Below are 57,671 nucleotides of genomic sequence, written 5' to 3' on the forward strand. Positions count from 1 at the left end.
AAAATCTGTGCAACCAAGCCATTCACGACATGTGCCATTTTTTCAAAATTTACTGTTTTTAAAGTATCACCTGTGGTGTGGCGAAGTGAGCTGCGATAACTGCCCGTATCGGTAATTAAAATAGCTGGAATATCATATTTCCAATAATTTAAATGATCTGAAAAATCTATACCCTTGATGAAAGTCGGTGCCACCACGCGCTCACATTGCAACTGGTTCAAACGCTGCATTGTATTGCAATAGCTTGCACTCATTTCACGTGATTGCATATTACTCAATGCCACAATAAAATTGCCATGACTTGGGTAAATCCACTTTAAACCGATTGGGTAATTTTGCACCAAATTTTTATCGTAATAACCAATCATATCCAGCACATACACCGCACGGATTTTTTCCTTTTCAGCCTGCACAGATTTGGCATGTATAAAACTGCCCATCGACTCGGTTTTAAAAAATGGTGGCTCTGCCAAGGTATAAAAAACAAATTCAACATTTTGACTAAGTTTATTCTTTTCCTGCGCCAAAATTCGTGCTGTTTCGATTACACCTGCAACGCCAGAAGCGTTGTCATTTGCCCCCTGCTGCTGCCCATAAACATCGTAATGCGCACCAAAAATCGTTTTTTGCGCAGCACCGATATTCAATTTGCACACCACATTGCGGTAGCTTTGCTGATTGACCACATAATTTTGAAATTGACACGGAATTCCAAATACTCGCATTTGTTCCCGAATCCATGCCGAAACCCGATTCAGTTCAATCACATTTTTATAATGACGATACTGTTCGGAATTACCCAAACCCTGCTGCCCAATCACTTGCTGCATATAGACTTGCAAATTGTTTGGTTCTGCCCATTGAGCCTCAGGCACAGCAAATGTAGCAGTGGTCATCAATCCCATACCCGCGCCCAATATCCATGAATATAACTGCTGACTTTGAAACGCGCGCATGCTGATAATTCCAAGACAAAAAAGACCAATAAGATTGCTGAGTATTAAAGCAACAGCCTGTTGGCAAATTCAATTGCAAATTGTGTCGTTACACAGCGCTTGTGTTGAATCATGGTTATAATGCGAGATTCTGATTGATCGCTACATGAACTCGCCTATGAAAATTCGCATTCTGACCATTGGACAAAAAATGCCTGCTTGGGTGCTGACTGGTTTTGAAGATTATTTCAAACGGATTCAGCCTTTTGTGCAGACTCAAATTGTCGAACTGCCAATGGCGAAACGTGGCAAAAATGATTCTGAGGCCGATATTCTAAAATATCGCCAAATTGAAGGTGATAGCATTTTAAATGCCATGAAAAACAATGAGCTGTTAATTGCCTTGGAAGTGGGCGGCAAAGAGTTCAGCACCGAAAAACTTGCAGAAACCATGAAAGGCTGGATGCTAGAAGGCAATGATGTCGTGCTTGCGATTGGTGGACCAGATGGTCACTCTGAAGCAGTACGTAAAGCAGCAGCATGGCATTGGTCATTATCCAAACTAACTTTGCCACACCCTTTAGTTCGCGTGATGCTGATTGAGCAGCTATACCGTGCTATGAGCATCAACCACAACCATCCTTATCATCGTGCAGGTTAAATCAACTTATTCAATTTGTACGTTGAGTTATCAAAATATCTTCAACTCAAACGACGTTGCAAAGCTGCAACATAGCGTTGAACAAAAGTACATTTCGCTATACACACTTTTTTGCGATGCTGTAGAACAGCAGGCTTTAGGGATCTAGGCATGAACTTACAGACATTACCCGGTTTATTTATCTCACATGGTTCGCCCATGTTGGCACTCAATCCTGAACAGGTCGGGCCTGCACTCAGCCGTTTAAGTGAAAATTTGCCAACACCGCAAGCCATTGTGGTGATGTCGGCGCATTGGGAAAGTAATGCACTGGAGGTCAACACAGGTATTCGCCCTGAAACATGGCATGACTTCCGTGGTTTTCCTGAAGCCTTGTACGCCCTGCGCTACCCTGCACCTGGCTTACCTGAACTGGCAGAAGATATTTTGCAGCGTTTGGCTGATGCGGGCTTTGCTGCCCATGCCAACAGCACACGCCCGCATGATCATGGCGTATGGATGCCATTACTACACATGTATCCCGATGCCAATATTCCAGTGATTACCATTTCTTTGCCCATGAATATGAGCGCCGAACAGATTTATCACATTGGGCAAAGTTTAGCGCCATTACGTGAACAGCAAATTTTACTGATTGGCTCAGGCAGTATCACCCATAACTTACGTGAATTATCATGGAATACACCCAATGCGGCTGTGCCTGAATGGGCATCTAGTTTCCGTAATCGTGTGGTGCAGCATTTAAGTCATCGCAATTATGATGCAGTACTAGATTGGCAACAATTGCCACATGTAGCACGTAATCACCCAACCCTAGAACACTTTGCACCGCTGTTTTTTGCAATGGGTACGGGAGATCGATTTAACACTGTACATAGCAGCTTTAGCATGGGTTCACTCGGTATGGATATTTATCGTTTTGACTAACCGATAGCTCCGCTTATTTAAAATCTGACTTTTTAATTTGGATACATTTTGTTAGCAAAAGCTACGATTTGTATCCATATTTTTTGTTAATCTCTTGATTATAATCACGTTGAAACTTTAGCACATAGAATATAAACCAATGAAATTCAGTATTTTTGCGCTTGCCCTGCTCCCTTTGGCTTTAACTGCATGTCAATCTTCACATCTTCCTGCCACTTCAGGAGATCCAGCTATTTCTACTCTATCCACCACATTAAAAACGCCTACACAAATTTTGCCCGCTTATACCTGGGAACTTGATCGTGGGCTGCAACGCCCGATTGTTCTGAGCTTTGATCAACGAGGCAGACTAAGTGTAGCTTCTGGCTGTAATGGCCTTGGCACGAGCTGGACTGTTAAAGATAATACCCTGAGTACGGGTGACATGATGGGCACCATGATGGCATGTGATGCACCATTAATGGAACAGGAACGTTTTATCAGCCAGCTTCTGCAAAAGCGTAATATTCCGTTTAGTCTGGATCTAAATGATGCCAATCAGCCAAAACTGAGTATTACTGCAGCTGATGGTCAAAAATATGTCTTTACCGGAAAAATGACACCGGAAACCAAATACCAAGGTCAGGCAGAAACCATTTTCCTGGAAGTTTCGTCACAGACTAAAGCCTGTACGGGTGTAGCTCAGCAAACCTGCTTACAGGTGAAAGAAATCAAATATGATGAAAAAGGCTTAAAGACTCAGGTCGATAAAGACTGGACTTTATTTTACGATCAGATCGAAGGTTTTCAGCATTCATCGAATGAGCGTCAGATTATTCGGGTAAAACGTTATGAAATTAAAAATCCGGCAGCTGACCAGTCTAAATATGCCTATGTATTCGACATGACCGTAGAGCGTGAAGCAGTCAAAGGCACTCTATAACGATAAAATCGCAATATAAAAAAACCGAGGCATTCACCTCGGTTTTTTTTCAAGCTTAAACTCAGTCAGACTTAGAATACGCCTTGAGAAAGCATTGCATCAGCAACTTTTACGAAGCCAGCGATGTTTGCGCCGTCTACATAGTTCACGGTACCGTCTTCTTTCGTACCGAATTTTACGCAGTTGCGGTGAATTTCTTTCATGATTGCGTGTAAGCGCTCATCAACTTCTTCGAAAGTCCAGCCTAAACGCAATGCGTTTTGAGACATTTCCAGACCAGAAGTTGCTACACCACCGGCGTTAGATGCTTTACCTGGCGCATAAAGAATTTTCGCTTCAACGAATTTCTCAACCGCTTCAAGTGTAGAAGGCATGTTCGCACCTTCAGCAACACAGATTACGCCGTTTGCAAGAAGCGCTGCTGCATCATTCGCATCAAGTTCGTTTTGAGTCGCACATGGAAGCGCGATATCACATTTAATACCCCAAGGACGTTGACCTTCAAGGTATTCAAAACCGTGCTTAGACGCAAATTCAGAAATACGACCACGTTTTACGTTTTTAAGTTCCATCACTTCAGCAAGTAATTCTGGCGTGAAACCTTCTTTCACGTACACAGTACCATTCGAGTCAGAAAGTGAAACTACTTTCGCACCCAAGTACATTGCTTTGTCTGCAGCAAATTGTGCAACGTTGCCTGAACCAGAAATCGCAACGACTTTATCTTTAAAGCAATCGCCACGAGTCTTGAGCATTTCCTCAGCGAAATACACAGTACCGTAACCTGTAGCTTCTGGACGCGCCAAAGAACCACCGAAAGACAAGCCTTTACCTGTGAATACACATGAAGTGTCATTGCTGAGCTTCTTCATCATACCCGCCATGTAACCCACTTCACGACCGCCTACACCAATATCACCCGCAGGAATATCCGTGTTAGAACCTAAATGACGATATAACTCGATCATTAAGGCTTGGCAGAAACGCATAATTTCGCCTTCAGACTTACCTTTAGGGTCAAAGTCTGAACCACCTTTACCACCGCCCATTGGCAATGTGGTCAAAGCATTTTTAAAGGTTTGTTCAAAACCTAAGAATTTTAAAATTGAAAGGTTCACTGATGGGTGGAAACGCATACCACCTTTAAATGGACCAATTGCTGAGTTGTACTGTACACGGAATGCACGGTTTACGTGGGTTTGACCTTGGTCATCTACCCAAGAAACGCGGAACTGAATTGCACGCTCAGGCTCAACCAAACGCTCAAGCAAACCATGTGCTGCATATTGAGGGTTCTTTTCAATGAACGGCCAAAGGCTGGTCATTACTTCTTCTACAGCTTGTAGAAACTCTGGTTGATGTGCATCACGTGTTTTAACGTAATCTAGGAATTCGTTAAGGCTGTTGTATTTCAACGCTTAATCCTCAGCAGAAAATGGATCAAAATTGGTCAAAATTTCAATCAATGATATATTTTGGCGCAAAATATTAAATATCTTTTGTTAACAATCTACAATAGTTTTTTTCAAAAAACTTTAAAACATTTGTATTTTCATAAATTTAACTTATTTTTTAGCGTGTTAAGCCCATAAGTTAATGTAACAAATTAATTCATAGTTTTGAGCATTTTTGCCCAAAAAGCTAGCAATTGTTGTTCTTAATTTGCGCACAAGCCTAAAAGCAAAAATCGTGCTAAAATCATCGACCTAGAATTTCCCCCTAGCCTTATCTTCCGTTTTTCTGCTGCTGTTTAAAGTGGCATTGGTTTGTCCATGAATTCGCAAATTGCTCTGATTCAAAATATTGATGCGCTACTCCCTCAAACTCAATGTGGCTTATGTGGTCACCGTGATGGCTGTTTACCCTACGCCAAAGCGATTGCAGAAGGCGAAGCGGCCAATAAATGCGTACCCGGTGGACAACCTGTTGCAGATGCACTAGCAAACTTACTGCAACGCCCTGTATTGACCGCAGAAGCCAGTGTTTGGCCTGTGCAGGCAGATGGACGCCCACAGCGTATGAAAGCGCTAATTCGTGAAGATGAGTGCATTGGTTGTACCAAATGTATTAATGCCTGCCCTGTCGATGCCATTTTAGGCTCAGGCAAACTCATGCACAGCATTTTGACTGATTTATGTACTGGCTGTGAATTGTGTATCCCACCTTGCCCTGTCGATTGCATTGACTTGGTAGAAGATACACAACCCCTGCTTTCTGATAGCGCACGAGTGGCAGAACAGAATGATTTACGCCAACGCTACTACGCCCACATACAACGTGAAGAACAACGTCGTCTGCACCGTAAAGGCCCTGTGGTACGTGCAGAAATTGATACCGAACTGTTTGCTCAATTTTCTGCACAAGCCGATGCTGCTGTGCCTGTGATTGAATTGCCTGTGCAAAAAAATGAACAGATTTCCACTGCCGATGCACAAACCACCATCGAACTGGCAAAATTACGCACACAAATTAAAAAACTCGAAAAACAACTCAGTGTGCGTGACGATGAGAAAAAACGGCTATTACTAACCAATTTACAACAACAGTTACGTGAATTAGGAGCATAAACATGCCCGAAAGAAATACACGTCTGACCAATAAAGCGGTCAAAACAACGGCTGCCAAAAGCACCACGCTCAAAGAAAAGCCGTCTAAAAATATGACCAAAAAGCAAATTCAGACTTTTTTTGAGCGCTTACGTGACCAACGTCCAAATCCGACCACTGAACTGAATTTTTCCAATCCATTTGAATTGCTGATAGCGGTGACCTTATCTGCACAAGCGACCGATGTCAGCGTCAATAAAGCCACCGACAAACTGTTTCCTGTTGCCAATACTCCCGAAGCGATTTATGCCTTAGGTGTGGAAGGTTTAAAAGAATATATTAAAACCATCGGGCTGTATAATTCCAAAGCAGAAAATGTCATTAAAACCTGCAAAATTCTCATCGAAAAACACGGCAGCATCGTGCCTGATAATCGTGCCGATTTAGAAGCCTTGCCCGGCGTGGGACGCAAAACGGCCAATGTAGTGTTAAATACCGCATTTGGACAGCCTACTATGGCGGTCGATACGCATATTTTCCGCTTAGGTAACCGTACAGGTTTAGCTGTAGGTAAAAATGTTTTAGAAGTCGAACACCGTTTGATTAAAGTCATTCCTAAAGAATTTTTAATTGACTCGCATCACTGGCTAATTTTACATGGCCGTTATTGTTGTATTGCGCGTAAGCCTAAATGCGCTGAATGTGTGGTGTCAGATGTGTGTAACTGGCCTGATCGCTTTGAATTTGGTGCACATCGTCATACTACGCTGCATGAAATTCATCACGCGCCCATATCTAAGTAAGTGCTTCGGTAGAGTTTTGCAAAGTGATCTAAGCTTATTGATGACAAGCTAGATCATCAAAGCAATGTGGATTATCCAAAATCGTGTGGATAACTGTGCAATCTATGCACAAGATTGTGCAGAGATGATTTATTTATCCTGAGAATCTTCAGACTGACGTTGTTGTTCTTGCTGTTGTTTAAGTTTCGGATGCAATTGATAGTGCTTACCTGATTTTTTTTCAGCCGAATTCTGAGCTTGTGTGTTGCGCAATAACTTATAGCTCACAAAAACAAGAAAGCCTAAAACGGCAATACTTGCCAATAACATGATGATCACAGCAGCATGTTGCAAAGCACTCTCCCAAACTGACACAAATAAAAAGAGCCCTAATATGAATCAGGACTCTTTTAAAGTCAAAACAAGCTGCCTGTTTAAGCGATTTTATTTTCTTTTAAACAGGCTTGGTCTAAAACCTAGACTTATTTTGCTTGGTCTAAAATAGCAAACAAATCTGCTTGAACTTCTTCAATTGGACGAAGACCATTCAATTTGTTATAGCTTGGTGCATTTTCACCAGAAGCAGCACGACCTTGATAGAAGCCAACCAATTGCTCAGTTTCTGAGTGATACGCTTTTAAACGTTTACGAATAGTTTCTTCTTGGTCATCTGGACGTTGAACCAAATCTTCGCCAGTTTCGTCATCTTTACCTTCCACTTTTGGTGGATTGTAAACAAGGTGATAAATACGACCAGATGCAGGGTGCTGACGACGACCAGACAAACGTTGTACGATTTCTTCGTCTGCAACATCAATTTCAATCACGTGGTCGATATTGATGCCTTCGCTTTCCAAGGCTTCAGCTTGTGGAATAGTGCGAGGGAAACCATCAAAAATACAACCATTCACGCAATCTGGCTGCGCAATACGCTCTTTCACTAAGCCAATGATCAGTTCATCAGATACCAAACCGCCACCGTCCATGACGCTTTTGGCTTGTAGACCTAATTCAGTACCTTCACGAATTGCAGCACGGAGCATATCACCGGTTGAAATTTGTGGGATATTGTAGCGCTTACAGATCAACTGAGCTTGTGTACCTTTACCTGCTCCAGGTGGTCCGAGTAAGATAATGCGCATAAAAAAACATCCTCATTTTAACAATGTATTTGACACTCGTTGCATATCAGAGCCATCGCCCTTTACGCAGCCAGCATCCTCTTATAAGAAAGCGACAAACAAATGTATTAAACCAGCAATAAAACCAGTTACACCACCCAAGACAATTAAAATCCACTCATCTTCCTGAAAGGCAGGACGCAAGAGATTCTGGAATTCTTTTGGCGTCAGTTCACGAATACGATCTCTGAACATTTGATAAATTTTCTGTGCACGGCTCGCATTAAAGGCAGGGTCGCATACAGGCACCATCGTAATTTCAATCGAACGATCAATCAAGTCAGTCTTGAGTTTGGCATACTCTTTTGGCCCCAAAGACAACTGTAAAGAGGTACGAACCAATGGTGTTTCCATAATTTCGTTGATGTGGCGTTTGACAATACGGCGGGTTTTGTCTTTTTTACTGCCATACATCATTTCAGTCATAATCGATTTTAACGTAATCAGATCTTCTGTGACTACCGTTGCAAACACATCCGAGACTTCTTCTTGGCGTTTCATGAACGCACCCTGAATATTATAAGTCCCAATGCGTGGAATCACTGGCTTAATCCATGGAAATTGACGATTTTCAGTCAATTTAAAGAACTGCGGATATTTCACGTAATGTGGTTCGACTGGGTTAAATACCATCCAAATCGCAATCCAGTTGGTCAAGAAGCCCCAAATTGCCGCCCAAAATGGAACCGTCCAGTGCCATGGTACAAGAAACCAAACAATCATTTGGAAAATACCAAAGAACATCCCAATCAATGCACTGATATGCCAAATAAAGTTAATTTCTTTTTGACCGACTTTTAGGAACATACGCACCATTAAGCGGCGATCACCTTCCATTTGGCTGACCACCATTTCACGCATATCCACCAAGGATTCAACATTCAAGGTCAGTTCAGTCACCAATTCACGCAGCACACCTGGCAATTGTTTATGCGCCTGTGCGTAAATACGGCGTTTAATCGAATACGGTAGGTTTTCCCAAAGCACAGCATTGCGGTCTAACATGACCTCATCAATTAAGTGCTCAAGTTCAAAACCCACTTGCTCACCAATAATACGCGCCATATCGTCAGGGTCCATAGCATTGAGAAACTCACGCAATGAACCTAATTTTGACAATGTGTTATCGGTAATGATGCCTGAAATACGCCCTGCTTTACGCGGTACAATCCCCTGCCATCCCACAGGAATAGGCCCAAGGTGAAAGCCCCAAAAGCTAATTGGATAGAACACCATTTTTAGTGCCATCCACACGTGCGCCCAAGTCACAAAAGCAGTCACAGGAATAATACTGAGCACGGCCCAAAAATCTGGACGATTCAAAAAGGTTTGCCACAACTGATTGACGTACTCAAGCATGCATTTTTTCCATATTTAGTTCTAATTACAAGATTCTAAAGTAGTTAAAAGTCACTATTCTGACTACAAACCCATACTGAGCGTATAGGAAAATTGTAGTCTAGGCTCAGTTTCCGCAATCACTCGCCCTTGTCGATCTTCCAATTTTTCACCTGCGCCAATGCCAACACTAAAGCTACTGATGCGTTCAGGGCTCAGTAATACATAAGCCAGATCAATGCCTGCACCTAAACGCGCTTTTTCTTCACCATCCACCCATTTAGATTCTAGGTGTCCTGCGTAAGCGCCAATATAATAACCATTTTTGTCTTTACCTGTGAGGTGGTATGGGTAACGAAAACCTGTTTGCCCACCGACTTCATGGTCACCATTTAAAAAAGCCCCCGCTTTTAGATAGGCAATGCCATAAGGATTGACCCATTCACCATTCAAATGCAGTAATTTTTGGGTAATACCCGCCCCTACATTCCAGGTTTTTGCGCTATCTGCGCTAATTTTTGCTTCAGGTAAAAAAGTAGTGTTCCCAGCAAAGCTAAAACTTGAAAAGGCAAGTAATGCCACGAAAGAATAGACTTTTGTCATTATTGTCACCAGTGTCCATTTGTTTTAATTTTAAAAACAGTCCTGTTTTCGTGTTTTGACTCTAGCAGAATTGTCAGGATTCTTATATACAGCAAATTACAATTTTGATGTCGCTAAAGTCAAAAATTAAGATTGTGCCCATCTTCTAGGTTAAATCGGGCAATTCAGTCAAACATGGTTACTCAAAATTGCCAATAGATGCGTTAGAATAGTCCAAATTCGTTCTCCCTCATTTTTGTTAAGCCAATTTTTGTATGAAACAACACTATCCGTTAAAAAATGCTCAGCAAGAGAAGCGTATTTTTCGCAATCGCATCTTTTTTTCGGTGGGTGTTGTGGTTTTTTTCTTGCTGCTGTTGGTGGCTCGTTATGCCTTTTTACAAATTAGCGGCTACGATGAATTTGCGACTGCATCAGATAAAAACCGAATTCGGCTACAACCACTCGCACCTGCACGTGGTTATATTTATGACCGCAATGGTGTGTTATTGGCAGATAACTACCCTGTGTTCTCAGCCACTTTAAGCCGTGCAGATGTTGAAGATATTGACGATACCATTGCGCGACTGACACCTGTTTTACAATTGACAGAAGAAGATATCGATCGCTTTAAAAGTCGGATTAAAACTTCACGTAAAACTGAACGTGTATCGATCAAGCTGAATTTAAATGAATCGGATATTGCCCGTTTTAGTGAAGTTAAATTTCAATTCCCTGGGGTCAATATTGAAACCCAGATGACACGTTACTATCCGCATGGTGACTTATTTGCGCACGTGATTGGTTATGTCGGGCGCATTAACGACAAAGAACTGAAAGAAATTGACAAAGATGCTTATGCAGGCACCAACTTGATTGGCAAAATTGGGGTGGAGAAATCGTATGAGCACTTGCTACATGGCGTACCCGGCAACGAATCTGTAGAAGCCGATGCACATGGTAATGTGCTGCGCAATTTAGGACGTAAAGACCCTGTACGTGGCAATGATTTGTTTTTGTCATTGGATTATGGCTTGCAAGTGGTCGCCTCTGAACAACTGGCAGAACGCCGTGGTGCAATTGTGGCACTTGACCCACGTACAGGTGAAATTTTAGCTTTAGTCTCCAGTCCGAGTTTTAACCCTAACTTATTTGTCACAGGTATTAGCCATACCGACTACTCTGCCTTACGCGATAATTTAGATCAACCACTCTATAACCGTGCAGTACAAGGTGTTTATCCACCGGGTTCTACCATTAAGCCGATGTTTGGTTTAGGCGGTATTCATTATGGCTATGTCGACTGGAAAACCGCCATTCAGGATTATGGTTATTTCACTTTACCAGGCGACAGCCACCGTTTCCGTGACCATAAAAAAACTGGGCATGGCATTGTCGATATGCACAAAGCTCAAGTCGTGTCGTGTGATACCTACTTCTATGTATTGTCGTATCGCATGGGCATTGAAAAAATGAACGACTGGATGCGTCAATTTGGCTTTAGTGAAAAAACTGGGGTCGATTTACCAAGTGAAAGCACAGGACTCTACCCAAACCCGGACTGGAAAATGCGTACGCGCAAAGCCAAATGGATGAAAGGTGAAACAATTTCCGTCAGTATTGGTCAGGGTGCATTTACCTCGACACCATTGCAATTAGCAATGGCCACCGCCATCACCGCCAACATAGGATTTAAAGTCACACCGCACGTGTTACGTGAAAGTCGTGGCGCGAAACCATTTAAAGTTCACAATGGTACCAACGGAAAAATTGACTTTAACGGCACAGAAGAAGACTGGATTAAAATGCGTGATGCCATGGTTGATGTGATTCAATCAGGTACAGGTAAAGGGATTAAAGGCGGCTTGCAATATTCAGTTGCAGGTAAAACAGGTACAGCACAGGTTAAAAGTATTGCGCAAGGTAAACGCTATAACGAAGCCTTATTGACCGACCGTCAGCTTGACCACGGTTTATTTGTTGGCTTCGCTCCTGCCGAAAACCCTGAAATCGCAATTGCCATCATTCTAGAAAATGGTCGCGGTGGTTCTGCAGCAACGGCTTTGGCGCGTCCAATTTTAGACTATTGGTTACTGAATAAAAATAAAAAGCCAATTCGTCCATCTGCCGCACAAGTGAGTGGTGGCTTAATGACTGCAGGTTTAAAACCAAGTGAATTGCCAAGTGGTGAAGTCCCTTCATCTACTGCACCAAATACGAATAACGTGAATAATCCGAATACAGCAACCAATCACCCTGCGCTCAACCCAAATCCTTCGCAAACTACTCCGAGTTCAGCTCCAACCAATCCACCTGCAACTGCGCCAACAGCAGTTGTACCCACTAACCCAATTGAGAGCGACTAAGCCATGAAAAATCAACTACGCATTATTGGTGGAGAATGGAAACGTCGTCAGTTGGCTTTTGCTTCAATTGAGGGATTACGCCCTACGCCCGACCGAGTGCGCGAAACCTTATTCAACTGGTTAATGTGGGATGTGCAAAACGCCAAAGTGTTAGACCTCTGTTCAGGTTCGGGCGCTTTAGCTTTTGAAGCCCTGTCTCGCGGTGCGGCACACGTGGTCATGATTGAGCCAAACCGTACACAAGCACAGTTTTTACAGCAAAATTTAGAATTATTACGCGTCAATAAAAGCAAAGCACAATTAAAAGTTTCTACCGCACAACATGCTTTGGCGACACTAAAAGATCAGTTTGATTTGGTATTTTTAGACCCGCCTTATAGTTTAGATTTATGGGAAGAATTGGCAGGGTTGGCTGATCCACTCATTGCGGCACAAGGTCTGATTTATGTTGAAGCAGATCGTGATTTAAACCTGTTAAAATTACCGCAGACTTGGCAAAAAGTTAAAGAGAGCAAAGCGGGAACTGTACGTGCGGGCTTATACCAAAAGATTGTTGTTTAAATTTTCTCCTTAAAAGATACGCGGTAATTTTATGACTATCGACACTTTTCAAGAGTCATTTATTAATGTAATATTATAACATTACATATTGTAGTGTTTATCTTCATGAAAGTTCGTTCATCTTTAAAAAGTGCAAAATCGCGTGCCGATTGTCAAATTGTGAAACGTCGTGGCAAATTATTTGTGATTTGCAAATCCAATCCACGTTTTAAAGCAAGACAGGGATAATCCCCTGTCTTTTAGTTTTGATAGATTATTACACTGAAATAGTGTGCTTATTCTGAATAGTAACGTGTATCGACACTAAAACTTTCAGGAAATTTTGCTTGAACCTGCGCATAAAATGCCATGATTTCAGCCATATCTTTTTCAAAATCACCGGTTGGATGCACAATTTTTCCCACACCCGTTTTCTTTTTTGCGTAATCCATATACGCCAAAGCAATTGGCACACCTGCATTTAACGCAACATGATAAAAACCTGTTTTCCATTGTTCTTGACGCGCACGTGTGGCTTCAGGCGTCACCAACATCACCAATTTAGGATGGTTTTTAAATAAGTCCGTCATGAGCTGAACCATACTAGGTCGTGCTTCGCCTGGTGCTTTCGGACGACGGTCTATACCAATACCTCCCATCGCACGGACAAATGGCCCAAACGGCAATTTCATATAGCTGTCTTTAATGGTCAAGCGAACATTAACGCCCAAAGCTTTAAGCCCTAAGCGTGCATATAAGGCATCCCAATTACTGGTATGCGGTGCAGCAATCATCACATATTGGTCTAATTCCAACGGACAATGATTGTCGATTTCCCAACCCATTAAATTTAAGCTTCGCTCAGCTAACTTTTCAAACACAACCGCATACCCCAAATAAAGTGTGCGAATTTTAGCAAGCATCGACAAATACAAAAGTCTAAAACGACGAATAAATAAACAAATACTTTATAAATGTATAAAAATTTCCTGCACTCATCTTATTTTTGTCATTCCATGCAAAATCATACTGTTTTTGCGCTTATTCATTGCTAGATTCAAGCAAGTTTAAAATGGTAAATATATAAATTTACGCACAGTTTGCTGAGTTTTTTACGGTCTAATCCGATGTAATCCTTGAAGTGAAACTTAAAACTTTAAAACATCTGGCTTGTTATGATTTGCTACAAATCTTCATTAAAAATAAGACAAATTGGCTTTTCAGATACAAGGTGAAAGTTTAAGGTGGCAGCAAGACAAGTTTGAAGTTTAGAACATTTATGCTGAATCGTTATCCGATTGCACTCAGTACACTTAGCTTATTTTTAGTAGCTTGCGGATCAACTGATCCAAGCAGGGAATATCAATCCGCTTTGCCTTCTGAGCCACAAATTACGCCCAAAACTGAAGTTCAAAATTCAGCAACTTCATGGACAGGACAAGCTACAGGTAACTTTAGAGCCTTATTGCCTTGTGACAACTGTGAACAGCATGTGATTCATTTACGCCTGAATGATGATCAAACCTTTCAACTCAGCGACATTAAACGCTCGAAACAGCGCCAGCGCGAAAACCAAGTGGCGGGAACGATTCAAGCTGCTCAGGGCAACAATCAGCAAGACAAACAGAACCAACACCCATCGCAAAACACGGCAAATGAATGGTTGCTCAATACAGAAAATGGGCAAGCCTATGCACGTATTCAACTCACAGCTCACGGTCTTCAATTCAGCTTATACAATCAGAAAAAGACACAAAATCAACAGAAAAATGAAACTCAGGTTTTCTTACATCCTGTAGAAAATATGCAAGTCAGTAATGCCCTGAAGCATGTCGATATTCAGGCTGAACACGTACAAAATGTTGAGGTCAAAGAATTAAACGACCCTGTGATGGCACACGATTATTTTCTGGCAATTCACAATCAATCTGATCAAGCATTACAATTACATGCCAATGACTTGGTTTTGGTCGATCAGCAATATCAGGAATATGCTGCTGTAGTCGATCCGCAATTTTTAGAACCGATTCCTACACAACAAAAACAATGGATTAAGGTGTCTTTCCATTACCCTGCTTCTGTACAGGCAGATGTGATCAAAATTAAATAGGTTACAGCTGCTGAATTTTCATAAATAAAGAAACTTCACTTTAAAGTTATTTCTTAAAAAGTGTTTCAGAATTCTTTGATTTTTCTACAGCCATAAAAAAACCCTGCATCAGCAGGGTTTTCTTTTAAACCATCAAGCGATTACGCGTTGAATTGGTTCATTGTGTTTTTCGCATCGTCACCCGCTTTAAGCGCGTTGTCACCAGCGAAGATTTCTTTGTGGTCGTCACCGATGTCAGAACCAGCCATTGCTTGGTGTTTCACACAAGCGATACCACCGCGGATTTCTTTACGTTGTACGCCAGCAACATAAGCCAACATACCTTCAGAACCGAAGTAACCTTGAGCAAGCTCGTGAGTAGAAAGAGCAGCTGTGTGGTAAGTAGGCAGAGTGATCAAGTGGTGGAACACGCCTGCTTCACGAGAAGCGTCTGCTTGGAATGTACGTACTTTTTCGTCAGCTTCAGCAGCCAATTCAGAATCGTCGTACTCAGCGCTCATTAATTTAGCGCGGTCGTATGCAGATACGTCTTTACCTTCAGCAACCCAACGGTCGTACGCTTGTTGACGGAAGTTCAGTGTCCAGTTGAATGATGGAGAGTTGTTGTAAACAAGTTTCGCATTTGGCACAACTTCACGTACACGGTTAACCATGTGAGCGATTTCTTCTACGTTTGGAGTCGCAGTTTCGATCCAAAGAAGGTCAGCACCGTTTTGTAAGCTAGTTACACAGTCAAGTACAACGCGGTCAATTTGAGTGCCTTCACGGAACTGGTACAAGCCAGAAGCTAAACGCTTAGGACGGTGTAATTTACCATCACGCTTGATTAGGATTTCGTCTTCTTTCGCTTCAGAGATGTCAATTTCTTGAGTGTCTAAGTAGCTGATGTATTGAGAAGCGATGTCGCCTGGCTCTTTAACTACTGGGATTTTTTGAGTTAAGTCAGCGCCTTCAGAGTCAGTACGTGCAACGATGATACCGTCGTCAAGACCCATTTCTAAGAACGCATAACGTAACGCGTGGATTTTAGCGATGAAGTCTTCGTGTGGAACAGTTACTTTACCAGCTTGGTGACCACATTGTTTCGCGTCAGAAACTTGGTTTTCGATTTGAAGTGCACATGCACCCGCTTCGATCATTTTCTTAGCTAATAAGTAAGTTGCTTCTTCGTTACCGAAACCAGCGTCGATGTCCGCAATGATTGGCACAACGTGAGTTTCAAAGTTGTCGATTTGAGCAGTGATTTCAGCAGCTTTAGCAGTATCACCAGCGTCTTGTGCTTTTTTAAGTGCGCGGAACAAATCGTTTAATTCTTTTGCGTCAGCTTGACGTAAGAATGTGTAGATTTCTTCGATCAATGCAGGAACAGAAGTTTTTTCGTGCATAGATTGGTCAGGAAGTGGACCGAATTCTGAACGAAGTGCAGCAACCATCCAACCAGAAAGGTAGATATAACGGCGTTCAGTAGTACCGAAGTATTTTTTGTTCGCAATCATTTTTTGTTGCGCAACAAAACCGTGCCAGCAACCTAAAGATTGAGTGTATTTGCTTGAATCAGCATCATAAGCAGCCATATCACGACGCATAATCGCAGCTGTATATTTAGCAATATCTAAACCAGTTTTGAAACGGTTTTGCATTTGCATACGCGCAGCATCTTCAGGACTGATGTCTGCCCAAGTGTTGCCGAATTTTGCTTTTAATTCGCGGATTGCATCAATCGCTGTTTGGTATGTAGTCATGATATTGTACCCTGTAATATTATTTAGGATTTATCAATCGAAGGCTAAATCGCGCTTATGCTTGATTGCTCAGATTTAGAGCACTTCGTTACGATGAATACAGAGTAGAGTGACTGAATGAATTAATCCAATATTCTCGTGTAATTCTCGGTATTTTTTAAAAAAATGTATAGATCAAAGTCTTAATTCACAAAAACAATAAAAACACAACATATTGATTTTAAAAACCTTATTTAGAAAATCAATCAAATATCTTTGCTTACAAATTCATCTCTGTGCCGATATTTTCTGCATTAGACTTAAGTCTTGCATTTCATAAAAAATGCTTGCATTGGCGATTTCTGCCATTTTTTAGCAAAATTTTGCTGCTTTTCAGCGCAATGTAAGTGCATAAGTTTCATACAAAATAGAATCTGCTATCAGTTCTGCCAATGCTTTTAAGTGTTTTTGCATTTAAGATTAAAAAGTATAGATGCAGTACTAGGCAACCTACATTTCTTTAGGAAATAATGATGGGGCTGGCTGTTTTTATTCAGATTTTTTGCTGTTTATCTCGTCGATTTTTTCATCATAATTTATACACAAGCCTTACGGCTTATGGCATAATTCCAATAATTTAGTGATTTTATTTTCGGTATTTATTTTATGAATCTGGAGCGGGTTGATCTTAATCTATTAATTTATCTTGACGTCTTACTTCGTGAAAAAAATGTAACCCGTGCTGCAGAACAATTGGGCGTTACCCAACCTGCGATGAGTAACATTTTACGTCGTTTGCGCAATTTATTTAATGATCCCCTGCTAATTCGTTCTTCTGAAGGCATGACGCCAACTGAACGTGCCTTAGAATTACAACCGCGTATCCGCGATGCCTTATCTGACCTTTCTATGATTTTGGAGCCGCGTACTGAGTTCCGCCCTTATACTTCAAATCGTGTATTTCGGATTATGACCTCCGATTACGCAGAAGCCACATTAGTCCCACGCTTGGTTAAAGCTTTACGCTCTGAAGCACCTAATGTGGTATTAGACTTTTTAACCCCGAGTGATGTGTCTTATCGCGACATGGAACAAGGTAAAGTCGATTTGGCGATTAACCGTTTTAATGAAATTCCACAAAGTTTCCATCAGGTTTTAGTTTGGCGTGATAGTTTTTCTTGCCTGCTCAATCACAAACACCCTGCTGCCAATAACCTGAATTTAAAAAGCTACTTAGATGCACAACATATTTGGGTTTCTAAAACAGGTATGGGCGTTGGTTTTGGTGTGAATCCAGAGAAACAAGCGGGACTGGGTTGGATTGATCAAGCTTTAGAGCGTATTGGACAAAAACGTAAAATTTCGGTGTTTACCCGTCATTATCAAATGCCTGCACTACTCGCGTCTAATGTAGATTTAGTCGCAACCTTACCTACACGTATTGCGCGCTTACAAGCCAAAAGCCAAAGCTTACTGATTAAAGACCCACCATTTTATATTCCAGAATTTGAATTAAAGATGGCATGGTGTCCGTTGTTACATCATCACCCTGCACACCGTTGGTTACGCCAATTGATTTTATATGTAGCGCGCCAAATGATTGAAGAAGAAAACCGTGAGTTTTTACTGAATAACTCTCAATTTTCAGCCTATTAATTAAAAATTCACTGAACTTATTGGCACAAACGCTTATACTCAGATGAGGAATATTTCGATATTCCTCATTGTTTAATCATGATTTAATAAAGATTCAAATTGTTATATTTAAAATAATATAATCCACAGGTGGATTCGTGAGCCTCTTCCAGAATATTGTTATTATCCTCATCCTCATTGTCGGAGCTGGTTTTTTATCGCTGACTGAAATTGCGTTGGCTGGTGCACGTAAAGTTAAACTGAAAATTCTAGCCGAATCAGGCGATGAACGTGCCCAAAAAGTTTTAGACCTACAAGAAAACTCAGCTGATTTTTTTGCTGCCTCACAAATTGGCTTAAACGCAGTTGCCATTTTAGGTGGTATTTTAGGTGAAGGCGCATTCCGTCCTTATTTTTACAACTTAGTTGTTCGCTTCTATCAAGGACCATGGGCTGAAACGCTTAGTTTTGCCTTGTCATTTACCTTAGTGACTTCGCTGTTTATTTTATTTGCCGACCTAATGCCTAAGCGTTTGGCAATGATCGCCCCTGAAAAAATTGCGGTATCGGTGATTAATCCGATTCAAATTTTTATTCGGATATGCAAGCCTTTGGCATGGATGATTAATGCGATTGCCAACGTGCTGTTCCGTTTATTTAAAGTAAATACCACGCGCGAAGACAATATTACATTTGATGATATTTCTGCAGTCATGGATGCAGGCGCTCAAGCAGGTGTTTTACAAAAGCAGGAACATCACTTTATTGAAAACGTGTTTGAACTTGAAGAACGTAACGTGCCTTCGAGTATGACTACACGTGAAAATGTGGTGTTTTTTACCCTAAAGGAATCTGAAGCCAGTATTCGTCAAAAACTTGCAGAATATCCTTATTCCAAATTTTTGGTCTGTAGCGAAAATATTGATGATGTTATTGGCTATGTCGATGCCAAAGATATTCTGGTCAGAATCCTCAATAATCAATCTTTACTGCAACTGAATGAAAGCACCATCCGCAATGTATTGACCATTCCAGATACACTCACGCTGTCTGAAGTCTTAGATCGTTTCCGCTCGACCAAAGAAAAATTTGCCGTGGTGATTAATGAATATGCTTTGGTTGTGGGCGTGATTACCCTGTCTGATATTATGATTACTGTGATGGGCGATTGGGTAACACCTATTGAAGAAGATCAGCAAATCATTAAACGTGATAACAATTCTTGGCTGATTGATGGCAGTACACCAATTGAAGACATTAAACACGCGCTGCAAATTGATGAAATGCCAGATGATGAAAATTATGAAACCATTGCAGGTTTTATGATGTATAAGCTACGTAAAATCCCGCGTCCTGCCGACTCTGTACTTTTTGATGGTTATAAATTTGAAGTGGTCGACGTCGATCATTTTAAAATTGACCAACTTTTAGTGACACGAATTGTAGAAACGCAGGAAATACAAAACAACACTGAAGCAGATGGATAGTGAGATTCCTTGTATTCGTTCAGCCTGATTGCATCTACATTTTCTCGCATTCACAAAAAAGCACCACATCAAAATGAAGTGGTGCTTTTTTAAATCTGAACTGATACTTCTGAAATTTAGCTGAATATCTATTTAATATTTGCTGATCAATTCATCTAATACCGCTTGATAGTGAATCGCAATATCTTCAGCTAGAATTTTATAGACATTGTCGAATTGCACCATCGGCCAGCCCTCTTTCCAGAAAGGAAAAATGTTGTGCAAATCATGCGTCACCACAGCATCTTCACGCACAATCGCTTGTGCAACCTGAGCCAATACTTGTGCAGTTTCTGTGCCATCAATGGCTAAATAATCAATGCCACGTGCTTTTAAAATACGTACACGGTCTTTTTTATAACGGATTTTTTTCATTTGCGCTTCGTTTAACTGCAAAGCCAAACTTACTGCTTCTACAAATTTGCTTTCGAATGACTGATTCAATGCCACCAACGCTGCTTTATGCGCTTCCTGACGACCTGCTTTCCCACCATTACGGATAATTTCTTTTGCCTCTGTGTCTAGCTCATCACTTTTCATAGACTGCAAAATGTCGAGTATTTCGATATCACTTAATGATTCAGGAGATTGGTCAATCATGTACTGCCCTTGGACAAAAAATAGCAAAACGCTATTTTCGCACAATTTAGCTAAAAGCTCGACACATTCCGAAGCAATTGTTCACACAAGGCAGTGCTGCACCTATTACAGTGCAGCAGTTTAAAATTGATCTTTCAGCTTTGATCGTCCTTGTTTATTTTAAATTTCTTATTGTTCCCTTAGTTTTTCTCCTGAATTTTACCGTCTATTTAAAACCCGTTATTTCAAATGAATAATCCAATAAATAACAGGTTTAACTTTTCAACTCACTTGTACTTTTTAGTAAAAAATAATTAACAGGTTGCTCTTTACACTTAATACAGGTTTTCGCGTTTATCATGATCGAGGCGGTCAATATAGCGTTCTAAATGTAGCATCGCATGATACATTTTATTTAAGTTCCGAACATTGATTTGCTGACGAACAATATTTTTGTGTAACCGTTTTAATGCACGTAGACTGTGTTTTGGCGTATATGCAGATAAAATTTTCATAAGCCTGCTCTCTCTATCAAATTATTTTACATGAACCATTTTGTTATCTTGAGAATGAATTCAATGAATATAAAGATAAGCTCTATTATTGACAGGGTGTGTCCTACACCTCCTTAATATTTGACTATTTGGAAAAATTTTATTGTGTTAAATTGTAGTTTAAAGGAATATTTATGTAATTATGATTAAAATAATTGCTAAAAAAGATTCAAAAAATCTTTGTTAAAATCTTCTATAAAAATATGCATAAAAAACTGACACTCGGTCAGTTTTTTATGCGGGCTGATTTTAAATTTTGAGTCTTTAAATCACTTCCACCACTACTTTGCCCACATGCTCACCTGTATCCATTTCGGCATGTGCTTGTTGAATTTGATCAAACTGGAAAGTTTTATAAATCATTGGCAGACATTCGCCTTTTGCTAACAATGGCCAAACAATCTCTTGCAAGCCTTTGGTAATTTCAGCTTTTTCTGCAGTATTGCGGGCGCGCATGGTCGAACCCGTAATGGTAAGACGCTTCATCATAATTTGACCAAGTTTTACTTCTTTGGCTTTTGCACCACCTAAGAATGCGATATACACCAAGCGACCATCACGACGTAATAAGTTTAAATTACGTTCCAAATACGGCGCACCAACAATATCTAAAATGACATCGACCCCAGCATTGTCTGTCGCTGCATTAATCACTTGTTCAAAATCTTGTGTCTTGTAATTAATTGCTGTGGTGAGATGTGAAATTGCTTGTACTTTTTCATCTGAACCTACGGTTGCAAAGGTTTTTAAACCTAAGGCATTGCACAGCATTAAAGCAGTTGTACCAATACCACTGGTTCCACCATGAATCAGCGCCGTTTCACCTGCTTTGGCTTTACCCATTTGGAATACATTGGCCCACACAGTAAAAAATGTTTCAGGTATCGCAGCGGCTTGTACAAAACTGACACCTGTTGGAATTGTCAAAGTCTGGCTTTCTGGTACAACACAATATTCTGCATAACCACCACCATTGGTTAAGCCACACACTGCATCACCAACTTTAAATTGGCTAACATCTGCACCCACAGCAACTACTTCACCTGCTACTTCTAAACCTGGCACTGGCGTCACGCCTTTAGGCATAGGATACAGACCCTGACGCTGTAAAATATCAGGACGATTCAAACCAAAAGCATGTACTTTGACCAAAACCTCATTGGCTTGTGGCTCAGGTATTGCAACCGTTTCATAGGCTAATTTTTCTGGGCCACCTGGTTCTGTAATAATAATCTGCTGCATTGTGTTTTGTGTCATGGCAAATCCCTGATTGTTTGATGCTGATATGAATTCTGACTATTTGAACATAAAACAGCAAAGCATTAAAACCCAGATTAACTTAGGTATAATTCTCATGCCGTGGTGTTTCATGCGTGATTAAATTTTTATTTATGATTAAAGAGTATGTGATGTCAGAAATTGTGGAATACAACGAAAATAATTACCGTGAGTTTGAATATGAAACAGGCGTTGCGGTGATTCGTTTTTATGCGACGTGGTGTACGCCTTGTGTTCAAAATGCACCATTTTTTGAGCAGCTTGCCCAACTTTTTGATGCTTCGGTAAAGTTTGGCAAAGTGAATGTCGATCAATCTCCAATTTTAACTTTGCGTTATCAAGTCTTTGGTTTACCGACCACTCTGATTTTTAAAGATGGGCAAATTGTTGAACGACTGTCGGGCAATGTTTCTGTCGTACAACTTCAACAAAAAATTCAGAGCTATCTTTAAGCCATGTAGAGTAGCGTCAACATATTAAGTTTGAATTACTACCTGATCGCGTCCTGCATGTTTGGCTTGATACAAATGCGCATCTGCAGCTTTCATAAAATCATCCACGTGCGTATACGCTTGTGCGCGAGTCATCCACGCTACACCGATACTTAAAGTCACATATTGTTTATGGTCTTCTCGTGCTACATGCTCAAAAGCTGCATCACGCACAGCCTGCAAGACCTTTTGCATGAGTGGTGCAATCGCAGGTTGCGGAATATCGTGCAGTAAAATGGCAAATTCTTCACCCCCATAACGTGCCACAAACGCATTTTTAGGCAAAATATCTTGTAAAACTTTAACTAGGTTTTGCAGAATTTGATCGCCTTTTAAGTGCCCATAATGATCATTGTATTTTTTAAAATAATCGACATCGAGCATCGCAAAGACCAAAATATGTCGCTTATTTTGCAAGGTTTCAAAATACAAACGCTGAATTTCTTCATTTAATGCACGGCGATTATATGCCCCTGTTAATGCATCGGTTTTAATCTGTATTTCCAGTTTTTCATTCAAAAGACTGAGTTGTTCAGTGCGTTCCTGCACTTTTAAATCTAACGAGCTGTTTAAATGAATCAGTTTTTGGTTCAAGCGTTCAATGCGCAAGTTATGGTAGGCATAATTTCGTGCCTGCTGAAACATGATAAGCAATGCATAAACACTGGTCGAAATAAAAGATAAATGAATGGAATTGACCAAATTCAGCATTAATAAAAAATCATGAATAAATGTGCCACATAGAATAATTACTGCCCAAAAATTAATTTTGGAATAATCCTCTCCTGAACGCAGGGTTTGATAAAATCCATAAGCAAAATTTGCCAAAATCAAAACAAAGAAAAATGAACTATAAAATGCCAATTGCTGAAAAATAGTGGGTTCTGCCCACAGCGTCACCCCAATATTAAAGCTCAATAACAGCATTGCCGCGCTATATACCCAACGATGCAAATAGCGCGAACTGAGCAAAAACATATAACTCAGGAAAAATAAAATCGCTAAAAAACTAAATAAATATTCGAGTCTTATTCCCCAAGACCAACTTAAATTCAGGAAAGTGGTATAGGCATAGGGCGGAGAAAATAAATTATGTAATGCTAGAAAAACAATAAACAAGCCAAAAATAAAAATACGCTTGGTCTTGCCGCCATTTGCAAGACTAAATGCCGAAAACATCAAGGTAAACAAACCAATACCAAGTACTGCCCCACAAATCATGGCAATACTCATCATCAAACGCTGATATTGTTGATTGATGGTGCGACTTAAACCAATTTTCATTGGATTTTTTAAACCACCTTGCAAGCTCTGAAAGCTAGACGCTTGAATGGTCAGGGTAAAATATTCACTTTCAGGAACAAAATATGCAATTCGTGGGGCATTTTCGGTTTGGTGACTACTCGCATCTGCACCGACTGTGCCAACACGCACCAGTGGATCGCCATTTAAAAATACCCGATAGGCGCCATATTGGTTGGGAATCCAAATCGCAATACGTCTGCCTAGAAATTCTTTTGGAATTTGAAAGTGCCCAATAAAAGTGCCGTAAGTATTGGCATTGCCCATTAAATCTTCAAATGAAGCAGGCAATTCAACGGTATTCGATGCCAGTACCGCACTGGGTTCTTGAATCAATTGTTGCGGATAAAACAACCATCGCCCAGTCAAAATACTCGATTGATCTTCAGTAAATTGAACAGAATTGAGCAGTTGTTGATGTAGATAGTAAGATTCAGGTGCAGACTCATACTGCGCCAACACACGCGGTGGTGTGAGTACACTGCACAGTAAAGTTAAGAAGAGTAATGCACACTTGTGCCACATCCGAGTGAAATTCAAAAATGCAAAAGCCCTATTGTGCTTGTTTTTTAATCTAATCGTTCTTGCACTAAATTTGAAGTAAAAAATTAAGTCATTTATGCTAGACCTTACTGGCATCGGATGAATGACTTAAATTCTAGCGGTTTGGCTAAGTTGAGAGGTGTTTATTGATCGCGTGTTTTCACATCATACAATTCAATTTCAAAAATCAAATTAGAATTAGCAGGAATGATATTGCCCATTTTGCGCTCACCATAAGCCAAATGCGCAGGTACGATCAGTTTGCGTTTACCACCCACTTTCATCCCCATGATGCCTTGATCCCAGCCTTTAATGACACGACCTGTACCAATCACGGTTTCAAAATAGTTACCACGGTCTAAGGATGAATCAAACTTGGTGCCATCTTCCAACCAGCCTGTGTAATGCGTAGTAATTAAAGCGCCTTTAACCGCTTCTTTCCCCTCACCCACCACCAAATCAATAATTTCTAATTCTGCACTCATGTTCATCTCCAAATATTTGCACTTCGATGTTTAAGATAATTTCCAGCTCGTGCAAGTGTTATTGCAACTGTGTCCACTCAATCTGAGCCTGTGCCTGATCGCCAATCAATGTCCATTCGCCATCCATTACATTCAACTGCAATTGCATGGTACGTTCGCATAAAGCTTGAACGGCTTCGGTACTCGCTGGCGATAGTTGCCACACTTCAACATTATTTAAAGTTTTGATTTTACTGTTACGTTTGTACCATTCATCTACCGATGAACCATAAGCAATAATCGCAACTTGCTTACAACGCGAACTGGCTTTTTTGACTTTGTCTTCATCTGGGCAACCGACTTCAATCCACTTAATTAACTGCCCTGTTAAGTCTTTTTCCCACAAAGCAGGCTCATCGGTTTCAAATAAATCTTTGGTAAATTCCAAAGCTTCATCTGCATAACGTGCGAATGCCAAAATACGCACCATCAATCGCTCAATAGTTTCAGAAGGATGCAATGCCATGGTGAGCTGATAGTCACCGTATTGATGCACATCCATATTGGCAATGTTCAAATCTGCCTTATAAATTGTCGCTTTCAGCGCCATTGTCTATTCCTAAAACTATGTTTAAATTTGCCACTAAGCATAATGGATTTTCTGTGATTTTGCTGTATCGTTTGCCCGATAACGTATAGATTTCAGTCTAGAACCGCAGCAGCATCGACCCGATACGCCAATAGTTCAGCCTCAAATTTTTCCCAATCACGCTCGCTTTGATAAATAATTTCCAACCGATTGTCTATGCCTTCATCGGTAGATTGATAATTAAATTGCTGCGGATTGAAGTTGAAACTTTCCCAACCCTGATTGGTATAAAAAATTCCTTTAATACGCAGCCAATCTTGCTGTTCACAGAGTAAATCTAATAAGGGATAAAAGTCGAATTGCCAACGTTTAGGCAATTTCCAACCTGCGACTGCATATCCTTGTGCAGTTTCGACATAGTGATATGGCAATTGTTTGATTTCTGCAGACTCTTGCAGATTTGTAGAGCTGACCTTCTGTTGCAATTTTAGCAACGGCTGAATTTTACGCTGTGTACCGACATACGGTATATCCATTTCGGTCAAAGCCAGATGACCCTGTTCTGCTTTCAACCATTTTTGCGCGTAGGCTTGATATTCCTGTTGTAGTTGTATGAGGGCTTGCTCATCTGCCGCCTGCATTTGGTCTGCATGTGACACCACAATAATTTGTGCAGCTTTGAGCTGATCGGCATACAGGTTTTGCTGCGTCCACGCCTGATCATGCAAACGCGAACCATCTACTACCGTCACCAAGGCGCGCATCGATAAATGCGTATGCCAATGTGGTTCGGTCAGTTGTTCCAAGAGTTGCGCAGGATGCCCCAAACCTGTCGGCTCGATGAATAAACGGTCAGGCTTCGCTTCGGACAATAAACGCGACAAAGCAATTTGCATAGGCAATTGGCTGCTACAACATAAGCAACCGCCCAATAATTCTTTGACTTGATAACCCTGTTGCTGAGGTAAGAGTTGTTGATCGACCCCGATTTGTCCAAATTCATTCATCAGCACCGCCCAAACTTCATGTTCTGGTTTTTGGCTGAGTAACTGTTTCAATAAGGTGGTTTTTCCTGCACCGAGAAAACCAGAAATAATATGCGTCGGGACTGCTTTTTGTGGTGCAATTAATTTCAAAATAAGCTCACTTTATTGAATTTCAAACAACTCAAGCATGCTAAGCAAGTTTAGCGATTAGTTCAATCTGAATCTAAACACACTGAAATTTATTCATTTCAGCACATCTATCACCATCATGATTTGAAAAATTCGCTTACATTTATTACGTGATGATCTGCAACTTATTTGGGGAAATACACGAGTTTTAGCCGCTTGATGTTATGTTTTATTGCCAACCACGCAATTTTATTGCGGAAAACACAGCCATTTTGATTGGATTTGACTGCATATTTAAAACAAAAATTACCAAACTACGACCTATTCATCATCATTGTGCGGTTCAAGTAACCGCCATTGTTTTGCTTTGTTGCAAGCATTGATCCCATAGCTTTGGCTCTTTAGCATGAGTTCCTGTTCAGCCCGTTCAAATCAGGTGATGACTGACTTGAACACTTTAGCCGCAATAAGTTTTTTTACTTAATGCTTGTGCTGAGCACTCCCTACTACTCATGAAAAACTTTAAATAAGGATGCCAAACCATGAAATTGACACAAATTTTACTCGCTTCAACTTTTGCTTTTGCCACTGCAACTACTTTTGCTGCAAAGGCTGAATCGACAGCAACAGAACAGGAAAAAGTGGTTGTTTCAACGCAGGAAACTGTGGCTGGACCTGCTTCAGAACAAGCTGCTGCACAACCTGCATCTGAAGCTAGCACTGAAACACCAGCAGCATCGACCCAACAACCTTAAAAAAACCGATACGTTTTAAAATGTAAATTGAATACAAAAACTGAGTTTTAAGCCACTCTCTCGCTTTACTCAGTTTTTGTTTATCTACAAAGCCAATCAATATTGCCTTGGACAAAATTAAAAAATAGGCACAAAAAAACCTGTCTACAATTGCAAACAGGTTTTCAGCTAAATTTGATGAAAACTTAGGTTTTTTCAGTTTTCTTATAAATACTGCAAGATGGATGATGATTTTCTTGCAAACGCGCAACTTTGCGTTGCTCCGCTGCTTCAAAGCGGCATCGTTTCCAGTCGTTGTCTAATTTCAACGCAGGGATTTGTTTTGGTTTACCATTTTCATCCACTGCAACCATAGTGAAGTAACAGCTGTTGGTATGGCGCACTGTACGCTTTTGGATATTTTGTGCTTCTACACGAATCCCAATTTCCATTGAAGTACGACCGACATGGTTCACACTAGCAAGGAAAGTCACCAATTCACCCACATGAATCGGCTCTTTAAAGTTCACTTTATCAACCGAAAGAGTCACCACATAACTACCCGAATAGCGGCTTGCACATGCATACGCCACTTGGTCTAATAGTTTTAAAATTGTTCCACCATGTACATTCCCTGAGAAATTTGCCATGTCGGGTGTCATTAACACGGTCATGGTTAATTCTGACTGGTCATCTAACACTGGGGCAATTTGATCTAATGGTGACATCGCGTTCTCTAGACTCTTTTAAAGACAGTAAGATATGAGCGTATTATTATATCGCGTTTATAAAAGTTTGAATGTTCATTTCGGCAACAACTGCATCATTATTATTTATATTGTTTATGATAACATTTATTTAAAATTATAAGACTAAAGACTAAGACTCCCAAGCTGTTATTTTTTAATCCATTTCTGATTTTTTAGAATATTTGTTCAAATTGAATATTACGTGAATCCCCCTGATTCAAGTGTTCAAAAAACAATCTAAAATCTTTTATTCAATGGATTATTCAAGCAAATTTCGGCGAATTTACACAAAAAAAGTTCAATTTCCCCGTAAATTTTCAAACTTCGCTGCGACATTTAAGCCAAGCGCAGCATTTCCTGCGACACATTGCTATAAGTCAAAGTTTGTTCAGTACTCAGTGCAGCTTCAATCACATAAGAACCATCTGGATTAATCATCGTCACTGTAAAAATAACTTGCTCCATAGTAGCAAGTTTCACCTGCTGTCCAATTTCAAAGCCGTGCATGAAGTATCCCCTCGATTTTTTATAAAGTTTTAAAGTCCTGAAGCACAAAAGTTAGGCTGTCTTGGAAGCATGTTCAATTGGTAAACTGCTTAAAAAACTAATTCAGTAAATGCTGCATAGAATAAATGGAAACAGTGCGAAAGAACACGCTAAAAAATTGATTTTAAGTCTAAATACCTCATCTCAGTATTTAGATATCTTTAGGGTATCTTTATTTTTAAACTATAATATCAAATACTTACAAAGAATAAATCTAAGCAATCTAACATTAAAGTTATTTTTATCAAGCACCTAATTAGACTTAAGTTAAATCTGTTGATTTCATTGAATTGACCTAAATGAAGGATCTGGACAGCTATTTAAACTGTCCATAAAGCCCAAAAGTATTACTCACTTTATAGTCTACAATTCTATGCCCATGCGCATAATGATGCTGTTGATAGACCTGATCAATTTTATTTAATTGCGCTGCGGTTGCTTCTGCACCTGCCAGCATAGTCGCTTCGCGCCCTTTTACATCAAAAATATGGGCTTTTTCACGTAAATCGGGTTGAATGACCACATCTGCCAGTTTCAATTCTTCATTGGCCAAATGCTTTTGCATAATATTAATATTTTGGTTAAACAATCCCCACACATTACTGGTTTCAGTATGAATAGGCTGCGCCAAAATATTCACGGCAATCACAATATCTGCCCCTAAATCGCGTGCAACCTTGACAGGTACAGGGCTCACTAAACCACCATCGACATATTCATGTTCTGCAATTTTAGTAGGTACAAACATACTTGGGATAGACACTGACGCACGCACCGCTTGACCCGTATTGCCATAATTAAATACAACTTTTTTGCCTTCTTTTAATTCAGTCGCCACCACGTACATCGGGATTTTAAATTGCTCCAAACGGAGTTGATCGACTTGTGCATTGACATAATTTTCAACTTTTTTACCATCAAAAAAGCCTTTTAAATCTAAAGTCACATCCCGCACATCATTGGCTTTCATATTCATGGCAATTTCACGTAATTGCTGTGCATTTTTACCACTGGCATAAATTGAACCGACAATGCTGCCTGCGCTGCTGCCCACAATAAAATCAGGATGAATACCGTACTGCTCAAGTACTTCAATCACCCCAATATGTGCATAACCACGTGCGCCACCACTGCCCAAAACCAAGGCGACAACTGGACGTTTTTTTTGTTGTTTTAACTGACGAAAATCAATTTGATTCAGGCGCGACTCTGCTTCAACCACGGGCTGCGACTCACGCAAAGTTTGAGTCGAAAATTGCTGCTGCGATGGCACCACCTGACATCCCACCATCAGTAATGCTGTAAGAGATACATACCCAATTTTCATAATGACCTTCTTGAATCCATAGGTTTCAGTCGATATTTCACCATCAATCGTGTCAAGGTTGATCAGCCTACTTGATACAGCAACCCTCTTAACGTCAACAGTTATGCTCTCTGTTTTTACCTTGCATGAGCGCCCATAGTCTATCTATTATTTTAACCGATCCTTGTAGTAATTCGTTAAACTGTCACGTCTAGCGACTACAGTGGCGCACAAGTCGAATCTGTCTAAAATTATATGCCAACACCTTCTTATTCCTTATTATTCTGGATTTTTCTGCAATTAGGCTGTCTGTCTTTTGGTGGGCCTGCAGCGCATTTGGTGTTTTTCCATCAGCGTTTTGTGCAACAACTCAAATGGCTAGATGAATCCCAGTATTCACAAATTGTCGCACTTGCACAACTCTTACCTGGCCCAACTAGTAGTCAGGTGGGGTTAGCGATTGGTTATTTGCAAAAAGGCTATTGGGGTGCAGTCCTAGCTTGGTTGGGTTTCACCCTACCTTCAGCGTTGTTTATGGCTTTGGTTGCAGTTTTGGGACATCAATATTTAGATGTCCTGTCTTCAAATAGCTTTCACAGTATTCAACTGATCGTATTGGCCGTGGTGGCTTGGGCATTTTGGCAAATGTTGCGTAGTTTTTGTAAAACGGTTTGGCAATATGCCTTAATGTTTGCTTCTGCCCTATTTATTTATCTGATGCCCTTGAGCTTCAATCAAGTTTTAGTGATTCTGATTGCAGCTTGTTTTGGCATTTGGATGGCGAAACGCGCAGCACCAACTGCTGCACAATCATCCACCAATACAACGGCGACAGATACGCATTTTACTGCGGCACATTTACTCAAACATCGTCGTTATGCTGTATTTTGGGCAGTACTTTTTGTTGCACCCTTTATTGTGCTGTCAGGTCTAAACTGGCTGCAACCTCAATTACTCTATGCAGCCAATTTAAGTTTCTATCAAGCCGCATCTTTGGTCTTTGGCGGTGGGCATGTCATTTTGCCTTTATTGCATCAAGATTTTGTTAGCACAGGCTTAGTCAGTGCAGAACAGTTCGATTTGGGTTATGCCATGGCGCAATTGGTGCCTGGCCCACTGTTCAGCTTTGCAACATATTTGGGCAGTTTGATTCCAATGACAGAATCTATGCTGCTGAATGCGACTTTAGCCACGTTGGCGATTTTTCTGCCGTCTTTCTTTTTGGTATTTGCGACCTTGCCTTATTGGTCTTGGTTAATGCAGCAAGCCTATATCCGTCATGCGGTAACAGGTATTAATGCAGCTGTAGTCGGTTTGCTGCTGTATATGGTGCTCGAAATGGCACAGCGTCATATTTTGAGTATTGCTGATCTGCTGTTTATTGTTTTGGTGATTGGATTATTAAAATCCAAACTACCTGTTTGGCTCAGTTTAATTGGTAGTTTCCTGGTCTATACAGCATTCTTGCATTTCATGGCTTAAAATAAAAATGCTATCGATCAAATAAAAATGCCAGTTCAATTGAACTAGCATTTTTTGTGGATGACTGAATCAAGCCTGAATGCTTTGGAGCTTAGCCACCAAAGAATTTTAGAATAGATTGAATCACCGCAACGTTAATTAAATCGACAAAGAATGCACCACACAGCGGCACAATCAAGAACGCTTTATAAGATGGACCATACATATTGGTAATGGCCTGCATATTGGCGACTGCTGTTGGCGTCGCCCCCATGCCAAAACCACAGTGTCCTGCTGCCAGCACGGCTGCATCGTAGTTTTTCCCCATAATACGGAAGGTCACAAAAGCTGCATATAACGCCATTGTGAGCGTTTGCGCCCCTAAAATCACCATCAACGGCCCTGCCAAATCGGCCAATTGCCATAATTTGAGTGACAATAACGCCATCGCCAAATATAACGATAAAGATGCATTCCCAAACACATCAATCGCACGGTCAAAAATATTGACTTTAAAAACACTTTCCAAGACATTGCGCAGAATCACACCGCCCGCCAATGCCCAAACGAAAGTTGGCAATTCAAACATGCTGCCTTTGGCAACGCCTGTCATAAATTCGGCAAATGCCAAACACGCTGCAAATAAACCCAAAGTAGTAATTGCATTATCTGCTGTGATTAAACGCACCTGATGCGGATATTCAAATGGAATAAACTCATTGGAATCTTGATCCGCAGGCGTATTATCGCGTTTTTCAATTTGTTCGTCGGTACGTGGTACAGCCAATTGATGACGATTGATTAAAGTTTTAGCCAGTGGACCACCAATTAAACCACCAATAATTAAACCAAAGGTCGCACTTGCCATGCCCAGTGCCAAAGCACCTTGAATACCATATTGGGTTTCTAAAATTTCACCCCACGCACCTGCTGTACCATGACCGCCAGTTAAAGTAATCGATCCTGCAATTAAACCAATTAGTGGATCAATACCTAACAATGTTGCAAGACTAATGCCGACAATGTTTTGCAACACAATAAATGTGGAAATTGCAATCAAGAAAATAATTAAACCGATTCCGCCCTGACGCAATTTTGTGAAGTTCGCGCTTAAACCAATAGAGGCGAAGAAAATAAGCATAAAGCTAGTTTGCAATGCGCTACTGGTGGTAATGCTATAACCCCAAAATTGATTCACCAACAATGAAACAATAGCGGCAACCAAACCACCTGCAACAGGTTCAGGAATATTATAGCGTTTTAAAAAATCAATTTTATTGACTAAAAGTCGCCCTAAGAGCAGGACGATGACCGCAGCAATCAGCGTATAAAACGCATTAAAAGTAAATTCCATGGCAATATCCATATAGTGATTGCAGGTTATTTTTAATATGATCAAGAACTGTCTATGCAAACCAAAGCATTTGCATCACTATGACTCTAAATCAACTAAAAAATGCCGCAATACAAAGTATGTAAACAGTATCGTATTTGACCGAAGTTTAAGAGGTATGCATTTCGCTCAACCAACCCATCCTTTGGTTTCACTCAAGCGTTATGATCTGCGTTTGCCTAGAACAAAAGAAAAGAAAGACAAAAGACAGCAATTTCACTTTCGGGGTGACTTCGAGTGCAAACAACTGAATCGGCTTAACACTGAGAGGTAATCTCATATAAGCTCCAAAATATCTGAGGTGGAAAATACCTTACGTTAAAGATAATCAACCACTTGATAAAAAACAGCAAGATTAAAGGTCGATCATTATGCATTTTTTTTGACAAAAAGCTGCTATTTTCTGCGTTTTTTCTATAATTTTTAATGATTGTTTTCAGCTATAAGAGAAAGTTACAACATTCCTTTAAACTGGATAAAATTTAAGTTATTGAATTAATGCTATAAATTTTATACATAAAAAAACAGAGCTTAAAATTAAGCTCTGTTTTGGATTTTGCTCAAAAGTAGCGACTTAGAAGCTATAGCGCGCCATAAAGCCTACACGGTCATCACTGAATTTTTGACCTTTGAAAGTTTCACGCTCACCGTTGATATATTCAATACCTAAATCGACTGGTTTTACAGGTGAATAGATAAAGTTAATCCACGCTTGTTGTACTTTCTCGTTAGCATCAACATTTAAACGTGCATAGTCTGTACCATCATCCGCAAATAAAGCACCGTACGCTAAAGTTGAACGTAGTTGAGGTGAGAACTGATAGGTTGCACCCACTTGCACACCAAATGCTTCATTCTGCTCAATATCACCATTATCTGCATTTACGTAAAATGCAGAGTTACTACCATATAAATAGTTACTGTTGCCCTTAACATAAGAGACATCCGCAGATACTTTTAAAGGTTCTGCAACTTGATAATTTGTACCTACAGCTGCGCCCCAACCAGTCTTATCATCACCAGATTCGGCTTTATAATGTTCAACCAATGCACGTGCAGAAGCTGAACCTTTGCCCTCTGCATAAGCTTGAGTCACTTTTGCAGTCAATACTGGTGCACGGTAAGTTACATCTGAACTAGAAACAACGTCTTCATCTTTAGTTTTGTCATATTTAAGGGTCTGAGCAGAGCTATTCCCCTCTTCAGCAGAAACAAATAATTGTGTTGCAGGGGCTAATTTGTAGTTGTAACGAACTTGCGGTACACGTGTTGTACCACCACCAATATTCGTTGCAAAGTCAATCATTTCTGGTGCATGATTTGACAAGAAGTTCGATGTAGTTTGACCGAATAACCAGTTGTTTAAAGTTAAATAAGCATGACGGATACGTAAGTTGTCAGAAGCGCCTGCAAAGTCAACCTCAACTTTACCACCTACTTTATTATCACCAACAGGTGTATTAAAGTCTAAACCTAAGCGGGTGACTTTTGCTGTAGCACGTAATTTGTCACTTGCTTCTTCTTTACTTGTATGTACTGAGTTAAAGTCATTATCCGCACCTTTAATAACATAGTTTGCATCACCACGTACAAAACCATAAATAGAAACATCTGCACCAGATTTAGACTTTAAACTGCTTAATGCACTTGCAGGTGCAGCAGGCTTCGCCTGTTGTACTTGGGCAATTTGAGTTTGCTGCTGTTGTTGTACTTGCTGTTGTTGCTGAATTAACGATTTTAACGCTTCAACTTCTTGACGAAGTTCTTGAATTTGTTGTTGCTCAGTTTTTGCTGCGTGTGCAGTACTTACCATTAAAGTTGTAACGGCAATAGCTAAACCTTTGATCATAAATTGACCGTTGAGTAATTGACTCATTTATCTCTCCAAAATAAAACAACGCTGCATCCGTGCATGATGATTTTGTTCGTCATCTATCGATTTCACATCGAATTATAAAAATGGCTTAAAAATCAAAACACTTTTGCCAAATAGTCCAAGACACCCAAATATTTAAAATATTACAATTTGTGTCATTTATTACAGGCTTCAATCTATCAAGTTATGACGTTTATTAAAATCAGTTTTCCCGAATAAGAAATCATAATTAATCATAATTACAGATTTAAACAATTAAACCATATAAAATTCAATACTTTAAATAGGTTGATTATTCAAGTATTTACACCACCATTAGACTATTGTATATATTTCGGTTCTGCCTAAAAGCCAGATTTTTACGAAAAAATCACCATTTGAAAAAGTATTGACCTCAACTCAGTCTGGTTGCGGTTGTAAAATATGAAAAACGGCGAACATTCCAGACCCAATAAATAGCAGCATTAATACAGCCATATTCAGCAAAGCACTGCCTGTTAAAAAATTGAGTAACACCCCACCAATCAAGCCACAAAAGAATTGCACACTACCCATGACCGCACTGGCTGTTCCTGCACGTGCGCCTTGTTTTGCCATTGCCAGTGCCATGGCATTCGGGCCTGTAAAACCAATCCCAGACACGGCAAGAAATAAACCGACCATCACCAATGCCAAAGGTGCATACCCCAAACTACCTGCAAGCAGTAGAATGACCGCACCACTCAGTTGAATCATGCTGCCCAATTTTAAGCGTTGTAACACACCCAATTTGCCACTGATTTTTTTATTCAGGGTCGAAAACAGCATAATACCAATCGCATTGGCACCAAACACATAAGCAAAAGCTGTTTCACTCAAGCCATATTGATCCATCATGACTGCACTTGAACCGCTGATATAACAAAACAATGCCCCACCTGTCAGGCAGCCTGCTAACATTGGAAAACGAAAATCACGATCTTTTAAAATTGCGAAATATAAGGTCAGGACTTGCTGAAAATTCAAATTTAAACGGCGTTCTTTGGCCAAAGTTTCTTTAAAAAAGAAGTGCACACATAAACAGCAAATAATTCCAACACAGGTCAGCACCACAAAAATAGCTTGCCAATTCATCCATCTAAGTACCCATGCCCCCAGCGTAGGCGCGATAATGGGCGCAATGGTCATCACAATCATCATGCTCGAAAAAGCTTGAGCGGATGTTTGCAAATCTAAGCGATCACGAATAGCTGCTCGTGCAATTACCACACCTACACAGCCACCCAAAGCCTGCAAAATACGTGCAGCAATCAGTCCCCATTCATTTTGTGCAAACACGCACAACATACTGGCGAGTGAAAACAGTGCTAAGCCAAAATATAAAGGCGGCTTACGCCCAATCCGATCACTCAGCGGCCCATAAATCAGTTGCCCCAAAGCCAAACCTAAAAAGTAGGCAGGCAAACTGTTTGCGACCATTTGGGTCGATACGCCAAACTCGCTTGCCATAACGGGCAAGGCAGGCAAATACATATCAATCGATAAAGGCCCAAGCGAAGTCAATAACGCCAACAATAAAATCCACGCAGTCGAATATTGCCGCATGTTGGGTTGTTGCGCAGATGGTGGCGTACTGCTTGAACTTGGCAGCGTTTTCGATATGCTCATATTTTATGATGAAATGACAGATGTACAGACAAGCTTACACACTCCATAGTATGATTTGTTGTGATCAAAGATGAATTTTCACATATTAGGTACTCCAAACATCTCATCTACAGTTACAATGTACGCAAACCTTCATCTTGCAGCATAAATCTCTGTTTAGACAGAAAAGTTTACTTAAAGGAATGATGTTGAAACCTTGGCTGATAAAGCTCAAACAAGCGACCTATAACACCACATTTATGTATAACATCCGCATGCTCATTGCATTTGCGGGAACTGCTTTTGTTCCCTATTTTATGGGGATGCAGCTTGCCACTATTCCTTTAACTTTAGGTGTGCTTGCCGCAGGTTTGAGTGATATTGATGACCGTTTTTCGGTGCGTATTGTCAATCAGCTCTATACTTATATTGGTTTCTTTGTTACCGCCACATCAATTCAGTTTTTATTTCCGCATCCTATTTTATTTGCTACAGGCTTAATCCTGTCGTGTATTGTCTTAATTTTGCTCGGTTCGCTCGGACGACGTTATGCCACCATTTCTTATGGCTGTTTGGTAGTATCGGTCTATTCCATGCTTGGCGTCAACCTATTTGATGACTGGTACATGCAGCCGCTGCTTTTGGTTTCGGGCGCAATTTGGTACGGCTTAATTTCGACCATCAGCTTTTTACTGTTCCCTGTTCGTGCCTTACAAGACAAACTTTCACTCAGTTATTCTTCTTTGGGTGATTTTTTATTTGCCAAATCAAATCTATTTGATGTGGATATGACTGCACCGAGTTATCAACAAAGTATCATTGATTTATCACTTGAAAATGGCAAATTAATTGCGATTTTTAACGACTTAAAAACCGCTTTACTGACCCGTTTAAAAGGTGACCGCGGGCAAAAAGATACCCGACGTAGCTTACAGTATTACTTTGTCGCACAAGACATTCACGAACGTGCCGACTCTGCACATATTGATTATCAAAAACTGGCGAAAATATTTCAGCACAGCGATATTTTATTTCGCTTCCAACGCATTTTGTCGATTCAGGGCAAAGCCTGTAAAGATTTAAGCGAAAGCATTTTGCACCGTAAACCTTATGTGCATAACAAGCGTTTTAAACATGCTTTTGAAAATCTTAAACAGTCTTTAGAAAAACTGCGCAGTGAACAGCAATATGACCAAGTCTGGATTAATGCATTGTTTGCCCTATACCAAAACCTGAAATCTATTGATGCTCAATTGCGTAACCTTGAAACCGAACGCAATATTAAACTGGATAAATCAAAACATATTGAACAACAACTGAAAGATGACGACTTAAAAAGTTGGGATGATATTGTCATTCGGATCAAGCAGCATTTAACCCCAGAATCGGTCTTGTTCCGCCACGCCATTCGTTTGTCGATTGTGCTGTTGATTGGCTATATTTTTGTGCAAGTCACCAATATTCAATATGGCTACTGGATTTTACTGACCGCCCTGTTTGTGATGCAGCCCAACTTTAACACCACCAAACGACGTTTACGTTTGCGTATTATTGGGACGTTGGCAGGGATTGTAGTCGGCTACACCATTTTATATTTTGTACCATCTGTAGAAGGACAATTACTGGTTTTAGTGATTAGTGGCATGTTGTTCTTTGAATTGCGCAGTAAACAATATGCACAAGCCACTGCCTTTATGACCATTTTGGCGCTGATGAACTTTAACCTAGAGGGTTTAGGCTATGCTGCAGCCGTACCACGTATGGTCGATACCTTAATTGGTTGTGCGCTAGCATGGTTTGGCGTGAGTTTTATCTTCCCCGATTGGAAATTCCGCCGTCTATCACGCACGATTCGCCGCTCACTCACCGCGCAATGTGGCTATTTGGCAGAAGTGATTGAACAATATAAAAATGGACGCAACAACGGTTTGAATTATCGTGTCGTGCGCCGTGCTGCTCATAATACCGATGCAGAAGTTGCTTCACTGATTTCAACACTCGCCACCGAACCTGATTTTGACCCCAATCAAAAAGCTCAAGCCTTTGAGTTCTTGTGTCTAAATCACACCTTTATTAGCTATATTGCTGCACTTGGTGCACATCGTGACAAAATTGACGATCAGGAAGTCTTGCAACTGCTCGATCAAGCAATGGACGATATTCAAGGTGCTTTACTGAAAGATGAAACGCCAGATTTAAGCGCACAAAACATGCTGCAAACCATTCGTCAGCGTTTAAGCCAAAACAAAGAAGAAGATCAAAAATCATTGATTATTTTGCAGCAATTATCTTTGATGATGAGTATCTTGCAGCAATTAAGTCGCTTAAAACAAAGTTTAAGCCACGAACATGATCAAGATGCAACTGAACTGGCGTCTTTATAAACAATCCTGCAAACGGTCAGTGCCTACTTATTCGCCCTAAGCTGCACAAGTATTCACCGACCTTAGCATGATTTTGCGACAATATACTCACTGCATGACAGCAATTAATGCTAAACTTTTTATAGTTTTAAATTTGTTAGTTTCACTATGACCGCGAAAAGTTTATACGCCTATACCCTACAGCCTGTGATCTACGAAGTTTCTGAAGAAGAACAACGTCACGCACAACTGGTAATTTGGCGCAGTACCAATAAAATTGGCATGAAAGCATGGATTATTATGGGTGTGATTGTTGCCCTTTCCATTTTAGGCATTCTGCTATTAAAAAATTATTCGACAATTTTCTGCTGGGTTGCCATTGTCTGTGTGGTGCTCTACCTGCTCGTGCGTAAATACGGCTTGGAATGGTACGTTAAGCGAAAAATGAATGAATTTCCTGTTCAAGAAATTAAAGGGATTCGTTTAGGCGTACAGCCGCACGGTATCGTGATGCGTCAGCAAATGGGCGCTCAAGAAGGCGTGGGTGCAATTGGCTGGAAAGATGTGTATGAATGGTACAATACCCCTGAGTTTATCTTGATGAACTTCAAAGTAAAAGGTCAGCAAGGTGCTTATATTCTGCCTAAGCGTATGGACAGCAAGAACTTTTCGTTCAACACCATTCGCAAGCATTTGACTGAAGCTGCAGGCGAAGCCAAGCAAATCTAAATATCCCTATTTAAAAATAAACCTCTATCCCCTGTGATGGAGGTTTTTTTTGCTTAAAATTAAAACAATGAACGATAATGAGAATAAATAGCATTTGCATTAACTTCATCTCTGCATTATTCTGCATCACAATTCATACTCAACAACCAACGCTTATGCTGAAGAAAGCCTTTTTCCAAATTCACTGGTTCCTTGGTATTACTGCAGGACTGATCTTGTCACTCATGGGCGTGACAGGTGCGATTTATTCCTACGAACAAGAAATTCTAAAATGGATGAATCCGAACAGTTATCAGGTACAAGTTGAGCAGAAAGCCAAACTCAGCCCTGCAGAAATTTATCAACATTTTCAGCGTACCCAACCTGACTATAAAATTAATAGCATCACCGTTGCAAAAGACCCAGCTGCATCTTCAACCATCAATATTGCGAAAGAAGGTGCAAAACGTGGACAAAATATCCTGATTAATCCTTACTCGGCAGCAGTGTTGCCTGAAATTCGGGGACGTGAATTTTTCCAGTTTATTCAGCAATTACACCGCAACTTAACCGTAGGGCCTATTGGTAAACAAATTACAGCCGCATGTACCCTCATGTTGTTGTTCTTTGTGTTAAGTGGCATTTACCTACGCTGGCCGAAACGCCATTCATTTAAACAATGGTTTGCGATTAAACCACAACTCAAAGGTCGTAATTTTATTTGGGACTTACATGCCGTAGTGGGCACGTGGGTCGTGATTTTCTATCTAGTTTTGGCATGCACAGGACTGTATTGGTCGTATGAGTGGTGGCGCAATGGCATGTTTAAAGTCATGGGTGTGGAAAGACCACAAGCGCAATTGCAAGCAGATGGACGCAACAAACCTGTAAATTCAAATGCTCAAGCACTTCATCAGGCTGCGCAAACACAAACTGCAGGACGCCGCGCAAACACTACAAAACCAGCCAAGCAGAATACGCTGGATCAGGCACAAATCAATCTGGCATTGACGAAGGCATGGCAACATTTCCCGCAGCAATTGGGGCAGGATTATTCCAGTATCACTTTTAATGTGCCTAAACACGCCAATAGTGAAATTGAAATTAACTTTGTCGATGTCATTCCACAACATGAACGTGCCCGCAATAACGCAACTTTTGATTATCAACAAGCACGTATTACTCAACTTGAATTATATGCAGACAAACGGCTTAATGAAAAAATCATGAGCAGTATGCTGCCTGTGCATCGCGGTAGTTTCTTTGGGCCTGTTTATCAATTTTTAGCCATGCTTTCTGCATTGATGATGCCGCTGTTTTTCGTCACAGGTTGGATGCTGTATTTAAAACGTCGTAAACAAAAGCGTTTGACTCTTGCTGCACGTCAAAACCAGACTCAATTTCAGATCGACCCAAATGCTGCACACTGGCTCATTGTCTATGCCAGCCAAACAGGTACTGCCGAACAATTGGCATGGCGCACCGCTACTAGTCTGCAAGAAGCACATCAGCCTGTCACAGTCAAAGCCCTGCAACATCTCAGCCTTGAAGATCTTAAAAACACCACCCAACTGTTATGTATTGCTAGCACTTATGGCACAGGTGATGCACCCGATTTGACCTCAAGTTTTGTGAAAAAAATCCTACCGCAAACCTGTGACCTGAGTCATTTGCGTTATGCAGTACTGGCTTTAGGTTCACGTGAATATGCAGATCATTACTGCCGTTTTGGACATACGATTGCTGCATGGCTGCAACGTAATCAAGCACATGCCTTGTTCAATACCATTGAAGTAAATAATGCCAATCCTGCAGACATACAGCGTTGGAATCAGGCTTTGGTACAGGTCACACAACTTGACTTACCAAGTATGCATATCGAAAAAACTTTTGATACATGGACCTTACAGCAACGTGACTTGCTAAATCCCAACAGTTTAGGCGCACCCGCCTTCAATATTGAACTGTTAGCACAACATGATGTGCATTGGTCTGCAGGTGATATTGCAGAAATTCAGCCTGAAAACAGCACTGCACGGATTCACGCCTTTTTAAAACAGCATCAACTCGATGCCAATACAATTCTTGCTGATGGTCAGCAAACCTTAGTACAGGCTTTGGCAGATAAAGACCTCACCGCGCCAATTCAGACATTTAAAACTGCGGATGAATTATTGGCACAACTTTCACCCTTGCCTAGTCGTGAATATTCAATTGCCAGTATTCCTTCACAACAGGTTTTAAGACTTGTGGTGCGTCAAAAATTCGATGCTCAAGGCGAGCTTGGCTTAGGTTCAGGTTGGTTAACTGCACATGCTGCACTTGGGCAAAATATCGCATTACGCATTCGCAATAATCCATCTTTCCATTTAATTGATGATGACCGCCCAATTATTTGTATTGGCAACGGTACAGGGCTTGCAGGATTAATGAGCTTATTGCATGCACGTACCCGCCTGAATTACACCCAAAACTGGTTGTTTTTTGGTGAACGTCAGCAAGCGCACGATTACTTTTATCAGCACACCATCGAGGCTTGGCAAAGCACAGGTATGCTACAACGCCTTGATTTGGCCTTTTCCCGTGATCAAGCCGAAAAAGTCTATGTACACCATAAGTTACGCGAACAGGCTGAAGAATTAAAACGCTGGATTGAACAAAATGCCGTGATTTATGTCTGCGGTAGCATTCAAGGCATGGCCAGTGATGTCGACCAAGCCTTAAAAGATATTTTGGGTGAGACTCAACTGGAACAATTACGTCAGCAAGGACGTTATCGCCGAGATGTGTATTAGGATTTGTTGACACTTTTTAAATGGCTTGCGCTGTAGCTCTATAGCTAAAACTTGGCAATTCACCCAAGTTTTATCCATAGCCTCAGCCGAAACATAATTCAGTTGAGGCAAAATTTTTCAGCAGCTTCGGCTATACTGTTTGTACAGCATCACAGTACAATAAAATTATGCAAGGCATGCAAGCAAGTCACGTACAAACACAATTTAGTCTATTTAAAAGAATATTGAGTAGCCTAATTGGATTAATTTTAGTATTGGATGGTGCCTATCTCATCAGCTTAAAGAAAATTCATTTCGGCACCGTTTTACCTGTTTTAATAGGCATGATGCTGCTGTGTTATGCCATTTTCTATACTTGGATTCAAAGCTACTTAAAACAACATACACGCTTAGATTGGCTGTGGAAATTCGGTTGGGGCGTATTTTGGCTGTGGTGCATCAGCCTGCTGATCTTTTTTACTTATATTCATTTCAGTACACAGCAGCAAAATACTGTAACCAACAATGCTAAAGTGGTGATTGTACTCGGCAGTGGCATTGAAAATGGACAACCATCGCCCACGCTCGCCAAACGACTGGATACTGCAGCCGCGTATGCCTTGGAGCATCCTCAAAGTTATTTCATTGTTAGTGGTGGCCCTGCATTTGCGGAACAACTCACTGAAGCACAGGTGATGTCTAATTATTTGCAACAACGTTATGCAATTGCAGCATCACACATTATCTTGGAAACCCAAAGCACCAGTACGGCACTTAATTTGAAAAACAGTCAGCCCTTGCTGCATACATTAGGCACAGATAAAACCCAACCGATTATAATTGTCACCAGCGACTTTCACACACCACGTGCAGCAGCCATTGCCAAACGACAAGGATACACACAGTTCAGCATGCTCAGTGCAACGACACCACTCTATACCCGCTATAACGCATGGTTACGCGAGTATTTTGCTTATATCAGTGGTTGGCTGCTGAATGAGTATTAAAAATAAAATCTAGCAAGCAGATCGCTTAATTCAAACGTATCGAGCGTGGTAAAGGAATTTGCATATCTTTAAAAAATTCAGGTTTTTGCATATACACCTGATACAAATAATTTTTTAGATCAAGCAATAACTTTTCAGGGGCAACCAATACATTCTGCCCTTCTGGGCTTAGATTCATCGAAATATTGATGGCTTCCTGACGTAAAAATGGAATCACTTTTTCAATAAAATCTTTCAGTGAAATTTCTTCGACTTGATAATTGGCCCAATTGTCTTTAATTAACAGTTTTGCCAGACTTTTATTTTGCCACATTGCAAAAGCACGTTGCCCTGTAGGCGTGGCACAGAGCGCCCAGCCATCTTCATACAATGCAAAAACATGCCCCTGAGACACAATGGTTTCAATAAATTGCTTGTAAATATCTTGTGCATTATAAGTTTGCGTTGCTTGCTTAGATGCAGCTTTACGTTGATAAGGATTTCGCATAAGTCACGGATATTAGTATTATTATTAAATAAAAATTCTAGGCGAATTTAGTGCAATACGCAAGTAATATAAGATAAATGAGGATGAAAGGATATGGTGGGCGCTGACGGGATCGAACCGCCGACATTCTGCTTGTAAGGCAGACGCTCTACCAACTGAGCTAAGCGCCCTGAATATTAAAAAATAACATCGTTATTTTTTATGATGCAAGACAAGCGAAGCACGTCGTCTTGAACTTTGAAATACATTTTTCACATCAGGGAATGAAAAATGGCGCAGCGGACGGGGCTCGAACCCGCGACCCCCGGCGTGACAGGCCGGTATTCTAACCAACTGAACTACCGCTGCAACGGTAATTGCGTTAAGCAATTAAGGTCTTTTTTGTATATATGACAAGCATAGATACTAAAATATGGTGGGCGCTGACGGGATCGAACCGCCGACATTCTGCTTGTAAGGCAGACGCTCTACCAACTGAGCTAAGCGCCCTGATAAGATCAAAACAATATTTTGTTCTGATTTTGCAAAACTGTCAAACTTTGCATTATTTCAGTTTAAGTCTATCAGGCAACCTAAACTTTTCTTTTGAATGGCGCAGCGGACGGGGCTCGAACCCGCGACCCCCGGCGTGACAGGCCGGTATTCTAACCAACTGAACTACCGCTGCATCGCAAAAGAATCTGGTGGGCGCTGACGGGATCGAACCGCCGACATTCTGCTTGTAAGGCAGACGCTCTACCAACTGAGCTAAGCGCCCTCAAAAGCAATTTATGTAAATGGCGCAGCGGACGGGGCTCGAACCCGCGACCCCCGGCGTGACAGGCCGGTATTCTAACCAACTGAACTACCGCTGCACTTACACAAAGTCACTATTGTGGTACAAACAATGGTTAAAGAATCTTAAGTGGCGCAGCGGACGGGGCTCGAACCCGCGACCCCCGGCGTGACAGGCCGGTATTCTAACCAACTGAACTACCGCTGCACGTAAGAATCTATAACGTAAAGGCTTGGTGGGCGCTGACGGGATCGAACCGCCGACATTCTGCTTGTAAGGCAGACGCTCTACCAACTGAGCTAAGCGCCCTTAACGTCTTTATCGTTTGTGAGGTGCATTATAGAGAATCTTTACCGCCTGTCAAACGCTTTTCGGCTTGTTTTCAGTTTTTTGTGACTGAGTGATTAAAAAATAGGTGATCCGCTATAAAAACAAACAAATTCTGCAAGTTATTTTAGTTTTCAAGCAAAATTAATGTGCTTTTCAACTTGTTAGCTCTGCAATCTATCTGCTCAATATGTTGGTTTTTTATGTTGTGATAGATACAACTTTATTCAATTGACTCGCACCATCAACCAAGCAAACCTAAGCTATTTAAATCTAGCTTGTGTTCAGAAATATAAACCAAGGCTTTTTCTGGAATCAGTTCATACAATTCTAAAATATCGTGGTTACGCATCCGAATACAGCCATGCGATGCAGGAATTCCCATCGGCTCTGTATCTGGTGTGCCATGTATATAAATATAACGCTGAAAAGTATCGCAGCCGATGCCTTGATTAAAACCTTCTTGCAAACCACTGAGCCATAAAATGCGGCTTAAAATCCAGTCTCGTTCAGGAAATTGTTCAGCTAAATCTAAATTGTAAATTTCCCCTGTCGGTTGACGTGCAATGAACACTGCATTTTCAGGTTCATTTTCACCAAACTTTAAAGCGACTTCATGCCAGCCACGTGGTGTTTTACCACTATTTTCAGTTTCACCAATGCCATTCACACCACTCGAGATGACGTAGAGTTTCTGATGCTTCGGCAAATATAAAGTTTGCTCGGCTAAATCAATCAAAATATCTGCTTGTGTGTATAAAAAAGACATTGCGCTACCCTATTCTTCTTCTTGCGTGGGCGGCTGTGGCTCAGGACGTAACCACAACCAAATACACACCACCAACATGGTGGTATTGGTAAAAATTTTGACCGCAACGGGCGCAGTTGTAAACAGCATGATCACGGCACTAATACTCATCATGATCGTTGCAAACCATTTGGCTTTACGCGGTACAGTACCATTGGCACGCCAATCTCTGAGTGTACTGCCATATTTAGGATGATTCAGTAACCAGTTGTCCATTTGCGGCCAACCGCGTGACGATGCCCAAGCTGCTAAAATCAAGAAAACAGTAGTAGGCATACCCGGCAACAATGCACCAATAAAGCCGAGGATGACAAAGATCACCACTAAACTTCGCCATAACAAGCTTTGCATACCACTGTCCTAAACTACGAATTGCGGTAGTATAAAGCGTTTTTTAATTTTCCGTTGTAATTCTGCATTTTTCAGCATGGATTCATAATGATTGAGTTGTATCAACCCGAACTTCTGCCCGAAGTATGGCTGACCTACAAAACCCCACTCATCCGTCAGTTGGCTTTTAGTGTGGCAAGTCCGAATATTTTATGTGCTGTGCCTGAGCAATTGCCCATTCAACATGCTTTTGAATTCCATTCAGATACTTTTTGGCAGCAGCATTATCACGCTTATCAATCACGTTTAGCCTATTTAGATTCACATCCCGAAGCGGTGTACGATTTTTTAAATCAACTGAAAAGTACCCGTTTAGGCTTACGCTTTGAAATGTTGATGTGGTTTTGGCTGCGTGATCGTGACTATCATCCCTTCGAATTATTGGGGCACAGTATTCAAATTATTGATGGTGCTAAAACTGTGGGTGAACTGGATTTTTTACTGCACAACCATGACACGCAGCAGGTTGAACACTGGGAAGTCGCATTAAAATACTACTTAGCCGAAGCGGATTGCTCTTTGGCACACTGGTATGGTTTAAACCGCTCCGATACTTTAGCGCGTAAACTGAATCATTTTAGTCAAAAGCAATTTCAATTTAAGCAAGCCTTGGATGTGCCGATTCAACGCCGTTTTGCTGTACTCAAAGGACAATTGTATTTCGCCATACATCACTTGGCACAATCATCTACAACACTTGTGCCATACTGGGTTAATCGCGCTCGTCGTTTAGGTCTTTGGGGGAGTGATATTCCTGCACAAACAGAACAGTTTTATCGCCTGCAACGTCATGAATGGATTTGTCAAAATGCTCAAGCCAGTAGCCATCCTAATCAATGGTGGGGAGATGGCTTGTATTATCGGGCGGCACATTCACAATTTTATATGTATCGTGCTGCACCGCTGATTAGCTATCCACCATTAACACGCTGAATACCAGTTTCAACATTTTATTACGTAAGCACCATAAAAGTTGCCTATTTATTATTCTGTTTATTTCCTAAGCTAAAAAATACATCAAAATAATCTATCTAGAACATATTGGAGATGATCATGAAAAAAATTCTAGCGACTTCACTACTATTAGCCTTTGTTTTAACGGGTTGTAATACAATTAAAGGCGTGGGCGAAGACGTATCTTCTGCAGGTCATGCGGTGAGTAATACTGCTGAAAAAACCCAACAAGAAATTCGCAAATAATTCTGAGTATTTCAGGAATATCTTCACAAAAACCACAAAAAACCTTGTTCTCGGACAAGGTTTTTTCACGCTAAAATTTCACTTTTGTTGCATTATTCCCCTATTATTAGCACTTACTCTTGATAAACGTCTGAAACTCTCATGACCTCTTCTGCTACTCTGGATTTAAGCCTTCAGCTTTTACGCCAACCGTCTGTCACTCCTGTCGATCACAACTGTCAAAACCTCATGGCAGAACGCTTAGAAAAAATTGGATTTAAGATTGAATCTATGCGTTTTGACGATGTAGATAACCTCTGGGCGCGTAAAGGTACGGAAGCACCAGTCTTTTGCTTTGCAGGTCATACCGATGTTGTACCGACAGGCAATTTAGACGCATGGAATACCGATCCATTTGTACCTGAAATTCGTGATGGCAAACTTTATGGTCGTGGCAGTGCCGACATGAAAACAGCATTGGCAGCCATGGTCGTTGCCTCTGAACGCTTTGTCGCCAAACATCCTGACCACAAAGGCTCAATTGCCTTTTTAATCACCTCAGATGAAGAAGGCCCCTCTATTAACGGCACCGTAAAAGTTGTAGAAACGTTGGAAGCACGTCATGAAAAAATGACTTGGTGTTTGGTGGGTGAACCTTCAAGTACCCATAAATTAGGCGATATTATTAAAAATGGGCGTCGCGGTTCGCTTAATGGTGTCTTAACGGTAAAGGGTAAACAAGGTCATGTGGCTTATCCACACTTGGCAATTAACCCGATTCATACCGCGTCTAAAGCGATTTCGGAACTTTGTGAAACGGTGTGGGATCATGGCAATGAATACTTCCCTGCCACCTCATTTCAAATTTCAAATATTCAAGCAGGAACAGGCGCGACCAATGTTGTCCCTGGCAATATGACGGTGACCTTTAACTTCCGTTATTCGACTGAAGTGACTGCAGATGAACTAAAAGCTCGCGTCTTGGAAATTTTAGATCGCCATCAAGTGGATTATGAAATCGAGTGGACGCTTTCAGGTTTGCCATTTTTAACCCCTGTAGGTGAATTGGTTAATGCTGCACGTCAAGCCATTCGCAATGTCACAGGTGTTGAAACAGAATTATCGACCAGTGGCGGTACATCTGATGGTCGCTTTATTGCGCCAACAGGTGCGCAAGTGTTGGAATTAGGCGTACTCAATGCCACCATTCACCAAATTAACGAGCATGTTGATGTGGCTGATTTAGAGCCATTGGCAGAAATTTATGAACAGATTTTGGAAGGATTACTAACTTAAATCCAATAAGATTAGTTGCATGAAGCAGAAAAGGAACTCTATTTGAGTTCCTTTTCTATTTTACAACGGAGAAAATTGCGTTTAAGCCGTCAAGTTTTCTTGAATGTATTGTAAATTTGGTACATGAAAGACCTGCTCACCCATACGGACATATTGGAATACCGCAGGATCAGTCGTGGTTTGTTGGTCATCATCTACCACTTCAGAAATACGCAAGCGCAGTGTTTTAGGCATTTCATTGCACATCAAAGCAAAACGCTGCTCCATTTCATCACCTTCAATGACCAGTGCCACGCCCATTTTTTTCTCTGGGTCATTGACTGCATAAACAGGCAATTGCGATTCGTGCCATTCCACAGTTTTAACTTGAGTGGCGTTATCCAGCGCTGACAACACAATATTTTGAGGTATCAGCATCGGTTGTTTACCATGACATTCAACAATATAAGCATCAATAAAACCGGTAGATACGGTAATTAAATGTTGCAGCTCTTGCTGACTGATTTGCCCGAGTAAATTTGGACTATTCGTCTGACTCATCGTTTACCCCTGACTGACTGCTAATAATTGTTCAATATTGGCAAGCAATTCTGCCTCTTGGAACGGTTTCCCCATGTAATGCGTCACACCTAAGCTAAACGCTCGTTCGCGGTGTTTTTCACCTGTACGTGACGTAATCATGATGATCGGCAGATTGCTATGCATGTCGTGGTGGCGCACAAGGTTAGTCACCTCAAAACCATCCATACGTGGCATTTCAATATCCAGTAACATCAAGTCAGGTTTGACGTTTTCAAGCTGCTCCATGGCATCGACACCATCTTTAGCAGTCACGATATCATAACCTTGACGCTCAAGCAGACGTGAAGTTACTTTACGTACGGTGACTGAGTCATCCACGATCATAATTAAGCGGCGCGTATCACGACGTTGGCTATCACGTTGATCGCTGGCTTGTTTGGTACGTTGCGTTGCAAGAATTTGACGGGCAATGTTCTGACCATCCAAAATCAAACAAACTTGACCATCACCCAAAATAGTTGCGCCTGCAATTGCACCAATGCTTGAGAACTGTTGTCCAATTGGTTTCACAACAATTTGACCACGCGAACCAATCAACTGATCGACTAGTAAAGCAATGGTTTGACCTGTGCTGCCTTTAATTAACAGAACAGGTAGTGAATGACCCACATGGCTTAAACGCGGTAATGGCTGATTGCCAACGAACTCAGATAAGTAACGTAACTTGTAGTTCTGGTTGTCAATTTGGAAGAAATCTTCATTGCTGTTGAAGTAAGATTCCAAAGTGGTTGGTGCAATACGTACAATACGGTCAATTTGCGCCAACGGTACAGCAAATTGTTGATCACCAACTTTAACCATTAAGGCATCGGATACCGCAACCGTCGTTGGTACACGAATACTAAAGGTTGTGCCTTGACCTAATGTTGAATCTACAGAAACGTGACCGCCGAGCGCCTTAATCTCACTTTGCACCACGTCTAAACCAACGCCACGACCTGAAATTTGTGTAACCGATTGTGCTGTTGTAAAGCCTGGGTGGAAAATGTATTGCAGAATTTCGTTTTTATCTAAATTCTGATCGGCTTTGATTAAACCTAAGCTCAATGCTTTTTCTTTAATCTTGGCATCATCAATACCCTTACCATCATCCACAAAAGTCACCACAACATCTGTGCCTTGACGGGTAATGTTCAGTTCAATTTTACCAACTTCAGGTTTATTGGCTGCAGCACGTTGTGCAGGGTCTTCAATCCCATGGTCGACCGCGTTGCGCAGCATGTGTTCAAACGGTGTCACCAAACGCTCTAGAATGGTACGGTCTAATTCACCTTCAGTGTTATAAACCACCAGTTCTGTCGGACGGTTTAAGGTCGATGAAGTCTGACGCACAATACGTTGTAAACGTGGCAATAAACGTGAGAATGGTACAAGGCGTGTACGCATCAAGCTTTCTTGAATTTCAGCCTGAATACGTGATTGTTGTAATAACAAACCTTCGGCATCACGAATTTTTTCAGCCAAGGTGCTCTTAAAGTCCACCAAGTCCGATGCAGATTCCGCCAGAGATTTAGACAACTGATTCAACGATGAATATTGGTCCATCTCTAATGGGTCAAAGTCTGCATAACGTGAGTTTTCAGAACCATGCTTGGCAATAATTTGCGATTCCAGCTCGCCTTCCATTCGGCGTAACTGATCGGCAAGACGTTTAATCGCCAATTCCATCTCATTCAACGTACCGCCTAGTTGCCCAAGCTCCATTTCAATACGTGAACGGTTAATCGAGTTCTCGCCTGACAAGTCAATCATCTTCTCGACTAAATCGGCAGAGATACGAATCATCTCATTGCTATTATCCAGCTGTGTGGTTTCGCCCCACTCACCCGACATTGCAGGTGGCTCTGTACCATCACCCTGAACAAACTCATAACTACGGCTTGGCGATAACAAGTCGGTATGCGTTAAACGCTCGGGCAATTGCGCAGATACATCTACAAACTGCATCGCCGACAAGCTAGATTTTAAGCTGTCATAATTGCTGTAATCTGCTTTGAAGATTGCATCACGCAACCACGCCAACGTGGTTTGCAATAAAGCATCATAAACATTTGAGTTAAATTGATGCACAGCAAACTGTTCAAAGGCACTTTCAAGTTGATAGGCGATTTGCGCAACAGACTCAATTTCAGCCATACGTGCACCGCCTTTTAAGCTGTGCGCCGCACGTTGTAATTGAAGCAAGATACTTCGGTCACTACGCTGTTCAAACCATTGTTTCAAGCGCTGATCTGCAGCATCCAAAATTTCTTCCGCTTCTTCTCTGAAAGTCTCAACCACAATTGAATGTAATTGCTCATCTTCAGATTCAGCACTTGCTTCAAGACTTACAGTTTCTGTGATCGGCTCAAATGCCGCAGCAGCAGCGTCTTCAAAATGTGCATCATCAGCAATAACTGCGTCATCTTCAGCTAAATCTGCAGTTGTATCTTGCAACGCTTCTACCGCCAACTCAGGCTGTGCATCAACCTCTTCTACTGCCTCAATAGTCTGTTCAGGCTGCGCTGCGGTTGTCGCACTTGCAACTGACACATCTGCATCGCCTTGTGCCAAGCTAACAATGTTGCCTAAAATTGCAATCGACTCTGGCGCAGCATAGTCCACACGCTCATCACGAATGGTCTGAATACGGTCTGCAATATCATCTTGCACCAAACGAATAATTTGAATTAACGCAGGTGAAACAACAATTTGGTTGTTAATGATACGCTCGTAAATCGACTCAAGGTTGTGTGCAATTAAACCAATATGCGTCGCAGAAATCATATTTGCACCACCTTTTAAAGTGTGCAAATAACGCATTAAGTTGTTTAAAGCCGAAGTATCGCTGGCGTCTTTTGACCAAGTATTGACATCTTCATCCATACCCACCAAAAGCTCTTCTGCTTCTTCCAAGAAGATATCCAGCAAGTCAGGATCGAAGTCTTTGTTGGCATCATCGGCATGCATGTTTTGTTGATCTGATGCAATACGTTGTGACAATTGCGCCAAATTCACTGTGCCCGAATTTTCGCTAGCAACTGCAGCAGGCACCGCTTCAGGTTCTGCAACAACTGTTGTTTCTACAGCATTGTCGCTCACTGATGTTTCAGCATCTTCAAGTGCAATTGCATCAATGTCTTGCTGCACAAATGCAGTTAAGTCATTTAAGGTTTTCTGAATGTCTTCTGTAACCGTAACACGCTGTCCCGCAGCCAAGGTATCGAATAAATGAATAAACTCTTGGTGTGCCTGTGCAAATAACTCATAACCATATTCAGAGTTAAGCAGAATTGGTTTGGCTAAAACACTGTCGTAAGCAGCTTTAAGTTCTTCAGTAAATTGATGAATACCCACAGACGCACGGTTATCGGTATGCTCTACCAACAATTGCGCTTGTGCGCTGAGTTCTTCTAAATAGCTTGGGAATTGCGCTTGCGCCAATTTATCAAATTCAAATTCGGCATCAAGTAAACGATCAATATTCAGTTCGATTAGCTTCGATACTAAACCTTGAGGATTAGAGTCTTCTGTATCGCTGGTGCTAAAGCCGTAGCTATCCCATGCTTTATTAAAAGTTGCATAGATTACATCTAAACCATCACAGTGACCTTGACGAAGTACATGCAGATAATCCCGGACAAATTCTGCATATTGCACCAACAGCGCAGTTTCTTTTGATGTAGATTCAATTTCATCTTGTACAAACGCTTTAAACAAGTTTTCAACTTTAGAACTGGCTTGAAAAACTTGATCAATTTGCGCCATAGACGAACTGCCGCGCAGTGTATGTAATGCACGGATTAAGCCATTATAGTCTTGTGAGTAAATCTGATCTTGTGCCAAGAACTGATCAATGGTCGCTAAATGCTCTTCAGCTTCTTCTACAAAAATAGCCAGAGTTTCAGCCAATAGACTCGCATCAGCAGCCTCTTCTTGTGCAACTTCTGTCTGCGGCATTTCTTCAGCAGTCATTACATCTTCAGATGATTCAACTGCTGCGACAGCTGCTGTTTCAACTGCAGCATCCGTCAATTCTAGTCCTGTCGGCATATCAGTGGCAGTCAGTTGATCTGCTAAAACCAGCAACTCTTCCAATGCAGGTTCAGGACTTTGGTTTTGCTGTAATTGTTGTCCTAAAAGCACCAATGGGCGTAAATCAAGATCAATTAAACCGACTTGCTTAAAAATTGGATAAAGCTTGTATTGATAAATATTTAAAACAGTTTTTGCGTATTTTTGAATATCAGTATTGAGTGTTACCGCACCCGAAAGCACACGGTTTAAAGTATCTTCAACCGTCCATGCCAACTCGCCCGCAGACTTCGCACCCACCATGCGACCCGAGCCTTTTAAAGTGTGAAAGTGACGACGAATAGTTACTAAAGTTTCTTGATCTGTTGGGTTCGCAAACCAAGTTGTAAATAATGGATTTAATTCTTCGAAGATTTCTTCAATTTCTTCGACAAAAATTTCAAGAATTTCCGCATCTTGCTCAAGATAACTATCTTCAGGAAGCGTCATTGTTTCGACTAAATTTTTTAATATTTCTTTCATAGCTAAGGCTTCTTACGTTTTCAGCACCAAAAGGCACTTCAACTTAATTGTAACCATCCTGAATGCCCCTAACCCAAAAGTTAAGTTCATCTTTGCGATGCTTTATCTCTGAATGATGGTGTACCCATAACTGTGTATAGGTACACCTTTCCCCAAGCTGGAATCCCGCTTATTCAGGTAGTTTAAAGTCAGTTACAGATTCACGTAATGATTCTGCCATGTTGGCCAACTCAGATACCGAACGTGCAGTATCGAAAGTTGCACTGGTCGTTTGCGAGGTAATTTCCTGTACAACGTTCATCGTGGTTGCAATGTGACCTGCAGAAGCAGACTGAAGTTTTGCAGCATCCGAAATGTTAGAAATCAATTTCGCAAGGTTGGTCGATACCGTTTGAATCTCATCCAGTGCAACACCCGCATCTTTAGATAAGTTCGCACCACGCACAACTTCTGATGTGGTTTGTTCCATCGAAATTACGGCTTCGTTGGTATCGGTCTGAATGGTTTTAACCAGTGTTTCAATCTGCTTGGTTGCAGATGCTGAACGTTCCGCTAGACGCTGTACCTCGTCGGCTACGACTGCGAAACCACGACCTGCTTCACCCGCCATAGACGCCTGAATTGCTGCGTTTAATGCCAAGATGTTAGTTTGGTCGGCAATATCGTTAATCAAGGCAACGATGTTACCAATCTCTTGTGAAGATTCACCCAAACGCTTAATACGTTTAGAGGTTTCTTGAATCTGCTCACGAATGATATCCATACCTTCAATTGAACGGTTTACAACGTCTGCACCATTCGATGCAATATGTACTGAACGTTCTGCTACCGCTGCTGATTCTTCAGCGTTGGCAGATACTTGGTCAATCGACATTGCCATTTCGTTAATTGCGGCAGATGCACCTGCAATTTCTTGCGCCTGATGCTCAGATGCTTCAGCAAGCTGGTTGGTAATGTTCTGTGTGGTTGCCGTATATTGTGCAACTTCGTGCGATGTTTCGTGAATACGCGATACAAGGTCACGTAATTGGTCAATTGCGAAGTTAATCGAGTCGGCAATTGCACCCGTGAAGTCTTCCGATACTGTTGCGTATGAACGTAAGTCACCATCTGCAAGGTCGGCGATCTCATCGAGTAAACGTAAAATCGCGTTCTGGTTACGGTCATATTCATCTTGTAGACGAACCACGCGAGCTTTATCGGCTTCACCACGTAAGCTTAAGAGTTTGAATACACAGAATAAGAACGCAAGTAATGCTGCAATTAAGCCAATTGCAGGAATTGCAATAGACCAACCTGAACTGCTAGACAATTTATTTAAATTGGTTAAAAGTTTATCTGACTGATCGAAAATAGAAGATGATGCCTGACGTACTTTTACAATTTGTGTTGAGTTATTTAAAACTGTTGCAGCAGCAGATTTCAATACATCTTCATATTCTGCTTGAATACCTTCTAATGAACTACGTAAATCTTCTTGAGTAATACGTTGTACACCAAGTTCCGCACTACCATTTAACTGTGCTGCCAAGTAAGCACCAAACGTTTCGGTATCGGCACTAAAGTCATCTGCAGATTCACGTGAACTGTCTGTACCTGTTAATACAGAACTGATTGAACGTAAAATACGTTCTGCAATGAATACTTGGTTCTTTGCAATAACCACCTGGCTACTTGGCATGTCTTGACGTGCCATTTGGTCAACCATCAAGTTATATTCAGCCTGAATACCCGGAATGGTTTCACCAATTGCAATGTTGGTGTCATAGAGTTGGTTAATGATTTTTTGTTGCGAAGCAATCAAATCAATATTTTCAGAAACCGATTTCCACTGTGTTTCCACTTCACGCAGTGTATCTGTGCTGGCATGAATATCCTTCACTGTTTCTAAGTGAGCAGCAAAGGCTTTTTGTGAATCTGTTAAGTTTTTAATAGATTCAGGCGTACCTGATGCAGTCGCTTCGGTTGCTTGACGTGAAATGGTTTGTGACAACAGACGTAAATCACCCAAACTACGGGTAAAATCGTTATTACGCGGCACGCTATAAAAAAGGTATAACAACAGGAAAAGCGATAAGATGATACAAAAAGCTGCGCCTAAAATAAGTGGCTTAGATTTTTCTGTTTCGCCAAATACACTCGCAAACTCTTCTGTTCGCGCCTGTAATTTTGCAAAAAAACCTGGACCACTTGCTTTACGGACGGTTTCTTCGCCTGAATTTTTCTTTTTAAGTTTAAAGCCCATGCAGCTTCTCCCCGATTGACGCCTTCATTTTTTAGGTGCGCGACAGTTAATTTATAAATTTTATAGATGCGTTCATGTATTTTGGGTTTTGCAATAAACGACTAAATAAGAAAACATGCCATTGTTGGTTATGTTGGTGAAAATACCCCTGACAATATTCTTGTAAATTACTATCTAAATCATTGTGTTTAGAAAAGAAACTTTTCTTATTAAAGTGCTGTATACCCAAAACTTGATCTACAACTAAACCGACATAATGGTCATTATGACTAATACACATTACTTTTTGAGTAGGTGAATATTGGCTGCTTTGCCCAGAAACATAATGTGCCAAATCTGAAACTGAAAGTAATCTTCCGCGAATATTCGCTAGACCTACTACCCAAGGTTGGGTATTTGGTACGGGCGTATATTTCGGTGGATAAATAACCTCAGAAACTTCTCCTAATGGAGCAACGAAATATTGCCCCATCATCTCAAAAGCAATGCCTGACCAGCGGTTTACCTCATTTTCGGTACTAACGTAGTTTTTGTTTCCACGTTTAGATAACCGAAGTAATTCAATAAAACCATTTGCAGCCATAGCTTATCCTGCATTAAGGTGTTGATTAATCACATCAATTAATTGTTTTTCGTCAACAGGCTTAGTTAAATAATCGCTCGCACCTTGGCGTTTCCCCCAAACACGATCGGTTGCCTGATCTTTGGTACTCACAATTACAATTGGAATGTGTTTAGTGGTATCACCACGCGAAATTTGACGTGTTGCCTGAAAGCCATTCACGCCTGGCATAACCACATCCATTAATACTAAATCTGGTAATTCAGCTTGCGCCATGGTCACGCCATCTGCACCGTTCGCTGCTTCAATGACTTCAAAACCATGCTTGGTCAAGATTTCTCTGAAGCGGAATGTTTCTGTAGGTGAATCATCTACAATAAGAATACGAGCCATTATTTTCCCCAATAAATCTAACTAACTAATAATTATGCTGTCACGTGGTTACGAATGGCGTTTAATAATTCATCTTTACTAAATGGTTTAGTCAGATACTCATCAGAACCTACTACACGTCCTTTGGCTTGGTCAAATAAACCATCTTTACTTGATAGCATAATGACAGGAATGTTTTGGTAGTTTTGCGAGTTTTTAATTAAGGCACACGTTTGGTAACCATCTAGGCGTGGCATCATAATATCTACGAATACGATATCTGGATTTGATTCGGCAATTTTGGATAAAGCTTCAAATCCATCAACTGCGGTAACCACTTCACAACCTTCACGCTGTAGAAGTGTTTCAGCTGTACGGCGAATGGTTTTTGAATCATCAATCACCATGACTTTTAGATTTTGGAATTTATCGTCCATTCAATGACCCTTCCCATTTTTGTTTGTACAAGCAACTGAGTAGAAAAATTTTACACATTGATCGTATTTTTAACATATCTTTACTTGTAGTTTCAATGAACATATTTAGTGTAAAGCTACACTTTTACATCATTATCACCAAACCGCTCACACTTTCGTGTGACCATTGATATTTTTTTATCGGTTGTATTTTTTTAATTCCTAATTTTGATCTAATATAACACTATTATTACGTGTAATTTAAGTAATTTAGTCAACTTTATTGTGGGGGACAACGTGAGCACTTTTTTTGCAAAATCACTCGCTGTAAAATTAAAACAAAATAAGCAGTCACTCAAATTGGGCATGCTTGCGTTACTGCTATTGCCCTCTGCCCCACTCATGGCTGACAGCCAGAACAAAGCGGTGTGGTATCGCTATTATGATCAACATGGCGTTGCAAATA

52 protein-coding genes and 8 tRNA genes (2 of these 60 running past the window's edge) are annotated in these 57,671 nt (G+C 40.9%); 22 read left to right on the forward strand and 38 right to left on the reverse strand.

The features are described from left to right. On the reverse strand, window positions 1–956 hold the 5' portion of the coding sequence (locus FTT71_RS03305; RefSeq protein WP_373683476.1) for a M28 family peptidase. The gene continues 10 nt to the left of window position 1, outside the view; 956 of the gene's 966 nt are visible here — the first part of the coding sequence; its start codon is at window positions 954–956; its stop codon lies off the left edge, out of view. Window positions 957–1,113: 157 nt separating this feature from the next. Between FTT71_RS03305 and rlmH the strand changes: the two genes are divergently transcribed. The 3 genes from rlmH to FTT71_RS03320 all read left to right on the forward strand — a co-directional run bounded on the left by rlmH (window position 1,114) and on the right by FTT71_RS03320 (window position 3,445). Next, the gene (rlmH, locus tag FTT71_RS03310) at window positions 1,114–1,596 is read left to right on the forward strand and encodes a 23S rRNA (pseudouridine(1915)-N(3))-methyltransferase RlmH (RefSeq protein WP_026438445.1); all 483 of its coding nucleotides are present in this window, start codon (window positions 1,114–1,116) and stop codon (window positions 1,594–1,596) included. Between the two features lie 150 nt (window positions 1,597–1,746). Further along, complete coding sequence (locus FTT71_RS03315; protein WP_180160702.1) at window positions 1,747–2,523, forward strand: class III extradiol ring-cleavage dioxygenase; 777 nt, start codon at window positions 1,747–1,749, stop codon at window positions 2,521–2,523. Between the two features lie 139 nt (window positions 2,524–2,662). After that, window positions 2,663–3,445 carry an META and DUF4377 domain-containing protein gene (locus tag FTT71_RS03320; protein WP_004970709.1) on the forward strand — a complete coding sequence of 261 codons (783 nt, stop codon included), beginning with the start codon at window positions 2,663–2,665 and terminating at the stop codon, window positions 3,443–3,445. Between the two features lie 71 nt (window positions 3,446–3,516). Here the strand turns inward: FTT71_RS03320 and gdhA are convergent, their stop codons facing one another. After that, on the reverse strand, window positions 3,517–4,860 hold the full coding sequence (gene gdhA / locus FTT71_RS03325) for an NADP-specific glutamate dehydrogenase (protein WP_004970711.1): 1,344 nt from the start codon (window positions 4,858–4,860) through the stop codon (window positions 3,517–3,519). A 357-nt stretch (window positions 4,861–5,217) separates the two neighbouring features. Between gdhA and FTT71_RS03330 the strand changes: the two genes are divergently transcribed. Next, the gene (locus FTT71_RS03330) at window positions 5,218–6,012 is read left to right on the forward strand and encodes an RnfABCDGE type electron transport complex subunit B (protein ID WP_004970712.1); all 795 of its coding nucleotides are present in this window, start codon (window positions 5,218–5,220) and stop codon (window positions 6,010–6,012) included. Window positions 6,013–6,104: 92 nt separating this feature from the next. After that, complete coding sequence (nth, locus tag FTT71_RS03335; protein ID WP_154321249.1) at window positions 6,105–6,794, forward strand: endonuclease III; 690 nt, start codon at window positions 6,105–6,107, stop codon at window positions 6,792–6,794. A 129-nt stretch (window positions 6,795–6,923) separates the two neighbouring features. Here nth and FTT71_RS03340 read toward each other — a convergent pair whose 3' ends face one another. From FTT71_RS03340 to FTT71_RS03355, 4 genes are all read right to left on the reverse strand, one after another. Further along, window positions 6,924–7,148 carry a hypothetical protein gene (locus FTT71_RS03340; RefSeq protein ID WP_225543532.1) on the reverse strand — a complete coding sequence of 75 codons (225 nt, stop codon included), beginning with the start codon at window positions 7,146–7,148 and terminating at the stop codon, window positions 6,924–6,926. 107 nt (window positions 7,149–7,255) lie between these two features. Beyond that, window positions 7,256–7,915 carry an adenylate kinase gene (adk, locus tag FTT71_RS03345; RefSeq protein WP_004970717.1) on the reverse strand — a complete coding sequence of 220 codons (660 nt, stop codon included), beginning with the start codon at window positions 7,913–7,915 and terminating at the stop codon, window positions 7,256–7,258. Between the two features lie 81 nt (window positions 7,916–7,996). Beyond that, complete coding sequence (locus FTT71_RS03350; protein WP_167846149.1) at window positions 7,997–9,313, reverse strand: hypothetical protein; 1,317 nt, start codon at window positions 9,311–9,313, stop codon at window positions 7,997–7,999. 63 nt (window positions 9,314–9,376) lie between these two features. Next, window positions 9,377–9,895, reverse strand: coding sequence for a hypothetical protein (locus tag FTT71_RS03355; RefSeq protein WP_004970721.1), 519 nt, complete (start codon window positions 9,893–9,895; stop codon window positions 9,377–9,379). A gap of 254 nt (window positions 9,896–10,149) precedes the next feature. Between FTT71_RS03355 and mrdA the strand changes: the two genes are divergently transcribed. The 3 genes from mrdA (at window position 10,150) to ykgO (ending at window position 13,029) form a co-directional block, all read left to right on the forward strand. Further along, window positions 10,150–12,240, forward strand: a complete 2,091-nt coding sequence (mrdA, locus tag FTT71_RS03360) for a penicillin-binding protein 2 (protein ID WP_180160703.1) — start codon at window positions 10,150–10,152, stop codon at window positions 12,238–12,240. A gap of 3 nt (window positions 12,241–12,243) precedes the next feature. Next, on the forward strand, window positions 12,244–12,801 hold the full coding sequence (rsmD, locus tag FTT71_RS03365; RefSeq protein WP_004970724.1) for a 16S rRNA (guanine(966)-N(2))-methyltransferase RsmD: 558 nt from the start codon (window positions 12,244–12,246) through the stop codon (window positions 12,799–12,801). Between the two features lie 105 nt (window positions 12,802–12,906). After that, window positions 12,907–13,029 (forward strand): type B 50S ribosomal protein L36, encoded by a 123-nt coding sequence (gene ykgO / locus FTT71_RS03370; protein ID WP_026438469.1) that lies wholly within the window; start codon window positions 12,907–12,909, stop codon window positions 13,027–13,029. 47 nt (window positions 13,030–13,076) lie between these two features. Here ykgO and FTT71_RS03375 read toward each other — a convergent pair whose 3' ends face one another. After that, window positions 13,077–13,703, reverse strand: coding sequence for a 1-acyl-sn-glycerol-3-phosphate acyltransferase (locus FTT71_RS03375; protein ID WP_104852321.1), 627 nt, complete (start codon window positions 13,701–13,703; stop codon window positions 13,077–13,079). A 356-nt stretch (window positions 13,704–14,059) separates the two neighbouring features. Here FTT71_RS03375 and FTT71_RS03380 point away from each other — a divergent pair, with 356 nt between their 5' ends. Further along, a complete protein-coding gene (locus FTT71_RS03380; RefSeq protein ID WP_180044384.1) occupies window positions 14,060–14,890 on the forward strand; it encodes a copper resistance protein NlpE N-terminal domain-containing protein in 831 nt (276 codons plus the stop codon). A 140-nt stretch (window positions 14,891–15,030) separates the two neighbouring features. Here the strand turns inward: FTT71_RS03380 and FTT71_RS03385 are convergent, their stop codons facing one another. Beyond that, entirely contained in the window at window positions 15,031–16,632 is a 1,602-nt protein-coding gene (locus tag FTT71_RS03385; RefSeq protein WP_180044386.1) for an isocitrate lyase, read from the reverse strand. Between the two features lie 645 nt (window positions 16,633–17,277). Here FTT71_RS03385 and FTT71_RS03390 point away from each other — a divergent pair. Together FTT71_RS03390 and FTT71_RS03395 are read left to right on the forward strand one after the other, a co-directional pair. Then, window positions 17,278–18,267, forward strand: a complete 990-nt coding sequence (locus tag FTT71_RS03390; RefSeq protein WP_004977282.1) for a LysR family transcriptional regulator — start codon at window positions 17,278–17,280, stop codon at window positions 18,265–18,267. Window positions 18,268–18,404: 137 nt separating this feature from the next. Continuing rightward, entirely contained in the window at window positions 18,405–19,733 is a 1,329-nt protein-coding gene (locus tag FTT71_RS03395) for a hemolysin family protein (RefSeq protein ID WP_104852324.1), read from the forward strand. A gap of 132 nt (window positions 19,734–19,865) precedes the next feature. Here FTT71_RS03395 and FTT71_RS03400 read toward each other — a convergent pair whose 3' ends face one another. The 3 genes from FTT71_RS03400 to FTT71_RS03410 form a co-directional block, all read right to left on the reverse strand. Then, a complete protein-coding gene (locus tag FTT71_RS03400; RefSeq protein ID WP_004977287.1) occupies window positions 19,866–20,372 on the reverse strand; it encodes a hypothetical protein in 507 nt (168 codons plus the stop codon). Between the two features lie 314 nt (window positions 20,373–20,686). Then, window positions 20,687–20,866 (reverse strand): hypothetical protein, encoded by a 180-nt coding sequence (locus FTT71_RS03405; protein WP_096901477.1) that lies wholly within the window; start codon window positions 20,864–20,866, stop codon window positions 20,687–20,689. A gap of 303 nt (window positions 20,867–21,169) precedes the next feature. Then, window positions 21,170–22,162: an NAD(P)H-quinone oxidoreductase gene (locus FTT71_RS03410; RefSeq protein WP_180044388.1), complete on the reverse strand. Its 993-nt coding sequence runs from the start codon at window positions 22,160–22,162 to the stop codon at window positions 21,170–21,172. A 152-nt stretch (window positions 22,163–22,314) separates the two neighbouring features. On the opposite strand from FTT71_RS03410, the gene FTT71_RS03415 reads away from it, so the two are divergent. Next, window positions 22,315–22,635, forward strand: coding sequence for a co-chaperone YbbN (locus tag FTT71_RS03415; RefSeq protein WP_004977299.1), 321 nt, complete (start codon window positions 22,315–22,317; stop codon window positions 22,633–22,635). Between the two features lie 24 nt (window positions 22,636–22,659). Here FTT71_RS03415 and FTT71_RS03420 read toward each other — a convergent pair whose 3' ends face one another. The 4 genes from FTT71_RS03420 to FTT71_RS03435 form a co-directional block, all read right to left on the reverse strand. Beyond that, a complete protein-coding gene (locus FTT71_RS03420) occupies window positions 22,660–24,501 on the reverse strand; it encodes a GGDEF domain-containing protein (protein WP_218946014.1) in 1,842 nt (613 codons plus the stop codon). Window positions 24,502–24,662: 161 nt separating this feature from the next. Beyond that, window positions 24,663–25,004 (reverse strand): FKBP-type peptidyl-prolyl cis-trans isomerase, encoded by a 342-nt coding sequence (locus tag FTT71_RS03425; protein ID WP_004977304.1) that lies wholly within the window; start codon window positions 25,002–25,004, stop codon window positions 24,663–24,665. Window positions 25,005–25,062: 58 nt separating this feature from the next. Then, entirely contained in the window at window positions 25,063–25,593 is a 531-nt protein-coding gene (locus FTT71_RS03430) for a YaeQ family protein (RefSeq protein ID WP_004977306.1), read from the reverse strand. 92 nt (window positions 25,594–25,685) lie between these two features. Beyond that, window positions 25,686–26,708 carry a GTP-binding protein gene (locus FTT71_RS03435; protein ID WP_180061171.1) on the reverse strand — a complete coding sequence of 341 codons (1,023 nt, stop codon included), beginning with the start codon at window positions 26,706–26,708 and terminating at the stop codon, window positions 25,686–25,688. A gap of 521 nt (window positions 26,709–27,229) precedes the next feature. Between FTT71_RS03435 and FTT71_RS03440 the strand changes: the two genes are divergently transcribed. After that, window positions 27,230–27,442, forward strand: coding sequence for a hypothetical protein (locus tag FTT71_RS03440; protein WP_096901473.1), 213 nt, complete (start codon window positions 27,230–27,232; stop codon window positions 27,440–27,442). 185 nt (window positions 27,443–27,627) lie between these two features. Here FTT71_RS03440 and FTT71_RS03445 read toward each other — a convergent pair whose 3' ends face one another. The 3 genes from FTT71_RS03445 to FTT71_RS03455 form a co-directional block, all read right to left on the reverse strand. After that, a complete protein-coding gene (locus FTT71_RS03445; protein WP_019837477.1) occupies window positions 27,628–28,149 on the reverse strand; it encodes an acyl-CoA thioesterase in 522 nt (173 codons plus the stop codon). Between the two features lie 357 nt (window positions 28,150–28,506). Continuing rightward, complete coding sequence (locus FTT71_RS03450; RefSeq protein ID WP_165492551.1) at window positions 28,507–28,677, reverse strand: hypothetical protein; 171 nt, start codon at window positions 28,675–28,677, stop codon at window positions 28,507–28,509. A gap of 355 nt (window positions 28,678–29,032) precedes the next feature. Then, a complete protein-coding gene (locus tag FTT71_RS03455) occupies window positions 29,033–30,007 on the reverse strand; it encodes a patatin-like phospholipase family protein (RefSeq protein WP_162164697.1) in 975 nt (324 codons plus the stop codon). 270 nt (window positions 30,008–30,277) lie between these two features. Between FTT71_RS03455 and chrA the strand changes: the two genes are divergently transcribed. Next, window positions 30,278–31,504 (forward strand): chromate efflux transporter, encoded by a 1,227-nt coding sequence (gene chrA / locus FTT71_RS03460; RefSeq protein ID WP_180160704.1) that lies wholly within the window; start codon window positions 30,278–30,280, stop codon window positions 31,502–31,504. Window positions 31,505–31,595: 91 nt separating this feature from the next. Here the strand turns inward: chrA and gltS are convergent, their stop codons facing one another. The 3 genes from gltS to FTT71_RS03475 form a co-directional block, all read right to left on the reverse strand. Beyond that, a complete protein-coding gene (gltS, locus tag FTT71_RS03465) occupies window positions 31,596–32,837 on the reverse strand; it encodes a sodium/glutamate symporter (protein WP_180060497.1) in 1,242 nt (413 codons plus the stop codon). A gap of 613 nt (window positions 32,838–33,450) precedes the next feature. Continuing rightward, window positions 33,451–34,752: a DcaP family trimeric outer membrane transporter gene (locus FTT71_RS03470; RefSeq protein WP_179989698.1), complete on the reverse strand. Its 1,302-nt coding sequence runs from the start codon at window positions 34,750–34,752 to the stop codon at window positions 33,451–33,453. A gap of 399 nt (window positions 34,753–35,151) precedes the next feature. Beyond that, window positions 35,152–36,336, reverse strand: coding sequence for a multidrug effflux MFS transporter (locus FTT71_RS03475; protein ID WP_180064487.1), 1,185 nt, complete (start codon window positions 36,334–36,336; stop codon window positions 35,152–35,154). Window positions 36,337–36,587: 251 nt separating this feature from the next. Here FTT71_RS03475 and yccS point away from each other — a divergent pair, with 251 nt between their 5' ends. From yccS to FTT71_RS03495, 4 genes are all read left to right on the forward strand, one after another. Continuing rightward, window positions 36,588–38,762, forward strand: coding sequence for a YccS family putative transporter (gene yccS / locus FTT71_RS03480; RefSeq protein ID WP_180005964.1), 2,175 nt, complete (start codon window positions 36,588–36,590; stop codon window positions 38,760–38,762). A gap of 147 nt (window positions 38,763–38,909) precedes the next feature. Continuing rightward, complete coding sequence (locus FTT71_RS03485; RefSeq protein ID WP_004977388.1) at window positions 38,910–39,470, forward strand: YcxB family protein; 561 nt, start codon at window positions 38,910–38,912, stop codon at window positions 39,468–39,470. A 155-nt stretch (window positions 39,471–39,625) separates the two neighbouring features. Next, on the forward strand, window positions 39,626–42,244 hold the full coding sequence (locus FTT71_RS03490) for a sulfite reductase flavoprotein subunit alpha (RefSeq protein WP_180159113.1): 2,619 nt from the start codon (window positions 39,626–39,628) through the stop codon (window positions 42,242–42,244). 167 nt (window positions 42,245–42,411) lie between these two features. After that, a complete protein-coding gene (locus FTT71_RS03495) occupies window positions 42,412–43,230 on the forward strand; it encodes a YdcF family protein (RefSeq protein ID WP_131261500.1) in 819 nt (272 codons plus the stop codon). Between the two features lie 25 nt (window positions 43,231–43,255). Here the strand turns inward: FTT71_RS03495 and FTT71_RS03500 are convergent, their stop codons facing one another. The 11 genes from FTT71_RS03500 to FTT71_RS03550 all read right to left on the reverse strand — a co-directional run bounded on the left by FTT71_RS03500 (window position 43,256) and on the right by FTT71_RS03550 (window position 45,978). After that, on the reverse strand, window positions 43,256–43,717 hold the full coding sequence (locus FTT71_RS03500; protein ID WP_180061166.1) for a DUF2750 domain-containing protein: 462 nt from the start codon (window positions 43,715–43,717) through the stop codon (window positions 43,256–43,258). Between the two features lie 94 nt (window positions 43,718–43,811). Next, window positions 43,812–43,887, reverse strand: a tRNA-Val gene (locus FTT71_RS03505). 101 nt (window positions 43,888–43,988) lie between these two features. Further along, window positions 43,989–44,065 (reverse strand) — tRNA-Asp (locus FTT71_RS03510). Window positions 44,066–44,130: 65 nt separating this feature from the next. Further along, window positions 44,131–44,206 (reverse strand) — tRNA-Val (locus tag FTT71_RS03515). 101 nt (window positions 44,207–44,307) lie between these two features. Then, window positions 44,308–44,384, reverse strand: a tRNA-Asp gene (locus FTT71_RS03520). A gap of 14 nt (window positions 44,385–44,398) precedes the next feature. After that, a tRNA-Val gene (locus FTT71_RS03525) sits at window positions 44,399–44,474 on the reverse strand. A gap of 20 nt (window positions 44,475–44,494) precedes the next feature. Next, window positions 44,495–44,571, reverse strand: a tRNA-Asp gene (locus FTT71_RS03530). Window positions 44,572–44,622: 51 nt separating this feature from the next. Then, a tRNA-Asp gene (locus FTT71_RS03535) sits at window positions 44,623–44,699 on the reverse strand. 26 nt (window positions 44,700–44,725) lie between these two features. Next, window positions 44,726–44,801 (reverse strand) — tRNA-Val (locus FTT71_RS03540). Between the two features lie 262 nt (window positions 44,802–45,063). Further along, window positions 45,064–45,588, reverse strand: coding sequence for a cell wall-recycling L,D-carboxypeptidase ElsL (gene elsL / locus FTT71_RS03545; RefSeq protein ID WP_004968267.1), 525 nt, complete (start codon window positions 45,586–45,588; stop codon window positions 45,064–45,066). A gap of 9 nt (window positions 45,589–45,597) precedes the next feature. Next, the gene (locus tag FTT71_RS03550; protein WP_104852333.1) at window positions 45,598–45,978 is read right to left on the reverse strand and encodes a YbaN family protein; all 381 of its coding nucleotides are present in this window, start codon (window positions 45,976–45,978) and stop codon (window positions 45,598–45,600) included. Between the two features lie 87 nt (window positions 45,979–46,065). Here FTT71_RS03550 and FTT71_RS03555 point away from each other — a divergent pair, with 87 nt between their 5' ends. From FTT71_RS03555 to dapE, 3 genes are all read left to right on the forward strand, one after another. Then, window positions 46,066–46,950 carry a DUF1853 family protein gene (locus tag FTT71_RS03555; RefSeq protein ID WP_180160705.1) on the forward strand — a complete coding sequence of 295 codons (885 nt, stop codon included), beginning with the start codon at window positions 46,066–46,068 and terminating at the stop codon, window positions 46,948–46,950. Window positions 46,951–47,070: 120 nt separating this feature from the next. After that, complete coding sequence (locus tag FTT71_RS03560; protein WP_096901466.1) at window positions 47,071–47,217, forward strand: entericidin A/B family lipoprotein; 147 nt, start codon at window positions 47,071–47,073, stop codon at window positions 47,215–47,217. A 141-nt stretch (window positions 47,218–47,358) separates the two neighbouring features. Then, window positions 47,359–48,492, forward strand: coding sequence for a succinyl-diaminopimelate desuccinylase (gene dapE, locus FTT71_RS03565; RefSeq protein ID WP_179988577.1), 1,134 nt, complete (start codon window positions 47,359–47,361; stop codon window positions 48,490–48,492). Window positions 48,493–48,573: 81 nt separating this feature from the next. On the opposite strand, the gene FTT71_RS03570 is transcribed toward dapE, so the two are convergent. The 6 genes from FTT71_RS03570 to pilG form a co-directional block, all read right to left on the reverse strand. Beyond that, window positions 48,574–49,032 carry a hypothetical protein gene (locus FTT71_RS03570; protein WP_167846162.1) on the reverse strand — a complete coding sequence of 153 codons (459 nt, stop codon included), beginning with the start codon at window positions 49,030–49,032 and terminating at the stop codon, window positions 48,574–48,576. Window positions 49,033–49,035: 3 nt separating this feature from the next. Then, window positions 49,036–53,610 carry an Hpt domain-containing protein gene (locus FTT71_RS03575; RefSeq protein ID WP_180044340.1) on the reverse strand — a complete coding sequence of 1,525 codons (4,575 nt, stop codon included), beginning with the start codon at window positions 53,608–53,610 and terminating at the stop codon, window positions 49,036–49,038. 169 nt (window positions 53,611–53,779) lie between these two features. Beyond that, window positions 53,780–55,855, reverse strand: coding sequence for a methyl-accepting chemotaxis protein (locus tag FTT71_RS03580; RefSeq protein ID WP_178867151.1), 2,076 nt, complete (start codon window positions 55,853–55,855; stop codon window positions 53,780–53,782). A gap of 46 nt (window positions 55,856–55,901) precedes the next feature. Next, window positions 55,902–56,438 carry a chemotaxis protein CheW gene (locus tag FTT71_RS03585; protein ID WP_004975527.1) on the reverse strand — a complete coding sequence of 179 codons (537 nt, stop codon included), beginning with the start codon at window positions 56,436–56,438 and terminating at the stop codon, window positions 55,902–55,904. 3 nt (window positions 56,439–56,441) lie between these two features. Next, window positions 56,442–56,810, reverse strand: a complete 369-nt coding sequence (locus tag FTT71_RS03590) for a PleD family two-component system response regulator (protein WP_004975526.1) — start codon at window positions 56,808–56,810, stop codon at window positions 56,442–56,444. Between the two features lie 32 nt (window positions 56,811–56,842). Continuing rightward, window positions 56,843–57,226, reverse strand: coding sequence for a twitching motility response regulator PilG (pilG, locus tag FTT71_RS03595; protein WP_004975524.1), 384 nt, complete (start codon window positions 57,224–57,226; stop codon window positions 56,843–56,845). A gap of 276 nt (window positions 57,227–57,502) precedes the next feature. Here pilG and FTT71_RS03600 point away from each other — a divergent pair, with 276 nt between their 5' ends. Next, window positions 57,503–57,671, forward strand: the 5' end (the start) of a protein-coding gene (locus tag FTT71_RS03600) for a hypothetical protein (protein WP_131261508.1). It continues 476 nt past the right edge of the window; the window shows 169 of its 645 coding nt (coding positions 1–169); its start codon is at window positions 57,503–57,505; its stop codon lies off the right edge, out of view.

The sequence above is a fragment of the Acinetobacter sp. YH01004 genome (assembly GCF_013420455.1).
In the GTDB taxonomy this organism is placed as follows: domain Bacteria; phylum Pseudomonadota; class Gammaproteobacteria; order Pseudomonadales; family Moraxellaceae; genus Acinetobacter; species Acinetobacter towneri.

Excerpts from the sequence above, each read along its gene's own strand:
- FTT71_RS03445 (WP_019837477.1), bottom strand. The coding sequence starts at position 28,149 with ATGTCACCATTAGATCAAATTGCCCCAGTGTTAGATGACCAGTCAGAA.
- ykgO (WP_026438469.1), top strand. The coding sequence starts at position 12,907 with ATGAAAGTTCGTTCATCTTTAAAAAGTGCAAAATCGCGTGCCGATTGT.
- FTT71_RS03495 (WP_131261500.1), top strand. The coding sequence starts at position 42,412 with ATGCAAGGCATGCAAGCAAGTCACGTACAAACACAATTTAGTCTATTT.
- FTT71_RS03570 (WP_167846162.1), bottom strand. The coding sequence starts at position 49,032 with ATGAGTCAGACGAATAGTCCAAATTTACTCGGGCAAATCAGTCAGCAA.
- FTT71_RS03575 (WP_180044340.1), bottom strand. The coding sequence starts at position 53,610 with ATGAAAGAAATATTAAAAAATTTAGTCGAAACAATGACGCTTCCTGAA.
- FTT71_RS03380 (WP_180044384.1), top strand. The coding sequence starts at position 14,060 with ATGCTGAATCGTTATCCGATTGCACTCAGTACACTTAGCTTATTTTTA.
- FTT71_RS03555 (WP_180160705.1), top strand. The coding sequence starts at position 46,066 with ATGATTGAGTTGTATCAACCCGAACTTCTGCCCGAAGTATGGCTGACC.
- FTT71_RS03385 (WP_180044386.1), bottom strand. The coding sequence starts at position 16,632 with ATGACTACATACCAAACAGCGATTGATGCAATCCGCGAATTAAAAGCA.
- dapE (WP_179988577.1), top strand. The coding sequence starts at position 47,359 with ATGACCTCTTCTGCTACTCTGGATTTAAGCCTTCAGCTTTTACGCCAA.
- FTT71_RS03450 (WP_165492551.1), bottom strand. The coding sequence starts at position 28,677 with ATGCACGGCTTTGAAATTGGACAGCAGGTGAAACTTGCTACTATGGAG.
- FTT71_RS03560 (WP_096901466.1), top strand. The coding sequence starts at position 47,071 with ATGAAAAAAATTCTAGCGACTTCACTACTATTAGCCTTTGTTTTAACG.
- FTT71_RS03425 (WP_004977304.1), bottom strand. The coding sequence starts at position 25,004 with ATGAGTGCAGAATTAGAAATTATTGATTTGGTGGTGGGTGAGGGGAAA.
- FTT71_RS03415 (WP_004977299.1), top strand. The coding sequence starts at position 22,315 with ATGTCAGAAATTGTGGAATACAACGAAAATAATTACCGTGAGTTTGAA.
- gltS (WP_180060497.1), bottom strand. The coding sequence starts at position 32,837 with ATGGAATTTACTTTTAATGCGTTTTATACGCTGATTGCTGCGGTCATC.
- FTT71_RS03475 (WP_180064487.1), bottom strand. The coding sequence starts at position 36,336 with ATGCGGCAATATTCGACTGCGTGGATTTTATTGTTGGCGTTATTGACT.
- FTT71_RS03400 (WP_004977287.1), bottom strand. The coding sequence starts at position 20,372 with ATGATTGACCAATCTCCTGAATCATTAAGTGATATCGAAATACTCGAC.
- chrA (WP_180160704.1), top strand. The coding sequence starts at position 30,278 with ATGCCAACACCTTCTTATTCCTTATTATTCTGGATTTTTCTGCAATTA.
- FTT71_RS03330 (WP_004970712.1), top strand. The coding sequence starts at position 5,218 with ATGAATTCGCAAATTGCTCTGATTCAAAATATTGATGCGCTACTCCCT.
- FTT71_RS03390 (WP_004977282.1), top strand. The coding sequence starts at position 17,278 with ATGAATCTGGAGCGGGTTGATCTTAATCTATTAATTTATCTTGACGTC.
- FTT71_RS03500 (WP_180061166.1), bottom strand. The coding sequence starts at position 43,717 with ATGCGAAATCCTTATCAACGTAAAGCTGCATCTAAGCAAGCAACGCAA.
- mrdA (WP_180160703.1), top strand. The coding sequence starts at position 10,150 with ATGAAACAACACTATCCGTTAAAAAATGCTCAGCAAGAGAAGCGTATT.
- FTT71_RS03580 (WP_178867151.1), bottom strand. The coding sequence starts at position 55,855 with ATGGGCTTTAAACTTAAAAAGAAAAATTCAGGCGAAGAAACCGTCCGT.
- rsmD (WP_004970724.1), top strand. The coding sequence starts at position 12,244 with ATGAAAAATCAACTACGCATTATTGGTGGAGAATGGAAACGTCGTCAG.
- FTT71_RS03470 (WP_179989698.1), bottom strand. The coding sequence starts at position 34,752 with ATGAGTCAATTACTCAACGGTCAATTTATGATCAAAGGTTTAGCTATT.
- FTT71_RS03440 (WP_096901473.1), top strand. The coding sequence starts at position 27,230 with ATGAAATTGACACAAATTTTACTCGCTTCAACTTTTGCTTTTGCCACT.
- FTT71_RS03420 (WP_218946014.1), bottom strand. The coding sequence starts at position 24,501 with ATGTGGCACAAGTGTGCATTACTCTTCTTAACTTTACTGTGCAGTGTA.
- nth (WP_154321249.1), top strand. The coding sequence starts at position 6,105 with ATGACCAAAAAGCAAATTCAGACTTTTTTTGAGCGCTTACGTGACCAA.
- FTT71_RS03430 (WP_004977306.1), bottom strand. The coding sequence starts at position 25,593 with ATGGCGCTGAAAGCGACAATTTATAAGGCAGATTTGAACATTGCCAAT.
- FTT71_RS03585 (WP_004975527.1), bottom strand. The coding sequence starts at position 56,438 with ATGGCTGCAAATGGTTTTATTGAATTACTTCGGTTATCTAAACGTGGA.
- FTT71_RS03350 (WP_167846149.1), bottom strand. The coding sequence starts at position 9,313 with ATGCTTGAGTACGTCAATCAGTTGTGGCAAACCTTTTTGAATCGTCCA.
- adk (WP_004970717.1), bottom strand. The coding sequence starts at position 7,915 with ATGCGCATTATCTTACTCGGACCACCTGGAGCAGGTAAAGGTACACAA.
- FTT71_RS03320 (WP_004970709.1), top strand. The coding sequence starts at position 2,663 with ATGAAATTCAGTATTTTTGCGCTTGCCCTGCTCCCTTTGGCTTTAACT.
- pilG (WP_004975524.1), bottom strand. The coding sequence starts at position 57,226 with ATGGACGATAAATTCCAAAATCTAAAAGTCATGGTGATTGATGATTCA.
- FTT71_RS03490 (WP_180159113.1), top strand. The coding sequence starts at position 39,626 with ATGCTGAAGAAAGCCTTTTTCCAAATTCACTGGTTCCTTGGTATTACT.
- FTT71_RS03405 (WP_096901477.1), bottom strand. The coding sequence starts at position 20,866 with ATGAAAATTTTATCTGCATATACGCCAAAACACAGTCTACGTGCATTA.
- rlmH (WP_026438445.1), top strand. The coding sequence starts at position 1,114 with ATGAAAATTCGCATTCTGACCATTGGACAAAAAATGCCTGCTTGGGTG.
- FTT71_RS03590 (WP_004975526.1), bottom strand. The coding sequence starts at position 56,810 with ATGGCTCGTATTCTTATTGTAGATGATTCACCTACAGAAACATTCCGC.
- FTT71_RS03485 (WP_004977388.1), top strand. The coding sequence starts at position 38,910 with ATGACCGCGAAAAGTTTATACGCCTATACCCTACAGCCTGTGATCTAC.
- FTT71_RS03410 (WP_180044388.1), bottom strand. The coding sequence starts at position 22,162 with ATGACACAAAACACAATGCAGCAGATTATTATTACAGAACCAGGTGGC.
- FTT71_RS03550 (WP_104852333.1), bottom strand. The coding sequence starts at position 45,978 with ATGCAAAGCTTGTTATGGCGAAGTTTAGTGGTGATCTTTGTCATCCTC.
- FTT71_RS03315 (WP_180160702.1), top strand. The coding sequence starts at position 1,747 with ATGAACTTACAGACATTACCCGGTTTATTTATCTCACATGGTTCGCCC.
- FTT71_RS03375 (WP_104852321.1), bottom strand. The coding sequence starts at position 13,703 with ATGCTTGCTAAAATTCGCACACTTTATTTGGGGTATGCGGTTGTGTTT.
- FTT71_RS03355 (WP_004970721.1), bottom strand. The coding sequence starts at position 9,895 with ATGACAAAAGTCTATTCTTTCGTGGCATTACTTGCCTTTTCAAGTTTT.
- FTT71_RS03455 (WP_162164697.1), bottom strand. The coding sequence starts at position 30,007 with ATGGTGGGATGTCAGGTGGTGCCATCGCAGCAGCAATTTTCGACTCAA.
- elsL (WP_004968267.1), bottom strand. The coding sequence starts at position 45,588 with ATGTCTTTTTTATACACACAAGCAGATATTTTGATTGATTTAGCCGAG.